Below are 54,834 nucleotides of genomic sequence, written 5' to 3' on the forward strand. Positions count from 1 at the left end.
GACGCCACGGCCTACGGCAACCAGCCGGCGGCCGCCAGCAACACCCGTATCGAGGGCGGTGCCATCGGCGACGCGGCGGCCTTTAACGGCAGCCAGCTGATTTCGATCGCGGCTTCACCCGCCGTGCAAATGGCCGAGAATTTCGGCTGGACGGTGTCGGCCTGGGTCAAAATCGATCAAGCCCAAGGCGATAGCGTGGTATTCGAACGCGACGGCCTGACTTTATCCGTTAGAGGACAAACCCCGGTTTTAAACGTTAACCGCAAGGAAGTGGCCAGTCCGACCGATTTGAATTTGTCCGCCTGGCACCATCTGGCGGTCGCCGCCAACGAAGAGGGCTTTACCTTTTATGTCGACGGCAAGCCGGCCGGGGTGTTGGCGCCCAGTCAGCCCGGATTTCAGGGCGACATCGGCATAGGCGCGGCCGTCAACGGCAGTCGCGGCTTGATAGGCGCCATCGACGAATTCGCTATCGCCAAAACGGCGCGCGATGCCAACACGCTGGCATTCAATGCCTTGATGCAGGGACAGACTTCGGCGCTGTTGAGTTACGGCGAAGATAGCACCCCGGACAGCGAGGGCGGCGAATCCCCCATCATGGCGACCTTGAGCGATGTCACCGTGGACGGTTGGGTCATCATCGGTTTGTGCGCGCTGATGCTGGTGGTCAGCTGGATCGTGATGCTGGTCAAGGCTATTGTCATCAACAAGAATATCGCCGAAAACCGTAAATTCGAGGATGCCTTTCAAAAATTGAATGCGACCGAAATCGCCCAACTCAATCGCGAAATGACCGAGGACGATGAGGATTTGGATGCGTCGCCTTTGCTGGCACTGACCGGCAGCCACGGCCAGTTCGCCGGCTCTTCCTTATATCGGCTTTATCACGTCGGTGTCGATGAGGTCAATCGCCGCTTGGTCAAGGCGGTCGGCGCCGATGCCGCAGAACCAAGCATCTCCGACAAGTCCATCAACGCCATCCGGGCGGCCATGGAATCGATTCTGGTGCGGGAAGTGCAAAAACTGAATGACCAGATGGTGTTGTTGACCATCGCCATTTCCGGCGGCCCGTTTTTAGGCCTGCTGGGTACGGTGTTGGGGGTGATGATCACCTTCGGCGACATCGCCGCCAGCGGCGAGGTCAACGTCAACGCCATCGCGCCGGGTATCGCCGCCGCGCTGGCTACCACGGTAGCGGGTTTGGTGGTGGCGATTCCGGCTTTGTTCGGCTACAGCTATCTGGCCAGCCGCATCAAACTGGTGACCGCCGACATGTATATTTTCGTCGACGAATTCAGCGCCAAGTTGTCCGAACGCTATAGCGATTAACCTGTAAATACGGCAAACCATCATGCGCTATCAAGAAGAATTGGACAGTTACGACGAAATCAACGTCACCTCCATGCTGGATTTGGCTTACGTGCTGCTGATCGTGTTCATCATCATGACCACGGCGGCGGTGCAGGGCATACAGATCAATCTGCCCAAGGCCAGCAACCAGCCCAGCCTGGCCAAGCCCAAAACCAAGGCGATCACCGTTACGGCGGAAGGCACCATTTTTCTGGACACCTTTCCGGTCACCATGGAGCAGCTGGAATCGACCCTGCTGCAATACAAGGCCGCCGATCCGACGCTGCCGGTGGTGGTGAAGGGCGACGCCACCGTGATGTATCAAAGCGTCATCGATGTGCTGGCCCTGCTGGGCAAACTGGAAATTACCCAGGTCGGTCTGGTGACGCAGAATCTGGTCAAGTAGCAAGGGCATGACTGAACACGGCAGGAAACATTTTAGGGTCTATTTGCCCAAAATCATCGGTGGGGTCATTGCGTCGATCGTGCTGTTTTTTTTCGTGAAAATGGTGATGCATTTTCTCGACAATCAACAAGAGCGTCCGCAACGCAAAATTCAGCCGGTAACCCTGGTGGCACCGCCCCCGCCGCCTCCGCCGCCGCCCAAGGTGGAACCGCCGCCGCCCGAGCCGGAGATGGAAAAAGTCAATGAGCCGGAACCCGAGCCGGAACCGGAGCCGATGCCGGACGAAGCGCCGGCCCGGGATTTGGGACTGGATGCCGACGGCAGCGCGGGTTCGGACGGATTCGGTTTGGCGGCCCGCAAGGGCGGTACCGGCTTGTTCGGCGGCGGTAGTCCGTTTAATTGGTACGGCGGTTTGATCAAAAATCAGATGCTTAACTTGTTATCGGATCAAGAAGAGCTTCGCCGCACCGGATTTACCGCTGTCGTGAAAGTGTGGGTCAAACCCGACGGCAGTATCGATCGCTTCGAGTTGAGCCGGGGCAGCAATAATCCGCGCATCGACGAGATTATCTCGCGGACGCTGAACAAACTGACGCGAATTTCCGAACCGCCTCCACCCGGCATGGAGCAACCGGTCAAGTTGAGGATCAACTCGCGCGTTTAGAGCCGTGGGCAGGAAAACCGTTTTAAACGTATCGCGCAAGACCAAGGTAGGCCGGATACCCGGATGGGCAACAGTAAGCCGATAGGCTTCCGGCATCTTAAATACGAACCACGAAGACTTATTTGGAACACAGGTATAGCCATGATCAACAAAAAACGGCTGCTGGCCTTGCTGCTGATAGCCTTGAGCGCCGCCGCGGAAGCCGGCGAAAAGGAAGAGCTGCTGAAGCTGCGCAACACCACCACCAATTTAATCAAACAGTTGGTTAAGCAAGGGGTGATCACCGATCAGATGGCCGAGCAAATGATCAAGCAGGCGGAGGCGGATGCCGAACAGCAAGTGGCCCAAGCCAAAGCCCTGGACACCGAAAAGTCCGCAGTGCCGGCCGACGAAGTGCGGGTGGCCTATGTACCGGATTTCGTTAAGGACGAGATCCGCCAGCAGGTGCGTAACGAATTGAAAGAAGAAGTCGTAGGCGACGTAATGGCCAAGGCCAAAAACGAGCAATGGGGCTTGCCGAATGCTTTGCCGGAATGGACCCGGCGATTCAAGTTGTCCGGCGACATTAGGCTGCGCTCCCAACATGACGAGATGGCAAAAGGGAATATCGAGAATGGATTATCACAACCCTTTTACTTCGATGCGCAGGCCATTAACGATGCGGGCGGACAAACGGCCGCCGGTTTAAATCAATTTCGCAACACGACTGAAGGCAGGCATCAGTTTAGGCAGCGCTTTAGGCTGGGTATCGATGCCGATATAGCCGACGGCCTTAAGGCCGGCGTCAGATTGGCTACCGGGAATCAACGCGATCCCGTGTCTACCAATCAAACCCTGGGCAACACCGGCCAACGTTACGATTTCACTATTGACCGGGCTTATCTGCAATACGATGCATTGGATGACGACAAATTCAAATGGTTGACCCTAAGCGGAGGCCGTATCAAAAATCCTTGGTACACCGGCGGCGGCGAGTTTACCGGCGGTAGCGAACTGGTTTGGGATACCGATTTGTCTTTCGAAGGGTTCGCGGCGACGGTCAGGCATCGTTTGGCAGGCTCCGATGGCTTAATGGCGAAAAACGATCAAAGCGATTCGCTGTTTGCCACGGTCGGCGCCTTTCCTCTGCAGGAGTCGTCTTTAAGTAGCGATAAATGGCTGTTTGGCGGGCAGACAGGCATGGAGCTGGGTTTCGAGAATCAAAACAACCTGAAAATGGCCGTGGCTTATTACGATTATGTAAACGTAGAAGCCAAGCAGAATGAACCGGGGCGGCGTACCTGCGATTTGAACACCCCGGCCATTACCGCGTCGCGGCCCGAGTTTATGCAGGGCGGCAATACCTTGGCTACGATATGCCAGGAAGGCACCAACGGTACCAGCAACGGCTTGGATCAAATGATCGGTCTGGCTTCCGACTACAATATTGTCAATGCCAACGTGTCTTATGAAATGGCCAATTTTGCGCCGCACCATCTGCGGTTAAGCGCGGATTACGCCAAAAATATCGGTTTCGACAAGGAAGCCGTCAGCCGCTTGTTGAACGGTAACGTTGTCGATCCCGAAACCAACGCCTGGCAATTCCGGGTCGATTACGGCTGGCCGATTGCCGAAAGGCCGGGTAACTGGAATGTGTTTGCCGCCTATAAATATGTCGAGCGCGATGCGGTGCTGGATGCCTTTACCGATTCGGATTTTCGTTTGGGCGGCACCAACAGCAAAGGCTGGTTCATCGGCGGTAACTACGGTTTGATGAAAAACGTCTGGCTGACCGGGCGCTGGCTGAGCGCCGATATCATCACCGGCCCGCCTTTCGGTATCGATGTGTTGCAAATCGACGTCAACACCAGATTTTAGTGGGGGTGTTTATGCAGGTTATCGTCCGCAAAATGGCTAAACTCGGTTTGGTCCACGCGTTATTGGCCGTTTTTGCGCTGCTGCCTGCCGTGTCCCAAGCGGTGCCGCGCGACGCCAACGCCAATAACGGCGCCGTGTTAAAACTGCAAGCCATGGTCAAAAGCCTGACGGCGGAACGGGATGCCGCCAAAGCCGAAGCCGCCGCGGCGGCGGCCGAACTGGAGCAGTTGAAAAAGGACAAGGAGGCGGCGCTGGCCGCCAAGGACAGCCTGAGCAGCGAGTTGGCGGCGCAGAAAAGTAGCGCGGATGCGGTGCGCAACCGCCTGGGTTCCACCGAGAGCCGATTAAACGATGTGTCCGATAAATATGCTAAAACCAGCAGCGCAAAAGCCGAACTGGAAACGGAATTGGCCGCTTTGCGGGCAAAACAGCAGGGAACGGAACAGCAGTTGCAAACCTGCGGCCAGCATAACGTCAAGCTTTATCAGTCCGCGCAAGAGTTGCTGGAGCGTTATCGAAACAAAGGCACTTTTTCCGGACTTTTGCAGGATGAGCCGTTACTGCAATTTCAAAGCGTCGATATGCAAAACATCGTTCAGGAATACCAAGACCAGCTTGCCGCGGGCCGATACGGTCAGGAATCCTCAAACTCTGCTGAAACGCATTAATTCGCAAGGTAGGCCGGAATAAATCCGCCCGGCGCCAGTCAGGGCGGATGTTTCCGGCGCTTTCCGGAAACGCTCGACTCCGCTGTCGCTTCATCGGGCTTATTCCGGCCTACCTTTTGGTTTTTACGTCAAACTCATTCAATTAATAGGTATGTAGGTTGGATTAGGCGTTAGCCGTAACCCAACGCACCGGCTACGCAATTGATCCGTATCGGCCGGCGGATACCCGCCCGGATTCAAAAAGGCCGCCGGCACAATCTCGCCAAGCGGCCTCTTTTTTATGGGTTTTATTCGTTCGCCCGTTTTTGCTCGCGGAATTTTTTGCGATTGGGTTTGATTCGTTTGATATTCAACGGATGGCCTTGCACGGTGGCCTCGCTGAGCAATTGAAAAATGTCGGCGGGCATGCCGTCCGGCAGGTCGACCAGCGTATAACTGTCGCGGATTTCGATGCGGCCTATGCGCTTCCTGTCGACGCCGGACTCTTCGATGAGCGTGGCCAGCAATTGTTCCTGGTCGATCCGGTGGTTCTTGCCCACGTCAAGCCGGTAGCGGACATTGCGGTAATGCGGCGGTTTAAAAACCGGCGGCAGCGGCGGGGTGCCGGCGTTTTCCGCCTCGGTTGCCGGTTGGAACAGATGCGGTTGGCTCATGTAAAGTAGCGCGGCGGCGCAATCCATGGGTTCCATGGCCAATTCGGCATTGATTTGCCGGATGACCTGCCGGTGCGCCAGCAGATTTTCCTGAGCGAGTATCTGTTGCAGGCGTTTTTTGAGTTTTTCCAGCTTACGGGGATGAACGGGCATGTCCGGAGTGTCCTTACAGTCTATCCAGTTCGATTTCCACATAGGCCTCGTCGCGCAGACGGCGAAGCCATAATTCGGTTTCTTCCTCGATTTTACGTTTGCGGATTTCGTCCCTGACTTTATCTTTTCGAAATTGCGCACTGTCATCCTGGCTTTCCCGGCCCAACACCTGAATCAGATGCCAGCCGAATTGGGTTTGTACCGGGTTGCTGATTTGGTTAACGTCCAGTTTATTCATGGCCTCTTCGAACGGCGGCACCAGCGCGCCGGGCGTTACCCAGTCCAGCGAGCCGCCGTTGATGGCGGAGCCTTTGTCGTCGGAGTGCGCGCGGGCCAGCGTGGCGAAATCGTCGCCATCGGCTATGCGATCCTTAAGCGCCAGCAGGCGTTTTTGCGCTTCGGCGTCGTCCACCAGTTCGTTGGTTTTGATCAGAATATGCCGGACTTTGGTTTTATTGACAATGTGTTGCGCGGAGCCTTCGGTTTCCAGCATTTTAATGATATGAAAACCGCTGGGGCTGCGAATCGGATCGGAGACGTCGCCCTGGGCCATGCCGGTAACCGTATCGGTAAACAAGGTCGGGATCTGGCCGATACTGCGCCAGCCCAGGTCGCCGCCTTTCAGGGCGTTGTCGTCGTTGGAATAGCTGATGGCGGTTTCGCGGAAGTCCTTGCCGTTACGCAGCTCGGACACGATCTGCTCCGCCTGTTGCTTGGCTTTTTGGATCTCGCCGGACGACGCGCCGGAAGGCACCGATATTAAAATGTGTCCCAAATGGTATTGGGTGGTGTTCGAGCCGGCCTTGCTTTGGGTTTCCAAATAATGGTTCACCTCGGCATCGGTGACTTTGATGCGGGCGCTGATTTCGCGGCCCCGCAACTGGTTGATGATGATTTCGTTGCGCAGATTTTCCTCGAAGGCCTTGTAATCCATGCCCTGTCTGGTCAGTTCCTGCTTGAAGGCGTCCACCGACATATTGTTGCGGGAGGCGATGTCCGTAACGGAGTTGCGCAGCATTTCGTCGCTGACCTGAATCCCCGAGCGGGCGGCCAACTGGCGTTGCAGCTTATCGACGATCATTCGCTCCAGAACCTGTTTACGTAATACATATTCCGGCGGCACCGCGACATTATTGCTCTGCAACTTTTGGGCGATGGCCGCCGCCTCCACATTCAGTTCGCGTTCCAGTATCACGTCGTCTTCCACGACGGCCACGATTCTGTCCAGCGTTTGCGCTTGGGAGATGCCGGCGGCGGCCGACAGCCAGACGGCCAAAAAAATGTATTTCATCATGATGGGGTTAATCTTCAAAATAACTGGCGGGGCGGTAGCCGTTCAGGTTGCGTTGCAGGAATTTGTCGACTTGGTCGCCGAAGCCGGTCAGGCCTTTTAATTCGAGTTGTACGAATACCGCGTTTTCCGGTTTTGCATCCGGCGCCAAAATATCGGTGGTGGTGGCGCCGTTGATATAACGGCGGCCGATCACGCGCAGGCGCCAGCAGCAGTTTTCTTTTTCGATACCGATAAAGCTTTCGGTGGTTTTGCCGAAGTTGAACGAATACTGCCAGCGCCCCAAGCCGTACCAGCCGGCGGCCAGCGGCCAGCGGAACGACACGTCGGTCTGCGAAATGGTTTGTCCGACCGCCGTCTGGGTCGTCACATTATTTAACGGATTGATGAACGAAGATTGGTCGTTGGGCGTGTTGCGGCGGTAACGGTAGCCGACGTCGAAAATCTCATCCGGTTGGTTGCGGTATTTAAGCATGGCCAAGCCGCGGGCGAAGCCGTTGGCTTCCGGGTCCCATTGCGCGCCGGCCGTGTAGGATAAATGGTTGGTCACCTGGCCGGACAGCTCGCCGATGAAATTCGACGTGGTGCTGGTTTGATCGGTAACGCCGGGTAGATTGACGGTCCTGTCCTGGAAATACAGAATCTGCCCCAGGCTGATTTTTAAAGGTTCCAGACCGGTGGCGGCGTCGATAAAACGCGAACTGCCGGCCACGGTGATTTGATTGGCGTCCTGAATGCGGTCCACGCCGCTGAAACGGTTTTCCCTGAATAGACTGTAAAAACTGGTATCGAAGGCGGCCGTGTCGAAAACCGGAATATCGCTTTGATCCTTACGCGGAATGTACAAGTAAAACAGCCTGGGTTCCAGGGTATGGGTATAAGCCGAACCGCCTATGTCCAGCTGTTTTTCGAAGGTCATGCCGGTGTCGGCCGAGAATATCGGCAAAAAGCGGCTGATGTTGTCCGGTTGGTTGGCCGCTGTCCGATTGGTCAGCTGATAGTTGGTGTATTGGCCGGTGATTTTAGGGATGAAAAATCCGGCGCTGGATTCCAGCGGAAAGCTGACGGACGGCGCCAGATTCAAGCGTTGGCCGTTTACCAGATCGGTGTGGTAAAAATGGGTGTACTGGTTTTCCATGGCCAGCGCCAGCGGCATGTTGTCGAAATTGTGGCCGAGGCTCATATTGACCCGGGGCAGGATGTCGTAAGGCATGCCGGCATCGGTGATGGTTTTATCCACCGATTGGTAATGGTTGACGCCGCCCGAAATGGCGAAGTCGGGACGGCTGTAATTTAAATACGAGGTGCTGGGCAGGAAGCGGTTGGTTTGAAACCCCAACGCATTGTTCATATCGTTGAAATATTCCTTATCCGATACGTAGTTCAGGTTGGTGGCCGAGGTTAAACGGTCGGTGAAGCGGGTGTTGTCTTTAAAGGTGGCGGAATAGCGGCTCTTGTCCCTCAGTTGGTCGTCCGGCAAAATCTCGGCGCCCAGGCTGCCTTGAGAGGATTCGGTCAAATAGCGGAATTTGTTGCGCAGCATTTCGCCGCGTTTTTGCATGTAGCGCGGCGTGATGACGGCGTCGTAATTGGGGGCTATGTTCCAATAGAACGGCGCGGCAAAATCGAAACCGTTGCGTTCGGTATTCGACCAGGTGGGGGCCAACAAGCCGCTAGTGCGCCGGTTGTCGACCGGAAACGAGATATAAGGCGTATACACCACGGGCACGCCCTTGAATTCCAGCCAGGCGTTTTTGGCCGAACCTTGCCCGCTTTCGCGATTGATCTTGACCCGCGAGGCATGCATGACCCAATCCTGGTTGCCGGGCGGGCAGCTGGTAAAAGTGGCCTCGTGGTAACGGGACAGGCTTTTGTTGTCCCGGTACATGACTTCCGCCGTGCCTCTCAGCGGGGCGCCGGCTTCAATGAATTGGGCCTGCCTGATGCGGGCCTCGTCCTTGCCGAGGCTGATCGATACGGTGTCGCTGGCCAGCGCCAAGGTGTCTTCGCTGTAAATGACGTTACCCTGCGCGTCCATGGTGTCGGCCACGCTATCGTAGCTGGCTTTGTCGGCCGATAAATGTTGGTCGGCCCGGTTCAGGTCGACATTGCCGGCGAAGTTAAGAATTTCGCCCTCGAACACCTCGGAAAAGTCGGACAAGACATCGGTGTTGGCTTCGTCGCGGGTTGGGCCCGCCGTGCCCTTGATTTTGCGTTTTTTGGCCGACCAGCTGGAGCAGTTTTGCCAGGGGTCTTGTTCGAATTCGCCGCGCAAGGTTTGAAAAATCCGTTCCTGCTGGCGATCGTAGGCGGGGGTCAGCCAGGTTGTGCCGGTTTCCGTGTCGGCCACGGCTTGGGCCTCTCCCTTGGGGTCCGGGCCGACCAGATTACAATTCCAATTGCCATTGGCGCCCGTGCCGGATTGGCAAGTCCAGCCCGGATTTTTAGCCACGGCGGTTGCTGCGGGTTTGTTGCGTTCGGGCGATGTTTCGTCTGTTACCGGCTTTTGATTTTCGGCATAGGTGACGCGCGGTTTCCGGGGGTTGACCGCCACGGACTCGGCCGGTTTTTCATCCGCGGGTTGGCCGGCCTGTTGAATGGCCGGTTCCTGTTGCACGGAGGCGGGAATCGGCGTAGTTTGGGTAACCGCCGGCTCCGGTTGCCGAGCGGGCGTTTCCGTTGCCACGGCCGGCTGTTCGGCTTGCGGCGCTTTTTTTGTCGTGATGACCTTGGGTTGGGCCGCCTCCTGACTGGGCTGGCCTTGATTCAGACAGGTCCATTCGCCGTTTTTACTTTGCTCGCAATTCCAGGCGGCATTATTGGTGGCTGTGGCGACTTCCGTAAATGATAACAATGCTAAATAAACTGTATAAAACCTAAGATTCATATCGAGGTTGGCGGCTAAATTAACTTAGCGGAATGGAAATCGAATAAAATGCCGGCTCATTTTACCTTAGGTTGCTTTTCTGTTAACAAATAATGTGCTATCCCAATTTAGATCAGCGTGCCAATGCCCTGATAACCTGGTTAACCGCCGATCTCGGCTTGCAAATCTTGCGGATCGAACCCGCTTCCAGCGATGCCAGTTTTCGGCGTTATTTTCGGGTCAAGCATGCCGAGGGTTGCCATGTAGCAATGGATGCGCCGCCGGATAAGGAAAATACCGCGGCCTTCATTCGTAATGCCGCTTTGCTGCAAAAAGCCGGGCTGCATGTGCCCGCCATTTACCGGCAAAACCTCGAACAAGGCTTTTTGTTGTTGGAAGATCTGGGCAGTCGAAGTTATTTGGATGTTTTAAAGCCGGATAACGCGGACGCATTATACCGGACGGCCCTCGAGAGCCTGTTCAGGTTGCAGCGGGGGATAGTCCCGTCCCGTTGCGGTTTGCCGGCCTACGACAAGGCTTTGTTGAGCCGGGAGTTGGCCATTTTTTACGAATGGTTTTTGGAAAAACGGTTGGGTATCGTCATGCCGTGTGCTGTCCGGCAAATCCTGGACGATTACTTAATCGATTCCGCTTTGCAACAGCCGCAAGTGTGCGTGCATCGCGATTACCATTCCCGTAATCTGATGTGGTTGGACCAGGATTCGCCGGGCGTGATCGATTTTCAGGATGCGGTGATCGGCCCGGTTACCTACGATCTGGCATCCTTGTTGCGGGATTGTTATATCCGTTGGCCGCGGCATCAGGTTGCCGAATGGCTGGAGCAATACTACCAACGGTTATTGGCGGACCGGATGTTGGCTTGCGATTTCCGGCAATTCGAACGCTGGTTCGACCTGATGGGGCTGCAACGGCATTTGAAAGCCATCGGCATCTTTTCCCGTCTGCAGTTGCGTGACGGCAAGCCCGGCTATTTGGCCGACATTCCGCGCACCATGAGTTACGTCGTTGATGTATGTAGCCGTTACCCGGAACTGGCCGAATTCAATGGCTTTCTGGCGCACCAAGTGCTTCCTATTTACCAGGCTCGGTTATGAAAGCCATGATACTGGCCGCCGGACGCGGCGAACGCATGCGGCCGCTGACCGACCATACCCCCAAACCCCTATTGCAAGTGGCCGGCAAGGCCTTAATCGAATACAGCCTGGAAAAACTGGCGGCAGCCGGTTTTACCGAGATTGTCGTCAATGTGGCGTATCTGGGCCGGCAGATCAGGGATTATTGCGGAGACGGTGGCCGCTGGAACGTTTCTATCGAATATTCCGACGAAGGGGCGGAGGCGCTGGAAACCGCCGGCGGCATCGCCAAAGCGCTGCCCTTGCTGGGAGAGCGGCCTTTTTTAGCGGTAAACGCGGACATTTTGTGCGATTACCCGTTGGCGGCCTTGCGGGACAAATCCATCGATCTGGCTCATTTGGTGCTGATCAATAACCCGCCGCACCACCCGCAAGGCGATTTTTGTCTTCGGGAGAACGGTTTAGTGTCCGAAGCGGGCCAGCCGAAATTTACCTTTAGCGGTATCGGCGTGTATCACCCCGACTTGTTTGCCGATGTGCCGGTCGGGCAAGCCTTAAAACTGCGCCCGGTATTGAACCGGGTCATGCAACAGAGTCGGGTGAGTGGAGAATATTTCAATGGCCGCTGGCAAGATATCGGCACGCCGGAACGATTGCGGGCAATATCGGCAAGCCAGGGTTGTTCGGGTTGAAGGTTTGCGGCCGATAATGTCGACTCATAACTTTCTCTTCTTTTCGGCACTGTGCTAACCTGCCCCATTTAATGCTAGGACCCGTCATGAAGTTACTCACGCCCATTCGCCTCGCCGTTTCGTTTGTTCTATTCAGCGGCGGGACGATATTTCAACCCGTATTTGCCGTAGCCACCCCGGCGGCGCAAGACACCTTGCGCCTGCATACCGGCCTGCCGAAAAAGGATAGCGATGCGTTGTTTTCCTACACGCTGGAATGGCGGCTGGACGACGAAGAGTTGTACCGGGTGACCGGCATGAGTTTTTTGAACGCGCAAAAGATCGATAGCGACGCCTCGCCGGGACGGATTAGCAAAAAACTGGTCACCGCCGTCAAAGACGGCATGATTCAATTGGATCCGCATTGGCGCGGCGTCACCGTCACCCAGCCGGGAGACGAGCCGGAGTTGGTCGTCAGCAATAAAGCCGGTTATTCGCTGACGTCGGCGGTATTTCGGGATTACAGCAACCAGGCCTTGGGCTTCGATTTGCAGGGAAAAAGCTTCAACGCCGCCGGAGTAGGAATCGGCATCGATCTGGTCTATGCCGCCGACGTGGATTATCTGGACGGCTTTACCGCCAGAAAGGCGCTGACCGCTTCGCAAGGCGATATCGAAATCCTCATCGACAAACAAGACCCGATTCGAATCAAAACCGACGGCAAAACCACCGGCGAGTTGGAGGCGGCAATCGCCAACCAGTTAATGCAAGCCCAGTTAGCGGAAGCCTCGCTGGTGCCGCACATCATCAACAAGGATAAGCGCAATAACAAACCGTTCGACGGCAGCGAAGTACAATTGGCCAATTTGGCGGCCGAATCCCTGCGTATAGAGGTCAACGACCCCAGCTTGGGTGTGTTGGTGAAATTTAAATTCAAGGACGAAAATCATAGCGTCAAAGTCGCCGAACCGCGCTTCATGATGGCCGCGCTGGCTGGCCTAAGCATCATCGCCGTGCTATTTTTCTGGTATAGAAACAAGAAACAACCAGGGTAACTTAGGCTAAGCGGGGCCGGAGTCCGGTTTGTCCGCTTGTTGCTTGTCTTATTTGAAAAGCAGGTAATCGGCGGCCGTTTGCCGGAATCGAAACGTTGCAGGCCGCGTTCGATGCAATAATCCAGGCCCTGTACATTAGGCAATTGATTTATTATAAGGTGTGGCAATGAGTAAGTTTATTTGGCGAGATGAGTACAAAACGGGGCATGACACAATCGATGCCCAACATCGGAATTTGTTTAAATTGGCAAATCAACTCGTGGATGTAAGCGATCAGGATGAAATCACACGGCTCCTGATGCTTTTTTTCCAACATGTCAGAGAGCATTTTCAGTATGAAGAACAATTCATGAAACAGTCAGGCTATTCGGACTACCAAGCGCATGTGGAAAGTCATAATAAAATGTTGGATAAGCTGATAGACATCAGCAAAAAAGTTCAATTAAAACAATGGATAGCTTCTGAAATACAAAGCTTTGTCGATAGCTGGGTGTTGGTTCATATCTTGGGCGAGGACTTGAAGTTCATCGACGAACTGAAAGCCAAAAAAGTGTCGCCCGGCTAAGGAAAGGTCAATCCGTTGCATGCCGCGTGGGTAGTGAATGGCTGCAAATTGACGCATTTAAGGGGTTAGTCTTGCTCGCTAAATTGATTGCCGCGAGAGTCGGCGATCCGGCCCAATTGAGATAACTCTTCCAGGGATAAGACCTTATTGATGGCCAGCAGTATGATGAAAACTTCATCCACTCGCGCCATGGCCTGAATAAATTCCGTGCGTATATCGGTGCCGAAATCCGGCGCCGGTTGAATATTGGCGGGTGAAATTTCCAATATTTCCCGTACTTCATCGACCAGCATGCCGATAAATTGCGCGCCTTCCGCGACCTCCACTTCAACCAAAACGATGCAGCTACGTTTACTCACTTCGGCGCAGCGGTGTTTTAGTCTGGCGGAAAGATCGATAACCGGCACCACGTTGCCGCGTAGATTGATAACGCCATGAATGTAATCGGGCGTTAACGGAACGCGGGTGATATTGGCTATTTCGATGATTTCTTTTACATCGAGTATGCTGATGGCGAAGCTCTCTTTATCGACCAAAAACGTCAAATATTGCCCGACTTGCTCTTGAACAGCTAGGGCGTTACCGCCCGTCTCTTTTCGAATCAGGTTGCTCATGGTCTGTTCCTCAAGAATTAAAAACGCTCAAAGTCGGAATCGTCAAAATCCAATGAGTTGTCGATGCTTGCGGCATGGCTTTTAGGCTTGCCCTGAGCGGTTTTGGCCGGCGAACGGGAGGGGCGAAAATTGCCGCCGGATCCTTGATTTTTAGTGCTATTGGCATCCAATTTAAAAAAGCCAACCGCATGTTGCAATTGCGTTGCCTGACCATTGAGTTCTTCAGCGGTAGCGGCCAATTCCTCCGCGCTGGCCGCGTTTTGCTGGGTGGCTTTATCCAGTTGCCGCATGGCTTCGTTGATTTGATTGATACCGCTGGATTGTTCGATTGAGGCGGCGTTTATCTCCTGTACCAGATCGGAGGTTTTGACGATATTGGGCACCACGGTGGAGATCAATTGACCGGCTTTTTCCGCGATTGCGACACTGTTGGTCGCCAACTCGTTGATTTCTTCGGCGGTTATCCGGCTGCTTTCCGCCAGTTTACGCACTTCGGCCGCCACCACGGCAAAACCTTTGCCATGTTCGCCGGCGGAAGCCGCCTCAATGGCCGCATTCAATGATAACAAATTGGTTTTATAGGCAATGTCCTCAATTTGGCCTATTTTTTTGGCGATGTGTTTCATGGCTTTAACCGTTTCATTCACCGCTTCGCCGCCATCACGGGCTTCTCCGGCCGATTTGGTCGCCATTTGCTCGGTAACATGGGCGTTTTCGGTATTTTGTTGCACCGATGCATTTAGTTGCTCAATGGATGAAGTGGTTTCCTCCACGCTGGAAGCCTGTTCGGTCGCCATTTGACTCATGGCCTGGGCTGTGGCGCTGACTTGTTGCGAGGCGCTGCTTAAGGTGTCCGAATTTGAGCGGACTTGTTCGACTACCCGGCTCAGTTGGTCGCGCATATTGATTAATGCCAGCGCTAACTGACCGATTTCATCCTTGCCTTCCACTTCTAGTTTCGCCGTCAAGTCGCCCTCGGCCAGGGATTTGGCAAATTTAACCCCCAACGTAATCGGCGCGGTAATTAAATTGGCCAGGAACATGGCAATGATGATGCCTAAGATCAAAGCCGCTATGATGGTGCCGACGATGATTTTGTTGGCTTCAGACACTAAGGTTTCGGCTTGATTTCTGGCAACGGTTAACTGTGCATAACCCGCTTCCTCTGCGGTTTGGGCTTGCTTGATGACGTTATCGCCCAATTCAAGCATCTCCTTTCTGACAACATTCAGTTCGTTATCGTTATCAATCCAGTTTTGTGCCGCTTCTTGGTATTCGCGGGTTGCACTTCTGGCTTCAGCAATCAGCTTTTTGCCTTCGGCAGTTCCTGCAATTTTCTCCAGATCATCGTAGAGATTGATTAGCTCCGGCAGCCAAATCTGCATTTTTTTCCAGGCCACCCGGTTTTTGTAATTTACTTCCTCCTTTTCGGACCGCATGATCTCCATAGCCTTAATGTAAACTTGGCTAGCCAAGACATAACGTTGAACAAATGTATCAAGTTCCTGGGCATTGGCGTTTTTCTCCATGGCTTCTTTATAACGACCTACTTGTCTCTTCAAATAAGCGTCAGCGGCACTTGCAACGATATTGCCTTTTTCTGTCATTACATCAACGGCTTTTTGATTGGCTTTGACTGACGCGACTACCAAACGAAATTTCTCACCAAATTTCAGCGTGCCTTCCCGGGCAATTTTGGATTGATTAAGCAACTCTGTATTCGCGTATTGTTTGGCCACCTGATCCACTTTGTCGAGGTATTCCAGCAACGATTTCATATTGTCTTCAACCTTCTGTGCATCTTCGTCTTTGTAGGAGATGCGGTAAGCACGCTGATTCAATATGGTTTGTAAAGCCATCCTTTCCACGCCCGTTGCGTACTCGACCGATTTGCCGTTGTTGTCGGTAATGCCGAACAAGGCCCCGGAGACATTGCCGATATAGAGCTTGGCCAACAAACCAAAGCCTATGGTAATGGCTACCAGCAACATTGCACCTGCGAGAATTTTGGTTTTTATTTTGAGGTCGTTAATGTTCATGCGGATTGTCCTTTTTTAATATGAGTACGTTGCGTTTTGTAAACGAATATCAGGCCGGTAGTGCGGCATTTTTTTTGCGCTTATTGATCGCCGTTTCAATCAAACCCTGCACGTCTAAAATTAGGGCCACATTGCCGTCGCCCAGTACCGTGGCCCCGGTAATGTATTTGAGTTTTTCGAATATTTTTCCAAGCGGTTTGATGACCGTTTGATGTTCGCCGTGCAATGCATCCACCACAAAGCCGGCTTTGTCCTGGCCGAATTTAACCACCACGACGCTTTCGCGTTTTTTCGCGTTTTCGGTTTTAGGACTATGGAAATAATCGCCCAGCCTTAAATAAGGTAAGGCATGCCCGCGCAGGTTGATGTAATGCTCAACCTCGTTGATTTCGCATTCTCGCGAATCCATTTCGATGCATTCGGCGACCATGTTTAATGGAATGATGTAACGTGTCTCGTTGGTGCCGACCATGAAGCCATCGATAATGGCTAGCGTTAAAGGCAATTGGATGCTGATGGTAGTGCCTTCGCCGGGCGTGCTGTCTATGCTGACAGATCCGCGTAAGGCCTCGATATTTTTTTTGACGACATCCATGCCGACGCCGCGGCCGGACAAATTGGTGGCTTGCTCTTTGGTGCTGAGGCCGGCGGCGAATATCAGGTTGTAAATTTCCTGTTGAGTTAAGCCGTGATCGGGTTTGATCAAGCCGTTGGCAATGGCTTTGGCGACGATTTTTTCGCTGTTGAGTCCGGCGCCATCGTCGGCAATTTGAATCACGATGTGGCCGGATTCGTGATAAGCGTTCAATTGCACGCTACCTTGAGCCGGTTTGCCGGCGGCCAAACGTTGCTCGGGGCTTTCAATGCCATGGTCCAGCGAATTACGAATCAGGTGGGTTAACGGATCGTTAATTTTTTCCACGACGGTTTTGTCCAGCTCGGTTTCGCCGCCGTAAATTTTAAGTTCGATCTCCTTGCCTAATTCGTTGCTGACGTCGCGCACCACCCGGCGAAAACGGGAAAAGGTTTCGCCGATTTGCACCATGCGTAATTCCAGTGCGGTATCGCGTATGGCATTGACGAGACTATTCATGCTGGCGGCCACATCGCCCGCATCGCTTAAGCCATGGCGATCGACTATCAAGTTCATTGCCGCGCTGGATATGACCAGTTCGCCGACCAAGTTTATCAAGTGGCCGAGTTTGCCGGCATCGACCCGAATGTAATTGCTTTCGGTAGCGATTTTTTGTTTGGTTTGTTCCTGCTTTTTTAGCGCCTGCTCGACCACGGGTTGTTGCACGACTTGTTGTTCGACCAGGATTTCGCCGATAGGTTTGACCGGCTCGATGTCTGTCTGGCGGGCATGGGCTTGATTGGTTAAGGCATGATTGACATCGTTAGGCGTCAAGGCGCCGATTTGTACCAGCATATCGCCCAATAGGCTGACATGATTCTCATCCATCGCATCCAGCAGTTGTAGATAGGTGTCGATTTTTGAATTGGGAGGCAAAATCTTGATGTCACAATCGTCGGCGGCAAATTCAAAAACGGCTTCGATGGTTTGCTTGCTGGCGTCGCTGTTAAAAACAATTTTAAAGTGTAAGTAACAACTTTCCGGGTCCATTTCGGCGTCTTTCGGCATGTCCGGAAAGAAGGTTAGAACGTCTTTGATTTCCCCCAGCGTCTTCAAATAGCGCAGAAACGACAAGGGATCCATACCGTTGCGGAGTGCATCCGTCTTAAAGTCCAAGGAGATTAACCAACTGTCATCCAGCGAAATATCGCCGCCACCTTCGCTGTGTAAGGGCGAAAGGGAGTCGCTGGATTGTAGCGTATGAGCTTGAGACTTTCCGGTCAGGCGCTCAATCAGTAACGAACTGGTGGCCGCGAGATCGTCGGGTAATGGCGCATCGGGGCAGTTTAAACAATGATCGACCAGTTTTGTGGTGTGGTCTTTACTGTCCAGTAATACCGAGATCAACCCGGCGTCGATATGACGTTCGCCATTTCGCACTTTATCCAGCACCGATTCGGCTTCGTGCGTGAAAGCGATTATCGGGTTGAAGCCGAATAAACCCGCCGAGCCCTTGATCGTGTGCATGGCGCGAAACAGGCTGTTGATGGTTTCGCTGTCATTGGGATCGGACTCCAGCGTTAGCAAAGCACTTTCCATGTCTTGCAATAACTGTTCGGACTCCTGGGCGAAAATCTTTAAGGCCGAGTCGAATTCGCTCATGTTTTTTTCCAATTAGCGGATAGCACAATCGGGTCGCCGAAATGATTACCCAAATTGAGCAATTCAAACACTTCTACCACGGGTTGACTGTGATGAATGAGGCTGAGTTTGATATGCCGTTCGTTGGCTTCCCGTTTTACGAAAAGTAACAATTGCAAGCCGGCGCTATCGATTTCCGAGACGCCCGATAGATCAATTTGAAGTTCTTTGTTGTTTTCCAGGCATTCGGAAAAGGTAGTCTTTTGATCCAGCGCGGTATAAATCGTCATCTCACCATTGATTGCAAGATGAGCGGCGGCATTTTTGAGCTGTTTGATTTCGATGGACACGTTCTTCTCCCGCTAGGCGAAGGTGGCTCAGGGCAAGACTAATTTGGCTACCGCATCGAGCAATGTTGGCGCCTGAAAAGGCTTGGTCAGCCAGGCTTTGGCGCCCGCATCCTTGCCGGCTTGTTTTTTATCGCCGGCCGTTTCCGTGGTGAGCATCATCATCGGCGTGAATTTATAGGCGGCGAGTTTTTTGGCTTCTTGCACAAAGGTTATGCCATCCATGTTGGGCATATTGACATCGGTGATGATGAGATTGATCTTTTGTCCGGTGAGCTTGCTCAATGCGTCCTTACCGTCGCAGGCTTCGACGACATCGTAGCCCGCTCCCTTCAATGCAATGGTTACAACTTGTCGTATCGAGGCCGAGTCGTCGACTATCATGATGGTTTTCGCCATGGGTATCTCTTTACCGTTTAAAATTTAAAAAAAGGTTAGATCGTTATCTTGACCCAGTCCGGCGCGACTGGCCGCGCTCGATGAAATGTGATTCAGATGCTCTTCCGGCATGGTGTAATTTAACTCCATGCCCGCCAGGGTTTTGTCGACATCCAGCATGTTGGCGTGTCGTTGTTCGCCCGCTTGCCGGCTTTTCTCAACGGTTGTCTGTAAACCGAGCAGATTGTTTTCCACATGCGACAGCATTTGACTCACCCGGTCTTGAAACTGAAATGCCGTTAATACCGTATAAATTTCGTCGCGAATCTCCGAGCTATTGCCTCTCAGCATATCGGCATCGTTTTTGAACACATTTAAGGCGGACTGCAAATCGCCTAAGGCTGTCTGTATGCTCGCTTCGGCATCGTGAATGGTTTTGTCTTCGCTGCTGCCGGACAATTCCGACATTTTTAAGGTACTGGCCATGGCGGCGTTAATGTCGGCAATGGCCGAACTGATTTTTTCGCCGGTGGAAGAGGAAAAACCGGCCAATTTTCTCACCTCATCGGCAACCACGGCGAAACCGCGCCCGTTCTCTCCGGCCCTGGCTGCTTCAATCGCCGCATTTAAGGCCAGCAAGTTGATTTGTTCCGCCACTTTTCGTACTTCCTTGGCCATGGTGTCCAATTGATAAGTATGCGTGGACAGTTTGCGCACTTCCTCGGTCACGGCATGCTCGACGTTTTGAATTTCACGCAGACCTTTCAAAACGGCTGTCAAAGCGGTTCGGCTTTCGGTAAAAATATTGTCGATATTGCGGCCGTCCCCGCCATGTCCGGTGCCGGAAATGATATTGCCCAAACGCTCAACCATAACGGCAAATCGATTGGTCAAGACGGTAATTTCCTGCTCCGTGTGGCTGCGGGACGTTTGAACCTGACGCAATAAAATCGGCACAACGTGAATGAACAATCGCTCCAGTTCAGCGACATAAGCATGTACATCCCGCAGTTTGGCGTCTTCATCGCGCTGCCAGTCTTGATTATTGGTTTGCAAGGTATTTTGTTGTTTATGCCATAAAATGCTGCCCAAGCCGAAGCCGGCAATACCTAAAAATATGCTTATCATGGCGGTAACGACGGTGAACCCCGTCATTGACATCGGCACCAAGCCGCAAAGTAAGCCGAAGCAGGTCGGTAACAGGTGGAAACTGGTTTTTGACCGTATAGTCAGACTCTCTGCGCGAGACATGAAAATTCCATTAGGATTTTGAGATTATGGCTGGATAGTAGATGGTTTTCGGCGCGCGTTCAATACATTGATAGAGTAGGTCTAAAAAATGTTAGCGTATCGCAAGTATTCAATATAATCGATTGACTGGAATGCCGGTTTTTCTTTGTTTTTAGAGAGGTTTTTTGAGTATTTCCACTATTACGCCTGAAGAATTCGATGACTTCCGGCGCTTGATTTACAATCATGCGGGTATTTCGCTAAGCCCCGAAAAAAAGGTCATGGTGGCGAGCCGGCTGGCTAAAAGGCTGGACTACCATGGTTTGTCCAGTTATGGGGAATACTTCAATTTATTGACGCATCGCGATTATCCGCAAGAGTTTCAAATGATGGTGAATATTCTCACCACGAATGAAACTTACTTTTTTCGAGAACCCAAACATTTCGAATTTTTTCGGAATGTCATTCTGCCCGCCTGGCGCGGGGATATGTTCAGAGTCTGGAGTGCCGCCAGTTCAACCGGAGAGGAAGCCTATAGCTTGGCCATGGTGCTTGCCGAAAATATGGGTATGCGCAATTGGGAGATTTTTGCTTCCGACCTCAGTACCCGGGTTTTAGAGGTGGCGCGTATTGGCGTTTACCCATTGGATAGGCTGGATCAGATGGATCCTTTTTTATTGGAAAAATACTGTCTGAAAGGCGTTCGGACGCAAGCGGGTTTCTTTAGAGTGGATAAAAAAATCCGTAACAAGGTCAGGTTTGCGCAGGTTAATCTCAAATCGCCCTTGCCGCCCGGTCTGGGACAATTCGAAGTGATATTTTTACGCAATGTCCTGATCTATTTCGATCAAGACTTCAAAAAACAAGTCGTGGAGCGTTTGGCCGCCGCTTTAAAGCCAGGCGGTTATTTTATTGTCGGCCACTCTGAAAGCCTGCATCGGGCGACGGATGGGCTGCGGATGGTCATACCTTCGATTTATCGCAAGGAATGAAGGCCTTGCCGGTTAAAAACCTGCAGCGGGTCATTATCGATCCGGGCGAATATTATGTTAGCGCCAAGCCCGAGGTGATTTCCACCCTGTTGGGCTCGTGCGTGGCGGCTTGCCTGTTCGACCCTGTTAACCGGGTTTTCGGCATGAACCATTTCTTGTTGGCATACCGGCAGTATTCGCAACATATACCCATCATACAATCCGAAGAGGGGCGGTACGGCATTTACGCGATGGAATTGCTTATCAACGGCATGATGAAGCGCGGCGCCAGCCGGTCAAATTTGAACGCCAAATGTTTTGGCGGTGCCAATGTATTGAGAGTGCGGGAAGGCAGTCAACATGAACGAACCGTGGGAGATGTCAACGTGGAGTTCATTAAAGCGTTTTTAGCCAATGAGAAAATTCCGCTAATCAGCTCCAGTTTAGGCGGTATGCATGGCAGAAACGTGCACTTTGTCGGCACCGATTATTCCGTATACATCAAAAAGATCGGCGAATCGCAAGATCGTTTATTGGAAAAACAAGAGCGCCGTTATTGGCAACATATCGCGGAACACGAACAAAGCAAAAATACCGCCGAATTCTGGTAATCCCCCTTTGCTACTCAACCTAGGACACACACCATGCCGGATATAAAAGTATTTATCGTTGACGATTCCGCCGTGGTCAGGCAAGTGCTGACCGCATTATTGGATGGATTGCCCGGCATACAGGTTATCGGCTCGGCACCGGATCCGATTTTTGCCTTGAAACGCATGGAAACCGCTTGGCCGGATGTGATTGTGCTGGATATTGAAATGCCGCGCATGGACGGCATTACCTTTTTAAAAAAATTGATGCGGGAACGGCCGACGCCGGTGGTTATTTGCTCCACGCTGACAGCGAAAGGCGCGGAAGTGACCATGCAGGCCATGAGTGCCGGTGCCGTCGACATCATTACCAAGCCCACCCTCAATTTGAAGGGTTTTTTACAAGACTCGAAAACCCTGTTGGCGGATGCCATCAAAGCCGCCTCGCATGCCAGGGTTAAGAAAGTATCCAGTGTTTCCAGTCAACAAATGGAAAGTACACCTAAACTGACTGCCGATGCGGTGATTATGCCCACCGGTTTGGCACCCATGTCGGAAACCACCGACCGCGTGATTGCCATAGGCACCTCAACCGGAGGCACTCAGGCGCTGGAGTATGTATTAACCCGTCTGCCGAGAATCGTGCCGGGAATCGTCATCGTGCAACACATGCCCGAGGCCTTTACGGCGGCATTTGCCAAGCGGCTGGATAGTTTGTCGCAAATCAGCGTCAAGGAAGCCGAACAAAATGATCGCGTCATACCCGGGTTGGCGCTGATTGCCCCCGGCGGCAAACATATGTTGCTGCGGCGCAGTGGTGCGCAGTATCGGGTGGAAATCAAGGATGGCCCCTTGGTGAGCCGGCATCGGCCTTCCGTGGATGTGTTATTTCGTTCCACCGCGCAAGCCGCCGGTAAAAATGCCATCGGTATTATCATGACGGGAATGGGCGATGACGGTGCGCGCGGCTTGAAAGAATTACACGATACCGGTGCCTTGACCGTGGCGCAGGATGAAGCCAGTTGCGTGGTATACGGCATGCCCAAGGAAGCCGTGAAAATAGGCGCCACCGATGCGGAGTTTTCGCTGGCCGCCATTCCGGAATTGATTATTCGTTCACCCAGCAGGGCCAAACTGCTGAAAGCTTAGTCCGCTTGCTGAATGGGCAGGCGGATTGTAAAGGTAGAACCCCGGTTGGGCTCGCTGCATACCTCAATTTTGCCGTGATGAGCGCGCACGATACTTTGCGCGGTTGATAAGCCCAAGCCTATGCCTTTGCCCGGCGGGCGGGTGGTAAAAAAAGGTTCGAATATGTGTGGCAAATGTTCCTGCGCAATGCCGTGCCCCGTGTCTGCAATTTCCACCCAAATCTGTTGCCGGTCATGGCCTGTGCGTATAACGATGTCGCCGGCGGTGTCGATGGCTTGCGAGGCATTGACCAATAAACTTAAAAAAACCTGATTCAGTCGAGCCGGCAGGCAGCGAGCGGCGGGAATATCGGCAAAATCCCTGTGAATTGTACAATGCGCGTTTTGGCCATTTGCAAAGATGCTCAGCGTGATGTCCAGGCATTTGTTGATATCGGTCAGTTGCCATTCGTTATCGTTGCCTTCGGCAAATTGTTGCAGATTTTGAATGATGTCGCGTACCCTCGCCAAGCCGTCACGGGATTCGGTCAGCAGCTCGTTCATGTCGTTACGCAAAAAATCGAGTTCCTTTTCCGCCTTTAAGTGCTGTATTTTTTGCATCAGTTCCGCAGCGTCCGGTGTTTCGCCCACACAGCGCTCATAAGCATCCAGCAAGTCGAAAATATCCCGGTTATAGGTCTGCAATGTATTGAAATTGGAATAGATAAAACCCAAGGGATTGTTGATTTCATGCGCCACCCCGGCCGCCAGTTGGCCGACTGCCGCGAGTTTCTCGGCTTCCAGCAATTCCAGCTGAATCAGTTGATTTTCCCTTAGCCTTTTTTCCAGTTCGGTTTCCAGGTAAGTATTTTGATCTTGCAGCCTGTCGCGGGCCTTCTTGAGTTCGATTTGGGTGCCGACCCGGGCCGACAAAATCGCTAAATTGCACGGTTTATAAATGTAATCCACCGCCCCCAGTGCAAATCCGCGCGACTCGTCCAAGTCCGAGGTCAAGGCCGTGACAAAAATGACCGGGATATCGCGCGTTTCTGGGCTTTCTTTCAGTTTGCCCATCACTTCATAGCCATCCATCTCGGGCATCATGATATCCAATAAAATCAAGTCCGGTTTAGGAGTGGCGCAGGCAATTTCCAGGGCTCTGCCGCCGGAGGTTGCCGCCAACACCGAATAGCGGGGCGCCAAACATTGTCCAAACACGGTCAGATTGATACTGTCGTCGTCTACCAACAGGATAGTGCCGAGCGGCTCCGGTTTCGCGTTATCAACTGCCATGGTTGTGTTCCGGGTTAAAATTCGACGTTATAAAGGTAATTCATGGATTACAAAAATAAATTCGGCGATGAGTCGTTTCCAACTGTTGCATAGCTTCAATGTCTGACATCATGCCGTAAATTTTGTTGTGCGAGGCAGCGAAGCGCAAACAATCTTTTGAATATTCATCCGGTATTGGGGGTACATTGTCAATGGGTTGCATAGCAAAGGTTAAAGTTTGTGGTGGTTTAGGAAAATATGCCGAACGATTCATTGCCGATGCCAGTTGAAACGCTGCATAGTTTGTCGGTACGCAGCGATACGGCCGAGATACGGATTTCCGTTTCCGAGGCAACCTCCGTGCGTGACGCGCTCGATCTCACCGAATTAAGAGTCCGCGCCGCTTGTGGCGGTTTAGGCAGTTGCGGCGCCTGTCTTATCAAGGTTTTAGCCGGCGAGTTTAACCCGGCAACGCTGGCGGAACGACAAAAACTGTTGCCGGGAGATTTGGCAAGCGGTTTGCGTTTGGCATGCCAATTGAAAGCGCGCGGTTCCGGTGCGTTGTATCTTGAACGCCCCGCACCGGCCTCGCAGTGGAAAAGTTTTCAACAAATGCCGCGACCGCGCCCAGTTGTCGAAATTGCCGCCAATCTGCAATATCCGTATGGGCTTGCCGTCGATTTGGGTACCACGCATATCCGCTTATCGTTATGGCACCGGCAAACGGGGCGGCATATCGGCAGTCGCATAGGCATCAACCCCCAAGTTGCGTTTGGCGCCGATGTATTGACGCGGTTGGATGCAAACCGCCTGAGTGTGCAAGACCGGCAACGCCTTTGCCGTACGGCACGGCTAGCCGTTATTGACGGCGTTCGCGATATTTTAAGCCGCGATCTGGGAGAAATTACCCCCATTCTTGCCGAGATTGGCCAAGTGCGGGTAGTGGGCAATAGCGTGATGCTGGCGCTGATTTGCGGCGGCGACGGTAATGCCTTATATGAACTGGAGAATTGGCGGCAAAAGCTGGTTTTCCAGCCCGATGATCCGAGTGCCTGGCGCCGGGAATGGCGCATGCCGCATGCGGATATCGGCATAGAGCAACCCCTGGCCGGTTTTGTCGGCTCCGATTTATTGGCCGATCTGTTGATAACCGGCATGACCGCGCAAGCGGAGCCTTGTTTGTTGGCGGATTTAGGCACCAATACCGAAATTGCCGTGTGGGATGGGCAAAGCGTTTGGGTTTCCTCGGTACCCGGCGGCCCGGCCTTTGAAGGCGTGGGGATGCGCAACGGGCTGGCGGCGGAGGCCGGTGCAATCTATAAAGTCGGTAAAGCGCGGCAGCACTGGCAACTGGAAACCATAAGCAACAGCCCCGTGCGCGGTTTTTGCGCCAGCGGATTTATCGATGCCATCGCCTTGCTGCTGCGGGAAAAGCACTTAAAACCCTCCGGCCGATTTGCCGAACCGCGGCCCGAAAATGGATTTTGTTTTGTAAGTAATTGCGTACATTCGGCTATTTTTGCGAGCGACATCGATATTTTTCAACGCGCCAAGGCAGCCACTGCGGCCGCCATGGCACAATTGCTGACGATGGCGGGTTTATCCGTTGCCGATCTGCAAACCTTATGGATATGCGGCAGTCTGGGCCAACATCTCGATTTGGACCATGCCATGGGGGTCGGCTTGTTGCCGGAAATGGCCGTGGACAGGATCAAACGATTCAGTCACGCCAGCTTGGCGGGTTGCCAGGAACTGCTATTAAACCCGGATGCCATGGCTCAATTCGACCAAATTCGCCGGCTGGCCACGGTCATCAATCTCGGCGGAATTAGCGAATACGAAGTGCTTTTTATCGAAAACCTTCGCTTACAACCCCTTGCCATGCGGGCGACGTCATGACTCTGACAAACTATATCCAGGCCTACAACGAAGCGGTTTTCGAGACGGACAAGCCGGCGGCGTTGGCCGTGGTCAATCAAGCCTTGCGCGATGGTTTGAGTCCGGAAGATGTGGTATTCAAATTGGTGATTCCGGCGGTTGAATCCATGATGGAGCGGATCGAAAAAGACCAGGACTCCAATTTGGCCCAACATTTTATGACGGCGCAAATTGCCGCCGATGTCACCGAAAAAATGCTGGAAAAATTCAGCTCGCCGCCTGAAATTATCGGTAAGGTAGTTATCGGTGCGGCCTCGGGCGACCTGCATTCCTTGGGGAAGCGTATCGTCAGCGGTTGTTTGAAGTCGTTGATGGTGAAGGTGATCGATTTGGGCATCAACGTCGGCGCCGAACAATTCGTGGAGGCCGCCGTTGCCAACGATGCCCAGGTGATTGCCATTTCCGCCATGATGGTGCACACCGCAACCGGCGAAAACGGCAGTATCAAAGTCAGGGCCTTGTTAAAACAGCGCGGCCTGGAAGACAGGATAAAACTCGCCGTCGGCGGTGCCCCTTATCGTTTCGACCCCGCTTTATTCCGAAAAGTCGGTGCCGATGCCTGGGCCCCGGATGGCGTGACTGCCGCTAAAGTCATTGTACGACTGATTAACGAGGCCAAGACATGACACCCCTGCAAATTCTGGATGCCGCCGTAACCGGCTCCGCCGCCCCCCGGATTCCGATTTTCTGCAATTTGTTCGATCAAGGCGCGCGGGAAATGAATCTGCATCCTAAAGCGTATTTTGCCGATGGCGCCTGCGTGGCGGAGGCGCAATTACGTATGCAAAAGCGCTACGGATACGACAATGTCTGGAGTTTGCAATATGTCGGCAAGGAAGCGGAATTGCTGGGTTGTAAAAAGATTTTGTTTGCCGACGACGGGGTTCCCAATGTCGCCGATTTTGTCATCGGAAACTGGGACGACATCGGTACCTTCGAGGTGCCTAGCGACATCACGCAACATCCCGCCTGGCAATCCGTTGCCGATTGCTTGGCCATCTTGCGCGACGAAGTGGGCGCCACTCGTCCGATTTGCGCTTATGTCACAGCCTCCACGACCTTGCCCGCCATTCTGATGGGGATGGATAAATGGATGGAATTGTTTTTGTTGGGCCCCACCGATTTACGCGATGAACTGTTGCGTAAATGCGCGGATTTCGTGCAACAACACCTCGCCGCCTTGCGTGCCGCCGGCGCCAATGTGCTGGTCTATTCCACGCCCTTCGGTTCGCCGTATTTCGTCAGTAAAAAAATTATCGCCAATACCGTCATGCCCTGGATGCAAAAGGATTTAAGCCGTGGCGGGGTTGCGGATGTGGTGTATTACTGCGGCATGGCGCCTTTCAATGAGGTGATCGATCCGGTTTTCGCGCAATTGGGCATCCGCTCGCATTACATCAGTCCGCTGGCCGATCTGGCCGAAGCCAAGCGCATAATCAATAGCCGCGGCCTGACCTGCGGCGTCATCGACGACATCAAGATGATTCATTGGAGCGCTGAAGAAACCCGCGCCGAAGTGCGCCGAATCATCGACATCGGCAAACCCGGCGGTCATTTTTTATTCGGTAACGGGGTCATGCCCATGGCTGTGCCGGAAGCCAATATTCGCGCCATGCTGGATGCCGCCTTTGAATTCGGGCAACTGTCATGAAAACAATCACCTTACAGCCGGAAAACCCGCCGCCATTAACCATGATCGGTTGCGGCATCCTGCGCAAGGAAGTCGAGCGCTTGATCGAGAAAAATCACTGGAATTTACATACCCATTTTCTGGACTCGGCTCTGCACAACTATTTCAACCGCTTGTCGGCCGAACTCAATCAAGCCTTGGAGGAGCGGGAAAAGCTCGGCGAAAAAACCGTGGTACTTTACGGCAGTTGCCATCCTTTGATGGAACATTACCTGGAACAGCACCACACCTGCCGCACCCGTGGCCAGAATTGCGTGGTCATGCTGCTGGGCTACGAACGTTTTATGCGGGAACTGGAAAAAGGCGCTTATTTTCTGCTGGAAGATTGGGCGCTTACCTGGCAGCCCATGATCACCGCCTGCTTCGGCAATAACGTCGGCGTGGTGCGGGAAATATTTCACAGCGGCCACAAATACATGCTGGCGCTCAGAACTCCCTGCAACGGCGACTTTACCGAGGCGGCCGAAAGCGCGGCCCGCTTCGTCGACTTGCCCTTGCAATGGCTGGATGTCGACCTGGATCATCTGGAGCATGTGGTCGGCGAAGCCATTGCTCAACGTCTCGCCCTGCATGACTGACTCAGCCGCCGTACAAGCCTTGCAAAACCGGGTTAACCATCTGGAAAACCGGGTACGCAAGCTGTCGGAAGAAAAGGCCAATCTTTATCTGGTGTTGCATATGGTTGAGCTGTTGAATCCGGTAGCCGGGGTGGACAGTTTTTTGGAAAGCTTGATGTCGGCCCTGTGCGGCAGTTTGGGCGGTACCAATGTGGAAATTTATTATCTGGATGAAGACGAAATTCATTATGCCAACCTGCTGAGCGGCCAGCGGCGGCTAGTGGAAACCATCGACGACAGCTTGATTGCCAATGTGTTTCAGCATCATGGTTTGGTTGAAGAGTCCACCGATCTGGAGCATACCTTATTAAAGGAAAACATCGCCGCGGTGGCCTGCACCTGGGTGATGCCGCTCATGGTGGCCGGCAAATTCCTGGGGGCGGTGAAAATGTCAGACCTGTTGGGAACCGCGCAAATGCGTAACTATCTGACGCCTTTTTTCTCGCATATTGCGCTGATCCTGGATAACAAAATCCAAACCCGCAAAGCGGAAAGCGCCAATAAAGCCAAATCCAATTTTCTAGCCACCATGTCGCATGAAATCCGCACGCCGCTCAATGGCATTCTGGGCATGGCGCAGTTGTTATCCGCCCCCGTCTGCAGTGACGACCAACGCCGCGATTATGCCAAAACCATTCTAACCTCCGGCAATACCTTGCTGACCTTGTTAAGCGATATTTTGGATTTAGCCAAAATCGAGGCCGACCGGCTGGAGTTGAATGTATCCCCGGTGAGTCCGCAACAGCTTTTGCATGATGTATTGGCCTTGTTTTACGGCAGCGCCCAGCACAAGGATTTGCGTGTCGATGCGGTTTGGCGGGGGCCGGCGGCGAAAATGTATCAGCTGGATAAGTTACGCATAAAACAAATGCTGTCCAATTTAATGAGCAACGCGATCAAATTCACCGAGTGCGGTTCCATTCATCTCGAGGCGGGCGAAGTGGAAAGCGGCGAGAATACCTGCGTGTTGGAATTTTCCGTTACCGATACCGGCTTGGGCATTGCCAAGGACAAACAACATCTACTGTTTAAGGCTTTCAATCAGGTCGATAGCGGCTCCAATCGGCGCCATGAAGGTACCGGCCTGGGCTTGTCTCTGGTATTGCGTTTTGCGGAATTAATGCGGGGGCAGGCGGGAGTGGAAAGTCAAGCAGGGCAGGGTGCGCGCTTTTGGTTTCGTATCGTTTGCGCCGTTGCGGAGCAACCACTGAGCCCGCCGCTAAGCGATGCGGCGTCCCTGTCCGGCTCGGCCGAGGCCACCATGGAAAGCGGGTCCGCAAGCGGTTTGGATGCGGAAATGCTGGTTTCGCGCCTGCCCGAGGATGTTGAAGACGATATCGAAGAATTAAGTCTATTACTGAAAAAAAACATGTTTAACGCTATTAATCAATTCAAAATCGTGCAAACAAAGCTGCAGGGTAGTGCCGTCGCCGGCCGGTTCGAGTCCTTGGGCGCGCTGATAAACGCCATGCGTTTTGAGGAAGCCCACAGTCAACTCATGCAATTGCGCAAACTCATGGGGGCTTGTGATGGTTGATCCCATCGCGACAGAACGCCCCAAAATTCTGATAATCGACGATACCCCGGTCAATATCGCTTTATTGGGTCAGGCATTGCAGGAAGACTATGTCATTCAGATAGCCACCTCCGGCGCCAAGGGGCTGGAATTGGCGAATGAGGAAACGCCGCCCGATCTGATACTGCTGGATGTGATGATGCCGGATATGGATGGCTATGAAACCTGCCGGCTGTTCAAACAAAATCCTGTTCTGCGCGATATACCGATCATCTTTGTCACCGCGCTGAACGAAATGGATGCCGAGGTGCAAGGCTTGTCGCTGGGCGCCGCGGATTTTTTGATCAAGCCGGTCAACATCGAAACGGCCCGCCTACGCATTCGTTACCAACTGGAGCGCGAGCAGATGCGAAAGGAACTGCAAAGCCGGGAAGCATCGCTACGTCTGGCGGCGAGCGTTTTTGCCTTTAGTCACGACGGCATTGTGATCACCGATGCCGAAAATCGCATTATCAACGTCAATGGAGCTTTCACCCGTATTACGGGGTACCAACTCGACGACATTCGCGGTCAAACCCCGCGGGTTCTAAAATCGGGCCGGCAGCCGATGGACTTTTACAAAAACATGTGGCACAGCCTGCTCACCGAGAATCATTGGAGCGGTGAAATCTGGAATCGGAATAAGCGTGGCGAAATATATGCCGCCCTGACATCCATTTCCACCGTCAAGGACGAAAGCGGCGCCATTCATCATTTCATTGGTATTTTTGCCGACATCACCTTGCTTAAAAACCAGCAATACAACTTGGAGCGCATCGCGCATTTCGACGCGCTGACCGGGGTGCCGAACCGGGTTTTGTTGACCGACCGCATCGATCAGGCCATTGTGCACGCCCAACGCGCGAAAAATTTGATGGCGGTTTGCTATCTGGATCTGGATGGTTTTAAACCGATCAATGACAGCTACGGCCATGAAACCGGCGATCAATTATTGATAGAGGTCACCCAGCGTATCAAAGGCTGTCTGAGGGCGGGGGACACTCTGGCGCGTATTGGAGGAGACGAATTTGTGCTGGTTTTGTTGGATATCAACGATGGCAGGGAATGCCGGGCGGTTTTGGATAGGCTTTTAGCCAAGTTGGCGGAGGCTACCGTGCTTTCCGGTCATCATGTTTCGGTGTCCGCCAGCATAGGTTTTACCCTGTATCCGGATGATTTTACCGACGCGGAAACCCTGATCCGGCACGCCGATCAGGCCATGTATGTCGCCAAGCAGCGCGGAAAAAATCGTTACCAATTGTTCGATCCGCATTTGGACAGGTTGGCGCTGGAGCAAGGGAAAACCTTTGCCCGTATCGAAGAGGCGCTGCAACAGCATGAATTTGTGCTGTATTTTCAACCCAAGATCAATATGCGGCAGGGTAGGGTGTTTGGTGTCGAAGCCTTGATCCGTTGGCAAGACCCCGGCCGTGGCTTGTTGCCGCCGTCAGCGTTTTTGCCGGCGATTTCGGATACCGAGCTGGAGGTGGCCATCGGTAAATGGGTGCTAAACCGAGCGTTACATTATCTGCAAGAATGGCAGCAAATGGGGATCATGCTGACGGTCAGTATCAATATCGCGCCCCGTCATTTGCTGCAGGCAAATTTTGTGACTGAATTGACCGCGCAATTGGCGCAATACCCTGAGTTGCGCCCCCATTGTCTGGAGCTGGAAATACTGGAAACGGCGGCTTTGGAGGATATTGAGCGGGTATCGAATGTGATGCAAGCCTGTCAAAAACTGGGCGTTAATTTTGCCTTGGACGATTTCGGCACCGGCTACGCCTCGTTGACCTATTTGAAAGTTTTGCCGGTCCATATCTTAAAGATCGATAAATCGTTTGTCATCGACATGCTGAGCGATGCGGAAGATTTGGCGATAGTGACGGGCATCATCAGTCTAACCCAGACATTTGGGCGCCAAGTTATCGCCGAAGGTGTCGAATCCATTGAGCACGGCCTGAAATTGCTGGCTCTGGGATGTGAAAATGCGCAAGGTTTCGCCATTACCCGCCCCATGCCGGCGGAGGCATTACCCAACTGGCTGTCCAGTTGGCAACCGATTGCGGATTGGCGGCAAGGGACGGCATAGTCCAGCCGGACTTGAGCATAGTCGCCCGCTGTTTTTCTGTTACAGAAATAAGAAAACCCGGCTTAAGGTCGATTTTGCGGGTCGGCTTCAGGCGTATCTGTTTGTCGCTTTTCTTGTTTAAAGGGCAGATAAGCGGCGGCCGCTTGCCGATATTGATGTACGCCGATTTGTTCGCGTTTGACGAAGTCGGCGACGGCTTCGGCAAAGCCTGGGTGTTTAATCCAATGCGCCGAATAGGTGGTAATCGGTTCAAAGCCGCGAGAAATCTTGTGTTCGCCCTGGGCGCCGGAATCGAAACGTTGCAGGCCGTTTTCAATGCAGTAATCCAGGCCCTGGTAGTAGCAGGCTTCGAAATGCAGGGCATTATATTCTTCGTAACAGCCCCAATAGCGGCCGTATAAACAGTCCGTACCGACAAAGCTTAGGGCCGCTCCCACGTAAGTTCGATCTTTCACCGCCAAAATCAATAGGCATTGCTCGGGCATGCTGGCGGCAAGCTGTTCAAAAAAAGCCGGGGTCAAATAAGGCTGGCTGTGCCTTTTCAAGTAGGTTAGCGAGTAAAACTGGTAGAACGCCTGCCATTGCGGCTCGGTAATCGCCGTACCGGGGATGCGCAGCATCTCTATGCCTTGTTCCGTAACCCGGCGGCGCTCCCGCTTGATCATTTTGCGCTTGCCGGCGCTCAGGGTTTGCAGATAATCGGCAAAATCACCATAGCCGCGGTTGAACCACTGAAACTGCACGCCGCTGCGCACACTGAGTCCCAGGGCTTCGAGATGCGCTAATTGCGCCGGTTCCGGAAACAGGCAATGCCAGGATGAAATGGCTTTTTCCGTGGCGGCTTGTCGAATAAAATCCAACAGCAAGCGCATTACCTCGGCCGTATCGGCGCCCGGCTTCGCCAGCAGGCGCGGACCCTGGCAGGGCGTAAAAGGAACGGCGCTCAGCCATTTGGGATAGTAATCCAGGCCGTGCCGCCGATAGGCGTCCGCCCAAGCTTGATCGAACACATATTCGCCCCAGGAATGCCGTTTTTCATACAAGGGCAGAATGGCCTGCAACTCGCCTTGCTCTTCGATCAGTAAATGCCGCGCCTGCCAGCCGGTTTTTGCGCAGACAGAGCCGCTTTGTTCCAACGCCGACAAAAACTCGTGGCGCAAAAACGGATAATCGGCGCCGGCCAGACGATTCCAGTCGCCGGCATCTATCTGGGTCAGACTATGGATTTGTTTTACTTCCACGCTTAAAAACAGTACAGTCAAATCGGCAAGATAACATTAATTTAGAGCCCATGACGACTCAAAAGCCCTTTTCTCAAGCCTGCGAAAATAATAAGCAACCCATTTTAGATGCTCTCAAACAGGTATTTACCCGGCCCGCCACGGTTTGGGAGATCGGCAGCGGTACCGGTCAGCATGCCTGTTATTTTGCTGAGCAATTACCGCACCTGGTTTGGCAGCCCACCGACCGGTTGGAGAATATTGCCGGTATTCGCCTGTGGCAGCAGGAAGCCAAGCTGGCCAATTTGCAAGCGCCTTTGCAATTGGATGTGGCCGATAGCGTCTGGCCCTGCACCAGCATAGAGGCCTTGTTTACGGCCAATACCCTGCACATCATGCGTTGGGATGAGGTAAAACTGTTATTTACGCGCTTGGCGGACTATTTAACCGAGCAGGCTAGCGTGTGTATTTACGGACCGTTTAATTACCGGGGTAGCTATACCAGCGAAAGCAACGAACGTTTCGATCAATGGCTGCATCGGCAAAATCCGCGTAGCGGTATCAAGCACTTTGAGGAGGTGGTCGATTTGGCCGCGGCCATCGGTCTGGAATTACAGGCCGATCATGAGATGCCGGCCAATAATCGTCTGTTGGTGTTCAAGCGCAAGGCCATTCGCCGCGTGGAGCGCAGGGCTGTCTGATTTGTAGGCTTTATGACAATGGGCGCAATCGGAATGAGGCGGATGTTTTTTGTGCGACGAGTTTTCCGGGGCGCGGACAAGCCGGATACCTGGGCATAATCAGGTTGCCGGGAGTGGGGCGTCGAGTTGGCCTTAATATTGAATGCTTAATCGCACAGTTTGCGAATGAGACAGTCCATATGCCGCCGGAACCCATCAACAGCCAAAGCTTCAAGCAATTTCAAGATTACCTGGCTCAGCACAAAAGCCGGATGAAAACCGACTATCGGCAATTGCTGGCCCGAGACCTTTCCAAACAGCAATGGGACGGCTGTTTTCAGCGCAATGTGTTGGCGGTGTTGACGGATACTTATACCCAGTCGTTAAATTTTTTACACAGCTTGCCGTTTCAGTCCGCCGGAGTAGCGGTCGAGCGCGGCATGTCGGCGTTGACTCGGCGGTTACTGCCGATATTCGACGGTTTTGTCGATGAATTTCTGCTGTTTGCGGTGGACAAGCACCGCACCTCCTGTGCCTTGTCCAATTTTCCGGACGAACACAAACCCAGCGACGATTATATCAACCAAGTCAAACGCGAGATCGCCGTGCTGTGGCGGGACTTCGCCTTAAACGCCAACGCCCATTTTCTAGCATGCCCATGAAACTGTATATGACCCCAGGCTCGTGTTCGACCGGCATTCATATTTTGCTGGAAGAGCTGGAACTGGTTTTTGAGGTGCACTTGGTAAACTTATTAGCCGGCGATCAGCATAAGCCGGAATATTTGGCCATCAACCCCAAGGCCAGCATTCCGACCCTGGTGCGAGACGACGGCAGCGCGTTGACCGAGTTTGCCGCCATCGCCTACTGGTTGGCGCGCAGTTACCCCAGGGCCCACTTGTTGCCCGGCGATGTCGAGGGCGATAGCCGGGTGCTGGAATTAATCGACTATGCGGTCGGCACCCTGCATGGCCAAGGCTTTGCCCGGCTATTTACCACCGAGAAGTTCAGCTCCAATCCCGATGATTTTGAGGCGGTTAAAACCCAAGGTTTAAACATCGTGCGGCAGGGCTTCGATATTGTGGACAGCCGGCTGCCGGCCCAAGGCTATGCGGTGGGCGCTTTCAGCATAGCCGATGCAGCCTTGTTTTATGTGGAGTTTTGGGCCGATAAATCCAATATTGCCTTGCCGGACAATTGCCTGGCGCATTATCGCTTAATGTGTTCGCGGCAGGCGGTCAAGCGGGTATTGATGGAAGAAGGCTATCGCTTGCCTTAAAATCGGACAAAATAACCAGAGGTTTGCAATATGACATTAATCGATCCCGGCGCCTTCAGGCGGGTGGTTAATTCGGCCATCGATAGCGACCACGAGTGCTTTGTGTCGCTGCTCAATCAACTGGATGCCGCCAGTAACGCCGAGTTTCCCGGTTTATTCCGGCATCTGTTCGAACATACCGCGCAACACTTTGCCATGGAAGATCAATTGATGCGGGACAACTGCTTTCCGGCCGAAACCGAACACACCGGCGAACACCTAAGGGTATTGGGCGAATTCAAACAGTTCAAAAGCAGGGTCGACAAAGGCATGCTGGCCTTTGGGCGTTCCTTTGTCCGGGAGCGTTTGCCGCAGTGGTTTCAATTGCATGTATCCACCATGGATAGCGCCCTGGCCGCGCACATCAACGCCAATAGCAACCAATAAAGGTATTGCGACATGACGGTTTGTCCCGAGCTGGAGTTGATCGAAAACTTTTACGATGCCGAAGACCGCAGTCGGTTTTTAGCCTATTTTCTGCGGCGGCACCCTTGGCCGGATAACCGTTATACGTTTGGAGGACGGCAGTTCGTGTTGCCGCGCTTGCAAACCTGGCACGCCGACGCCGGAATTCGCTACAGCTACAGCAACAATCTGTTGGTGACCCGGCCCTGGACGGCATCGTTGCTGGCCATTCGGGCCGAAGTGGAAAGCCGCTTGGCCTATCGTTTTAATTCAGTGTTGGTTAATTTCTACCGCGATGGCGATGATTTTGTCGGCTGGCACGCCGACAACGAGCCTGAATTAGGCGAGTCGCCGTTGATTGCCTCGTTGAGCTTCGGAGCGGCCAGGCCTTTGGCATTTAGGCATAAAATCAGTGGGGAAACCGGCCGCCTGGTTTTGCCCACCGGTAGCCTGTTATTGATGCGGCCGGCATTTCAAAGCCAATGGCAGCATAGCGTACCGCAAGACCGGGGGATTTCGGCGGCACGGATTAACTTAACCTTTCGCAAAGTCTGCCAGCCAACTGACCGTGTAAACGTTTAAAGGGCATGAAAATTAGTCGATGTCGATTGGTTTTTGTTGGAGCGATGGTTTAGGGCGCGCATTTGGGGGATGCCGTGTGAGGATGCTGCCGGACGTATGGCGCCGCGGCGATGGGAGATGGACGGCAGGGCGAGACAGATTCGGCCAAGGCCGCTCGCTAGCCAACCTCTTAGCGGTGCGGGGCGTTTGTCGAGTTGTGCGGTGTAGTGTCCGAAAAATCGATGGGCAAAAAAAAGCCGCTTGGCAGCGGCTTTTTTGTCCAACCCGAAAACGATTAACGTTTTGAGTATTGTGGACGTTTTCTGGCTTTGTGCAAACCGACTTTTTTACGTTCGACTTCGCGGGCATCGCGGGTAACGTAACCGGCTTTTCTCAAAGTGGGTCTTAAACCTTCGTCGAAACACATCAGCGCGCGGGTCAGGCCGTGGCGGATAGCGCCGGCTTGGCCGGATGGGCCGCCGCCGCTGACGATGATGTTGATATCGAAATCGCCGGATTTTGCCAGCAATTCCAAAGGTTGTTTGGCGATCATTTCGTCGGTTTTACGACCGAAATATTGGTCAACAGGAAGTTTGTTGATGGTGAATTTTCCTGAGCCGATGGTGGCGTAAACGCGAGCCACCGCGCTTTTGCGACGACCTGTTCCGTAGTATTGAGCTGCCATAAACTATCTACCTGCTTAAAAGTCGAGTACTTTAGGTTGTTGAGACTGATGATTGTGCTCAGAACCTGCGTAAATTTTTAATTTTTTGAACATGGCGCGGCCTAACGGATTTTTAGGCAGCATGCCTTGCACGGCGGTGCTGATGATGCGATCGGGGAAAGTTTGTCTCAGCTTGCCCAAGGAGGCTGACTTCATGTTGCCGACATAACCGGTATGGCGGTAGTACATTTTGTCTGTTTCCTTGTTGCCGGTGACGCCCACTTTCTCGGCATTAATGACGATGATGTAATCGCCTGTGTCGACATGCGGGGTGAATTCGGGTTTATGTTTGCCGCGAAGACGTCGTGCAATTTCAGTAGCAAGGCGACCTAGTGTCTTTCCTTCTGCATCAATCACGTACCAATCGCGCTTAACTTCTGCGGGCTTTGCACTAAATGTTTTCATCTTTGCTTCTTAATTCTGTTAAGGCTATGTATAAAGAACGGGGATTTTACTTAAAGAGGGCGTTAACTTCAAGTCGTTTTAGAGTTTAATTTTCAGGGAATGCAGTTTCCGGTACAAATGCGTGCGTTCCATGCCTATGGCGGCGGCCAGTTTGGCGACGCTGCCGCCGTTTTTTTCGAAATGATATTCCAGGTAGGATTTTTCGAAATGGTCGCGGGCTTCTTTTAACGGCAGGTTGAAAAATTCCGGCACGTTATTGCCCAGCTTGGGTTGTTCGGCGATGGAGCCCAGCGCGGTTTTGACTTCATCCAGTTCGATGTCGTCCCCGGCGCCCAATATCATCAGGCGCTGCACCAGGTTACGCAGCTCCCGCACGTTGCCCGGCCAACTGTAGTTGCGCAAATAGTTTTGCGCCGCCATCGAAAAACGCCGGAACGGCAGTTTTTCGTGCACCACGAAATGGTCGACGTAAAAATTCAGCAGGCTGGGTACATCCTCGCTGTGGTCGCGCAAGGGGTGGACCTCCAGCGTGACTTCGTTCAATAAATAGTATAAATCCTGGCGGAAGCGGCCATGGTTAACTTCTTCGTCCAGCGCCATGCGGGTCGAGGCGACGACACGCACGTCGACGCGGACGGCCTGGCTGCCGCCGACGCGCAGAAAAGAGCTGGATTCCAGCGCGCTGAGCAGGCGGGCCTGGGTTTCCGGGTCCATGCCGCCGATTTCGCCTAAAAACAGCGTGCCGCGGTGGGCCTGCTCCAATAAACCGCGATACACCCGGCCGTTATCTTCCCGGCCGAAAAATTCCACGGCGGCATTTTCCGGCGAAATGCTGCCGACCGACACGTCGATAAAAGAGCCGTCGCGGCGGGGGCTATTGTTGTGCAGGTAGCGGGCGAACATTTCCTTGCCGACGCCGGCTTCGCCGACGAACAGTACCCGGGTGTCGTGCAAGGCCAAGCGTTTGACCTTATCCTTGGTGCGTTCCACCACGGCGCTTTTGCCGACCGGGTCGACGCCTATCATTAGTTGTTGTTTCAGTCCGGCGTTTTCGCGCTGCAACGAGCTGGTTTCCAACGCCCGTTCGACGATCAGCAGCAGTTTGGCCAGCGACAGCGGTTTTTCCAGAAAGTCGTAGGCGCCCAGCCGGGTGGCTTCCACGGCGGACTCCACCGAACCGTGGCCGGACATCATGATGACAGGGCATAGCTGGTCGTCTTCGGCGACCCATTCCCGCAGCAGCGTGATGCCGTCGCAGTCCGGCATCCAGATGTCCAGCAGGATCAAATTGGGCGGGCGCTGGTTTTTAAGCAATTTGGCTTCGGCGGCATTTTCGGCCATCGCCACTTCATAGCCTTCGTCCTCCAGAATTTCCGAAACCAATTGACGAATGTCCTGTTCATCGTCGACAACCAAAATGTAAGGGGCTTGTTTGCTCATTCACTGTTTCCAAATTCAAAGACCGGTAGCTGGATTACAAAGCCAGCGCCGCCATTATATGACGTATCCACCCAAATCACCCCGCCATGTTCTTCGACGATTTTTTTGACGATCGCCAGACCCAGTCCGGTACCCTTGGCTTTGCTGGTGACATAGGGTTCGAAAATGGTTTCGATTTGGTCGGCGTGCAAGCCGCTGCCGTTGTCGTAAATGCACAGTTCCGCGTATTCGGCATTGTTGCGCACCGCTTTATTGATTTTAATATCGATACGGCACGGGCCGGCGGTGGCTTCCTGGGCGTTTTTGATCAGGTTGTGCAAGACTTGGCGAATACTGACCGGATCGGCCTCGACGATGACGCCGCGCGAGGAAAACGAGGTGGTGAAGAGTATGCCGGAGTGTAAATACAGGGCCAATATTTCCTGAATCAAATCGATCAGATTGATTTTTTCGACCTGTTTTTTGGAAGGGCGGGCATATTCGGAAAAGTCGTCCACCATGCGTTTCATGGCTTCCACCTGCTGGACGATGGTGCGGGTGCCGCGCTGCAGGAAGTCCTGGGAGTTTTCCGGGAGCTCCTTGGATAGTTTGTGCTGCAGACGCTCGGCTGAAAGCTGGATCGGCGTCAACGGGTTTTTGATTTCATGCGCCAGCCGGCGCGCCACTTCGCCCCAGGCGGCATTTTTCTGCGCCTGGATCAGGTCGGTGACGTCGTCGAATACTACCACCGCGCCCATGCGGCTGCCGTCCTGCAAAAACAGGGGGGTGCCGCGGCAGAGCAGTTCCTGGCGGCCGTTGGGGCCGAGAAAGACGATGCGCTGTTCCCAGATGTCGTCGGCCTTTTCCAATAATTGCTGAATCGCTTCCAGCACTTCGGCCAGTTCGCTGTGTTTGCCGGCCAGGTTGGAGAGGGTTTGGCTGACGAAATGGCTGACCGGAATGTGCAAAATCCGGTAAGCGGCCTGATTGGCGGTGCGGATATGGAAGGAGGCGTCGAAACTGATGACGCCGGCGGTCAGATTGGCGAGTATGGTTTCCAGGTAGGCGCGCTGGTTTTCCACTTCCAGGCCGGCGGCCCGGGTTTCGTCGCGGGAGCGGGCGATGCGCTTGGTCATCTGGTTGAAGGATTCCACCAAAAAACCCAAATCGTCCTGGCTCATCACCGGCAGTTGTTGTTGGTAATCGCCGTCCGCAACCGCCTGGGTGCCTTTTACCAGTTCCTTGACCGGAGCCACGATATTGCGGATGCTGATGAACGCCACCCAGATGGCGGCCAACAGGCTCAACAGCAATACCAGCAGCAGAATCAGCGAGAAGCTGGTTTTCAGGGAATCGCGCAGGAAGGTCATTTCCTGGTAGCGGATAAAGGCGAATTCGATGGAGTCGGCCAAATCGGTCACCCGCACCGGGATAGGGTACAGCACTTGTAAAAAGCGCCTTTGGTCGCGGTCTATCGGCAAAATGATGCGCACCAGCATTTCGTCGTTATCGCCGGGGTCGAAGGCAAAATATTCCTTGTTTTGCCGCAACTGCAGCCAGATTTGTTCGTCCGGCAGATGGGGCAGAATATCGCTGGGATTGGTGCTGCTGGAGGCCAGAATACGGCCCTGGCTGGAAAACGCGGCGATTTCCAGCGCGCCGGAATCCGCCCACAGCGAGCCGATTTCCAGGGCAATCAGGGTGTCCGACTTGTCTTCCAGCTGCGCGGCGATTTGCCGGGTTTGTTTGATGTGCCAGTTCATGCGTTGCGCCAGCGAGGATTGGCTCAGCTCCAGCGCATCGTCCATGGCGCGGTCGATTTCCACGTTAAACCAGCTGTCTATGCCTTGATGCAGAAACTGCACGGAGAAATAAAACACAATCGCCGCCGGTGCCAGGGCCAGCAACACAAACAAGGACACCATGCGGGTGGTCAGCCGCGAACCGGCTTCCTTTTTCTTCAGCTCGCGCACCAGCGAGTAAGCGTTGACCACCACCAGGATTAACAAGGTTATGGACCCCAAGGTATTGATGACCAGCAACCAGGAGTGCATCTCGCTGAGTTCGGACGACTCCTGGGTGGAACTGCTCATCAGCTGCAACGATAGCAGGATGAAGCCGAACAGGATCAGGATGGAGGCGCTAGCCGGCAGTTTTATTTTTGAATAGGCCATAGTGTCCAGTCGCTGGAGAGAAACCATTGGGTGTCCAGATAAGCAAACGGCCGTAGCGGAACCGGCAGCGATTCGCGGTCGAACCGGCATTTGACGGCCAGATAATAACGCTGGCCCGGTTGTATTAAATCGGCGGCCAAGGGCTGGCTGTCATGCAGGTTGGACATAAAGTTCAAGGCGGCATTGAGGGTTAAAAACATTTCGCCTTCGTTGTCCCGGGTCGCCACTTCGTATTGGTTTAATAAAGCATGAAACCGAATGCGGTAAGGGCGTTCCTGGCTGTACAGGGTGGTGTCCAGGATACGGCCCGCCTTACGGATTTGTATCGCTACTATCCAGGTCAGCGGCACGCCTTTATGCAGGGCTTCCTTGGCGGTCGGGCTGAGCCGGTAATCGATACGGGCCTGAATCTGCAGGTTGTTGGGGCCGGTTTCGATCAGGCCGGCCTGACGGATGATTGCTGTATAAGGATCGGCTGCAGTTAAAAACGGCCAGAGGCTCAGACACAAAATCAGCCCGATGCTAAACGGCTTTGCCAAGCTTGGCATAATAAAAACCGTCCATTTGTAAGTCGCCGGTAAGGATTTGCCGGCCATGCGGGCGCAGCATGCCCCAAGCGGCTTCGATAGTCAGTTCCGTGGCGTCGGGATGCCGGTTTAAAAAATCGCCGATTTGCTGTTCGTTTTCTTGTTTTAACACCGAGCAGGTGGCGTACAGCAATGTGCCGCCCGGCGCCAACAGTTCCCAGCTTGCCTCAAGGATTTTGGCCTGCAAGGCCTGCAAGGCGGCAATATCGGATTCCCGGCGTAATAGTTTGATGTCCGGGTGGCGGCGGATTACGCCGAAGCCGGAGCAGGGTGCATCCAATAAAATCCGCTCGAATTGGCGGCCGGCGGCCCAGCTTTGCGGATCGGCGGCATCGGCCGCCAGCGTATCGGCCCGCAGGTGCAAACGCTGCAAATTGTCGCTGACGCGTTGCAGGCGGTTGGCGTCTATGTCCAAGGCCAGCAGGGATTGCAAGCCGGACTGGCGTTCCAGAATGGCGGCGGTTTTACCGCCCGGCGCCGCGCATATATCCAGCACTCTATCGCCGGCTTGGGCATCCAGCAAGCCGGCGGCCAACTGGGCGGCCACGTCCTGTACCGAAACCCGGCCTTCGCTGAAGCCGGGCAATTGATCGACATTCAACGCTTCGTCCAGTATCAATGCCGTCGGGCACTGGGCAACCGGTTGCGCGCTTATGCCTTGCAGATTAAGCAGCTGCAGATAGTCTTCGCGGCTGTTTTGGCGCACATTGACCCGCAGGGCCATCGGCGGCGGCAGGTCGTTGGCGGTTAAAATGTGCCGGTAGTGGTCCGGCCAATTAGTTTGCAGTTGTTTGATCAGCCAATGGGGGTGGTTGAGTTCGGCTTGTCGGTCGGAGGCACATTTCGCGCCAAGCGTTTCGGCATCGCGCAAATAGCGTCTCAGAACGGCGTTGACCAAGCCCTTGGACCAGGGTTTGTGCTTGGTGGCGGCGACGGTTTCGGATACGGCGGCATGCGGTTTGACCCGCATGTGTTGCAGCTGATAAAGGCCGACCAGCAGCAAGGCCTTGATATCGCCGTCCTTGGCTTTTAAAGACTTTTCCATTAATTGCCCGAGCAGGCAGTCCAGCGCAAAGTAATGCCTTATCACCCCGTAACACATGGCCTGTACGAAGGCCCGATCCTGATGGTCCTTCAGTTTCGGCAGCTGGCTATCCAGCGCCGCGGTCAGGGAATGGCCGTCGCTAATCACCCGCGACAAAATTTGCGCCGCGCAGCCGCGTAAATTCATGATCCCAAGCGCGCGCCGTCGGCGGCATGCGCGTTTAGAAAGTCCTTGCCGGCAATGCGTTTGCCGCCGGGTAGCTGTACTTCCAACAGGCGCAGCACGCCGTCGCCGGTTGCCACATCCAGATGATGATCGGCGCAAGTTAGGGTGCCGGGCGGCAAGTCGCTGCTTTTATCGGTTAAAGCGCTAAGCCAGACCCGCAGCACGTCGCCTTTAAACAGGGTTTGCGCCACCGGCCAGGCATTCAGGCCGCGAATTTTGCGATCCAGCTGGACGGCGGTATCCGCCCAGTCCAGCACGGCTTCGGGTTTTTCCAGTTTGTGCGCATACGTCACCAGGGTTTCGTCCTGAGGTTCCGCATTCACCGTGCCTTGTTGATACCTGTCGAGCACTTCGACCAACGCCTCGGCCCCCATTTGCGCGAGTTTGTCATGCAGGCTGCATGAGGTGTCGCTAGCGCCGATAGGGCATTCCGCTTTCAGCAGCATGTCGCCGGCATCGAGTTTTTTCACCACTTTCATGATGGTGATGCCGGTCTTGTCGTCGCCGGCCATCAGAGCCCGGTGAATCGGCGCGGCACCCCGCCAGCGCGGTAGCAGCGAACCGTGCACGTTGATGCAGCCCAAACGGGGGGTATCGATTACGGTTTGCGGCAAAATCAGGCCGTAGGCAACGACTACCATTAAATCGGCATTCAGCGCGGCTAATTCGGCCAGGGTTTCCGGTTGTTTGAAGTTTTCCGGTTGATAGACCGGAATGCCGTGGGTTTGAGCCAGTTGCTTGACCGGGCTGGCCGTCAGTTTGCGGCCGCGGCCGGCCGGCCGGTCGGGTTGGGTGTAGACCGCGCACACCTCGTGGTTTGAGTTTATGACGGCTTGCAAGGTGGGCACGGCAAAATCCGGCGTGCCGGCGAAAACGATTCTCATGCGGGTCCTTAGTGGCCTTGCTGTTTATGAATTTTGTCCAGCTTGGCCTTGATGCGGTTACGCTTGAAAGCCGACAAATAATCCACGAACAGTTTGCCCAGTAGATGGTCCATTTCATGCTGGATGCAAACCGCCAGCAGATCGCGGGCTTCCAGTTCGAAGTTTTCGCCGTCGCGGTTTAAGGCTTGTACCTTGATGTGTTCGGCGCGGCTGACTTTTTCGAAAAAGCCGGGCACGGACAAGCAGCCTTCCTCGGATTCTTCCACGCCATCTTGGGCTATGATTTTCGGGTTGATCAGGCAGATGGGCTCGTCCTTGTCTTCGCTGATGTCCATGACAATAACCCGCTTATGCACATTGACCTGAGTGGCGGCCAAGCCTACCCCTTTGGCGGCATACATGGTTTCCAGCATGTCGTCGACCAGGGTTTTGATGTTGTCGTCGACTTGGTTGACTTCCTCGGCCACGGTACGCAACCGTTTATCGGGAAACTCCAGAATCGTTAAAATGCTCACCTATCACTCCGCTATCTAAACTTAAGGACGGGATTTTAGCTGGTTTTGGCGTATTTCGGAACCGGAATCAATGCCGTCCCGCCCGGCCGGGTTCGCGCAAAACCGGAGGCGCTTTCGGCCGCAATGGCGCCGAAGCCGAAAGCTTGGATGATAAATGGGAGCCAAAGTTGCAGCGTGTTTCCGCGCCGTTAACGACACCTTGTAATCTTGATCGGCCCCATGAAAACTAAAAAGCATCTTCTACCGAGCCAGTCGTAAAAGCCGAAATGTTGGGTTGGCGTAGGGTGCTCCTTGCTTAATGAGATATCTGAACTTTTTGCATTAGGTCCGCTCTTAGAGATGTGCTGAGAAGCACATTCATTTTTCTTCCTCGTAATCCGGCTTTTAGCCGGATTTTTTTTGCCCTTCGCGCTACGAGACCGGCGGATTGCGCGCCCATTTTTTACTTTTGCAATCCTGCCAATCCTGCCGATCGGTTGGACTTAACGGTCGTCGGGCTGTCTTCATCGAAATGTCATACTCGCCGGTTAGGATTGGCGTTCCGCTTCATAACCCTTGATCGCGGCATGGGAACCGCCTTTAAACGCGCCAGGTGTCAAGAATTTATTGCGATATATATGGAACTGTCTCTACTGACATTAAATCTGCATACCTACCAACAACACCCCCGGCATTGCTGTTTCGAGACCATGCACCACCACGAGCGCGAGGTGCATATCATTGCCGAGGCCATTGCCCGCTTGAATATCGACGTGATCTGTTTTCAGGAAGTGGGCGAGTATATGCACGACCCGATAACCCATCCCTATGGCGAGTCGCCTTCCAACATGGCGTTTAGAATTTGCAATAAATTGCGCCATTGGGGACGCTGGTATCACATCCATCAAGACTGGAGCCATATCGGTTTTTACCGCTGGCGGGAGGGCACGGCCATCCTGAGCCGCTATCCCATGCAGCACAATTATTCGGCCTACGTTTCCAACGATCATCGAAAAGACAATTACATGTCGCGGAATGTCACCGTATCCTGCATCGACGTGCCCTGGTTCGGCCTGCTGCATATCGCCAACGTGCACTTGAGCTGGGCCCACCACGGCTTTTTCGAGGAATACCCGCGGCTGAAACATCTGATCGAGTCGCGCCGGCATTTCGGCGTCCGGGCGGATTTAATCGTCGGCGATTTTAACGCGCCCGCCGGCGAGCATGCTTACAACCATATCGTCGGTAGCGCCGAATACGTTGACCAATTTTACGAATGCCACCCGCACCGTTTTTACCAGCCCAGCTACCGCGGCCGGATAGACGGCTGGGAATGCGGGCCGCCCAAACGTATCGACCATATTTTCAAGCGCAACGGGCAGCCGCTCAGAATCCGGTCCATGGATACCATTTTCAATGACGATTTTTATCCCGTCGTGTCCGATCACTTCGGCTATGTCGCCAGGTTCGAAATGTTTTGAGCCGTCCCGAATCCGGGAGAGGAATTACTGTTTGGCGTAGCGATATTTTTTCAGCAACAGCGGAGATAGCGACATCAGCGCAATCAACAAAATAGCTGTAATCATTCCGGGACTGAACAGTTCGTCGATTGAGTTAATGTGTTCCAGCTTGTTGCCGCCGTTGGCATAGACGAACGACGCCGGCATCACGCCCAGCGCGCTGCTCAGCAAGTATTTTTTAAAGGAAATCCTGGAAATGCCGGCCAGTATGTTGATTAAAAAATAAGGTACCACCATCACCAGTCTGAGCGACAGGAAATAATAAAAACCGTTTTCCTCGATCTCGGATTCAAGTGCTTGGAGGCGCTCGTAATACATCCGTTCGAACAGGTCCTTGAACGCATAGCGGCTGATGCCGAATCCCACCACGCAAGCCAGGATTGTGGCGGCAATATTGTAAATGGCGCCCATGTAAAAGCCGAAGAAAAAACCGCTGAGCATTTTGATGGCGGCGGCAAAGGGAACCGGGGAATTCACAAAAATAATGCAAGACAGGAAGAACAGCATCACGGACAAAACGTAGTTTTGCGCGATGAAATCGGCGATAAACAGCTTATTGTTTTTGAATGTCTCTAGGGTTAATTGATCCGAAAAATATACGGCGGCGGCTATAAAAACCAACAATAGCAACGCGAGGTTTTTGGGTTTAGTCGTGGGCATGGTTATTATTGTTTTTGTCTGTTGGAGCTGGCGCGAAAACACCGGCCAGTCTTATTCGCCGGCCGTTAACCGCATGCCGGGCGCAAGCTAAACTAATAACATCCGAATATGAATTTAGCGTGACAGCGGCCAATCAATTTGACTGGCGCTATGGGGGCGGATACGGTGCCTGCCCGGTTATATCGGTATTGCCGGGGATCTAATGGCATATTTAAACAGCAAAGAAAACTGAATATAAATGAAAAACTACACAGTAAATACTTTAGGCAACTCTTCGCTCGCGCTATCGGATGCGGTCAATTTGCTATCTTCCAATTGCCCAAATGAAGCCGACCGCTACGACGAAAGCAGGCTAATCAATGAGGTGCGGTCGGTAGATGTCAGGCCTTTCTATAAAAAATTTTACGGCGCCTATGATGTTGACGGGACATTGATCGGGGTAGGGGGTATCAAGTCGGCCGATTGGGCTTCGGATACCCATATACTTTATATGATGGCCGTGGAGAAAGATCATCGAGGCAAAGGCGTCGGTTCGGAATTGGAATACACCCGGATTCAGTGGGTGCGCGACAATTTCGCTAACGGGCGCTGCCTGGTAAGCACCACGCATAAAAAGCGCTTTGAGCGCTGGGGCTTCAAATCGGTGAGCGAAGTTAACAATAGGCATCTAATGGTCTTGGAATTTTAATTCCATGCCGAGTCGGCCGCTTACCGATTAATCGACCGATGCGCTTGGTCGCCCCGTCTGCACTTTTTCCACTTTCTCCACGGCTTGTATGAGCTCATCGATGCCTAATTGAGTCAGTGCGTGCAGCCCGGCCCGAAGCACCTCGCTTTTCTTGACGTGGACGCCCGCCGTTAAGCAGGTTTTTTTGAGTTCCGAAATTTTCCGATAATCGTTCTCCGGAAATGAAAAGCTGTCTCTAACGACTTTTGTTTTGTGGTGCTTTCCTTTTTTGATCGAGTCGTTTGCTCCGCTATCGGCGGCTTCAATAACCGGTTCCGATTCATTCGATACTAAGGATTCGGAGTTGACCGGTTCCATTATGGCGGGCGGAGGGGTTGCTTGCTTTGATTTTGGTTTCTTGGTATTCATCGTGACTTCCTGGCGAGAAACTGAATTATCAGTGTATACCGTATATACCGTTATGAATAGGGGTGTACATAACCGATTTTTGTAAACCAACAGTAATCGAACATTAATCATCCTGTCTCAAAGCCTTTCTAGAATCATCCACTTATTGCTTTGTGATGAGGGGTTGCCATGCAAATTCGAAAGCTGCTTTGGTTGCTGATGCTATTGGTGTCGGGCTGTGCAGAGTACCCAATCAAGACCTCTTCGTGGCCTGATACAATGCCGTCTAATGAGACTTTTCTCGCGAATTATCAACAAGATGGGGTAAATGCCAATTTGCAAAGCCTGGACGAATACTTGCTTTGGGTAAAACGGTTTTATCAAGGTTGGGAGCTGTATCCAAACGGATGGATTACTTTGAGCGACAATGTGGCGCGGAAACTCCAGGAGCCTTTATTGGCACGGGCGGTCAAGGAAAAATTGCGGAACCTGGGAGTGGTCATTGCCGCCGAGTGGGCCAAAAACAATGAAACGCGGCGCATTACAACGCAGCAGGTTTCGGTTTGGGGTAATGCGCTGCTAAATTCCTTGCAGCATGGCGAAACGCTAAGCATCCTAGAGCGAGTGGTGCAAGATGTTGAAGATTTGTTGGCGAACCGGATATCGCCCGAGCAAATTACCGAAAACCGTTTCTACGCCGAAGAAGATATATTTAAAGACATCAATTAAAATTATTGCCAGGGATTGTACTTTTGGCCAATCGTCAGTCAGGATGATTTTGGCTCAATCAATTCAACCGGATACGGTAATTATTCCGTCGTTGAGCACAGTGTTATCCACAGTTTTTGTGGATAACGTCGTATCGGCTTAAGCCGCCAACTCACCCGCAATCATCTCCGCCTGCTTCAACACGGTTTCCGTAGCGAGTAATTGCATATCCGGCGGATAGCCATAAAACCGCAATGTACGCCTGATGATGACCTTTAATTTTGCTCTGACGCTTTCTTTAATCGTCCAGTCAATAGAGGCGTTCTCGCGCACTTTTTGCGTTAGCACTACAGCCAATTCGCGCAATTGGTCGTGTTGCATCAGCTCTCTAGCGCTATCGTTATTCGCAACAGCGGTGTAAAAGGCATATTCAAAATCCGTCAGCCCCATTTTTTTAGCATTGTCATCGGAGGCGACAATTTCCTTACTGATCTTGATCAGCTCTTCTATAACCTCGGCAGCGGTCAAAATTTTGTTCTGATATTTCTTGATGGAGGTTTCCAGCATTTCCATCAATGACCGGCTTTGGATCAAATTCTTTTTGGCGCGGGCTTTAATTTCGTCGTTCAGCAGTTTTTTCAACACTTCCAGCGCGACGTTTTTGTGTTGATGGTTTTTCAGCTCTTCCAAAAACTCATCGGACAAAATGGATATGTCCGGCTTCTTGATGCCTGCCGCATCGAAAATATCGACCACGTGCTCGGATACCAAGGCTTGATCTATGACTTGGCGGATGGTGGTTTCAATTTCATCGTTACTCAGGCCTTCGCCCGTGCCATCAAACTTGGCCAGTCTGGCTTTAACGGCTTGAAAAAACGCCACTTCATCTTTTACGTCCATCGCTTGTTCATGCGGAATGGCGATAGCGAACGCTTGAGATAACGCAGTCACTTCGTTGATATAGCGTTTACGACCATCATCCAAACCCAGCACATGCTCTTCAGCCGCCAGTATCAGCGACAGCTTTTGCGAGGTATCCGCATCAAAGTAATGCTCGTAAGCAAAGCCGAAATACATGCCGGAAACCACTTCCAATTTCTCCAGCATCAGATGTACCGCTTGCTCTTGCGCTAAGGTCGGATCGCCTTTACCGCCGGCATCAGAATAAAACGACAGCGCTTCTTTTAGATCAGCGGCGATACCCAAATAATCAACAATCAAACCACCCGGTTTATCTCTATAAACCCGATTGACCCGCGCAATCGCTTGCATCAAGTTATGGCCTTTCATCGGTTTGTCTATGTACAGCGTGTGCAAACTCGGTGCGTCAAAGCCTGTCAGCCACATATCGCGAACGATGACGAGTTTTAATTCATCGTCATCGTCTTTCATGCGTTCTGCTAATTGTTTACGCTGCTGTTTGGTGGTGTGATGTTTGGCTAATTCGGGGCCATCACTAGACGCAGCCGTCATGACGACTTTAATCACGCCTTTGTTCAAATCATCGGAATGCCATTCCGGTTTAAGCAGGATGATTTCTTGATACAACTCCGCCGCAATCCGCCGCGACATGGAAACGATCATGCCTTTACCCGCAAACACTTCCTGCCGTGCTTCAAAGTGGCCGACAATATCCTTAGCCAAATTTTTGATGCGTTGACTGCTGCCTATCAACGCCTCCATCTTGGTCCATTTCGCTTTGGCTTTTTCCATGTCTGGTAGGGGCGCATTGCATGCGCCTCCGGAATCAATGCCATCTGGGCTGATGCAATCAGCCCCTACGTTATCGAATTCAGCGATCAGCTTTTTGCCTTCCTCGCTCAGTCCTACTTTCGCTAAACGGCTTTCGTAATAAATCCGCACCGTGGAACCGTCTTCAACCGCCTGAGCAATATCGTAAATGTCTACATAGTTGCCAAACACAGCCGGCGTATTCACATCGGTTTTTTCAATTGGTGTACCGGTAAAACCCAGATACGTGGCATTCGGTAACGCATCGCGCAAATACTTGGCAAAGCCATACACCACCTTGCTGCCGATTTCGTTACCGTCTTTATCTTTTTCAGCAATGGTTTTGGCGCTAAATCCATATTGAGTACGATGCGCTTCATCCGCAATCACCACGATATTGCGCCGGTCCGATAACTGCTCGTAGACATTGCCTTCATCAGGCTGGAATTTTTGGATCGTGGAAAACACCACGCCACCGGAACCGACCCGCAATAGCTCTTTTAATTGCTGACGACTTTCCGCTTGTATCGGGTCTTGTCGTAATAACTGACTGGACGACGCAAAAGTATCAAACAACTGGTCGTCCAAATCGTTACGGTCGGTAATGACCAGCACCGTTGGATTATCCATCGTCAACACGATTTTGCCGGTGTAAAACACCATAGACAATGATTTACCGGAACCTTGCGTATGCCACACCACACCGGCTTTTTTATCGCCGCGCGGTTGTTGCGTGACACCGGGCAAACCATAACTGGCGGGATTTTCCTGAACCAGTAACGCTTCTCCCATATCCGCAGCGCGTAAGGTAGAGGCGACAGCGGCATTCACTGCGTAATACTGATGATAGGCAGCCACTTTTTTGACCGTGTGAATACTGATGATGCCGGTATCGGGGTCTTCGCGTTTGCTTTTTTCAAAGACAATGAAGTGACGCACTAAATCCAGCAACGTCGTTTTGTTCAACATGCCTTTAATCAGCGTTTCCAACTGACTGACCAAATGCGACGCTTCCACTTTGCCATCCGCAGTTTTCCAGGCCATGAAGCGCGAATAACCCGCCGACAAGGAACCGGCTTTCGCTTCCAAGCCATCGGTAATGACCAACAACGCGTTGGAGGTGAATAAACAGGGAATGCTGTGCTTGTAAGTTTCCAACTGCTTGTAGGCAGATTTAATCGTCGCGTTTTCGTCAGTGGCATTTTTTAACTCAATGATGACCAGCGGTATGCCGTTCACAAACAACAGCAAATCCGGGCGCTTGTTCTGATGATTCTCAATGACGGTAAACTGATTGACGACGACAAAATCGTTATTGGCGGGATTGGCATAATCTATCAACGACACTAAACCGCCTCGCTCAGCACCATCATGCTGATAGCTGACTTTGACGCCTTCCGTTAACAAACGATGGAAAGTTTCATTATTCGCCAACAAATCAGGTGAGTGGACGCGTTGCACATCTTTTAACGCGGCTTGTAGTACATCTTGCGATACAGTCGGATTTATCCGTTTTAACGCCGCTTCCAAACGACCAACTAACAATACCTCATCGTAATCTTGTCGTTCCTGATGTTCACCATCCGGCGCAATGTCAGGGCCATAAAGATAGCTGTAGCCAAGCTGTTGAAACAGATCAAGCGCAAATGCTTCAATGGCGGATTCGGTGAGTTTACACATAATAAGTATCTTCTAGCCATCGCTGAGGATTGGTTTGAATGTAGTCAGCGATTTTTAAATAAGCTGCCTCATTGCGGATAATGTGTTCGTAATAATTACGCTGCCAAATTTTACTATTGGGGGAGCCTTGCAAATTTCGTAAGCTTTTGGTCACCGCTGATTTATATCCGCGAATCACGTCACCAACGGTAGGGGCGCGTTGCACGCGCCCTTGTTCTGTTTGTTCAATATCTGATGAATCAGGGCGCATGCAATGCGCCCCTACAATTTCAACGATGGCGTGGAAATGATTGGGCATGATGACAAAATCATGCAAAACGATATTGGCTCGCAACTCTTGGGTTTTTTGCCATTCCATATAGGCTAATCGCCCCGCATTATTCAAAATCATTTTTCCATTTACGATAACCCCAAATAATGGTACACGCTCATGACAACAAATAGTAATAAAGAACAGACCAGCCTTTGAGTAATCATACCCCTTCAATCGTATTAATTTTCTATGACGAATATTCGGATCAAAGTTCACATTTCATCCAACCTAAAGGGTTTATTTTAATTTGTTGTTTGCAGTGAGAATATCAACATTGGCGCCTGAAAAATCCGCATCGTTGGTGACTAACACACACTGATGCTGCTGACAGGTTTGAACAATAAGTTCATCGTTAAAATCGCTATTAACCAAACTAATTGCGTTAATATCTGCAACGTCAAACAATTTACCAACCAGAGCGAATTTATTTAATATTCTGCCTTTGACTATAGTTTCCACATCTTGCGATGCTTGAGTACCTTCCGGTTCGGAACGGAAGCTTTTGAAGTTGACTTGTTGTTTATTCAATCCCTTGGTTCTTAAATAATTTTCGTATTCTATGCGTAGAAAACGGTTTATAAACTCAGACAATACAGTTACATCCACGCACAGATCGTTACCCATTTTTAGACATTGACTGAAAACCGATGAGTAAGTGTTTGCCCATGTTGAAGACGTACTACCGAACAAATACAACAACACATTGGTATCAAAAAATAACGGTCTTCCTTGTACAGCCCCAATGTTTGCCGGGGTAATCCTTAAACTCATTCCTCTTCCCCCATGATCTGTTTTACTGATTCTTCCAGCCAAGTGGGATCTTTGTAATACAGCTTTGCGGTTTCAATCACGCGCCGCAACAACGCCTTATCGGCATCAGCCATCTCAGTGACCTTAACCGATGCGCGTACCTGTTCTTCGGAAAAATCCCGATAAAGCTGGCCAATAGCGGTATTTAAAAAAGCCGACGTCAGCATTTCCACATTCTGAAACGATATTTCTACCACCTGCTCTTGTTGTAAAGCTTTACTGATGGCCTGAAAGATCGCTTCACCATCCTTGGCTTCCACGCAAAAGCTGCTGCCGACCAAATTGAATACCGAAATGACAATGGGGTTCATACAATCTATGCCTCTTAAAATAAATCTGCCGCGTTGGTTTCGCTCACCAACGCATAATTACTGTTGTCATCCGTCCGAAACGCCACGTTTACCGCTGTGCCTGGAAAAGGCTTGGTAAGTTTTTCGGTTTTTTCACCTTGGCTATCATACTGGTAATAGCCGTCGCCACTGACAATTTGCAACTTGCCTTGGTTCAGTTTGACGAATTCGCTCAATAACGCCAAGCCGATTCCGCCCGGAATCCCAACTTTAGTCGTATTGCGGTCTTGAACCGCCCAGCGGATCGCATCAACCGCTGAAATGGTCTTCTCGAAGCGGCGGAAAAATTTTTCTTTGAAACCGATGCCGGTATCGGCAATACAAAATTCAATGGTGTGCCGCTTGGGAAAAAACTGGCCGCAAGTATAAATGTGCTTGGTTTCGCTGTGGATTTGCGCATTCACAAACAATTCCAGCATTGCCTCTGTCATTTTTTTACGCAGACCTTCACTCATGGTTGGCAATTCGGCACGGTTTAGAAATTGTGCGGCAACATACTGATGAAAATAACGCCCGTCATCGGGCTTCATTTTTTGATATTGGATAGTGGTGTTATAAATATCAACGCAGCCATCAAATCCAAAATGTTTTAAAAAGTCATTTTTTTGTAGAATGGATTTAATATTAGGGCTAATATGGTCAAAAACAATATCGTTTAAATTATCTTCCAGTAAATCCAAAACAGCGCCTAAAGGCGCCGCCATATTGGCGTCAAACCAGACATAAAATGAAACAGGCATCTTTTCAAAAAAATCGCCCTTGTTTTTATCGTACAACCAGGCAATTTGAGAAAAGCCTGACGCGGTACTATGTAAATCGGATAAACAATTGGAAGTCACACGTTCACCCGCACTTCGCCGCTCATCAGTTTGGGTAACAGGGTGTCGCGGAGACTTTCTAGGGTGCGGATTTGAACTGCATTTGAATGTAGCTTCGGCACAATTGAATCGGCCACCGCATTAAATTGTTCAATTACTTGAAGTGATGGTTTTTTAATTGGATACCCCATCAAATGGCTTATCTCAACTCGCTGCCGCCCACTGGAACCTGCTAAACAACCTTCAGCAAAATCTCTAAAATCGCTATTACGAGCAAGTGTGTAAGTGAAAAATGGATGTAGATTTTCATTAGAACGCATAACGATATATTCGGTAGAGCCCCAGCCAACCTGGTTATTTTCTAATATCGTTAAATAGGCTGTTTTCCCATTTTCTAAACACGGAGTAATGCGGGCTAGCAATGTGTCTCCATTTATAAATTTAGTTCCTGAAGAAAACTCGCGGTCATACCATACATCTGGATTAAATGTGGTAGTGCTCAGCGAAGCCATCTCAAAATAGGGCGCTATGGTTCCTTTTGCCAATTTTCTTGGGGGGTTAAATTCAACTAAATCCGATATAACACCATCCTTCCAATCCTCCTGCGCCTCTTCAATAAACCACTGCCGAAACAACGTTTCCGCCATAGCTTCAAGCGTTTTATTTTGCCGGTGCAATAGGTCTATTTTGTCATCAAGGCTGCTGAGTACGGCGGCGATAGCTTTTTGTTCTGGTAGTGATGGTAGTAAGAATGGAATTTTTTCAACTACTTTTCTTTCAGCGATATTTATTTGAACAGAGCCATGAGAGGCTTGTGTAAGGAGTTCAAAACCTTGTTTTGATGATAAAAAATAATAAAGATAATTTATTTCCAATTTATCAACATCTGGCCGTAGTATAAGTAAAGCTTGGCTTATAATCCCTTTAGGATCATCTTCTTTGATAACTGATATTTTTCCAACAGTCCCTGAACAACTAATTATTAAATCGTTTGTTTTTAATTGAAAGCTTTTCAGTTTCTCAAACGTGTCGTTACCAATAAAAAATATAAAGTCTCTGA

54 protein-coding genes are annotated in these 54,834 nt (G+C 52.2%); 26 read left to right on the forward strand and 28 right to left on the reverse strand.

Annotated features, from left to right (window positions below):
• From NP596_RS03925 to NP596_RS03945, 5 genes are all read left to right on the forward strand, one after another.
• Positions 1-1,329 (forward strand): MotA/TolQ/ExbB proton channel family protein (locus tag NP596_RS03925; protein ID WP_256613931.1); only part of this gene is annotated, 1,329 nt, incomplete at its 5' end.
• Positions 1,330-1,351: 22 nt separating this feature from the next.
• Positions 1,352-1,756 carry an ExbD/TolR family protein gene (locus tag NP596_RS03930; RefSeq protein ID WP_256613932.1) on the forward strand — a complete coding sequence of 135 codons (405 nt, stop codon included), beginning with the start codon at positions 1,352-1,354 and terminating at the stop codon, positions 1,754-1,756.
• Between the two features lie 7 nt (positions 1,757-1,763).
• The gene (locus tag NP596_RS03935) at positions 1,764-2,420 is read left to right on the forward strand and encodes a TonB C-terminal domain-containing protein (RefSeq protein WP_256613933.1); all 657 of its coding nucleotides are present in this window, start codon (positions 1,764-1,766) and stop codon (positions 2,418-2,420) included.
• 141 nt (positions 2,421-2,561) lie between these two features.
• Positions 2,562-4,277 carry a putative porin gene (locus NP596_RS03940; RefSeq protein WP_256613934.1) on the forward strand — a complete coding sequence of 572 codons (1,716 nt, stop codon included), beginning with the start codon at positions 2,562-2,564 and terminating at the stop codon, positions 4,275-4,277.
• A gap of 11 nt (positions 4,278-4,288) precedes the next feature.
• Complete coding sequence (locus tag NP596_RS03945; protein WP_256613935.1) at positions 4,289-4,945, forward strand: hypothetical protein; 657 nt, start codon at positions 4,289-4,291, stop codon at positions 4,943-4,945.
• 287 nt (positions 4,946-5,232) lie between these two features.
• Here the strand turns inward: NP596_RS03945 and NP596_RS03950 are convergent, their stop codons facing one another.
• From NP596_RS03950 to NP596_RS03960, 3 genes are read right to left on the reverse strand one after another with little or no spacing between them, the layout of a single operon-like run.
• Entirely contained in the window at positions 5,233-5,751 is a 519-nt protein-coding gene (locus NP596_RS03950; protein WP_256613936.1) for a DbpA RNA binding domain-containing protein, read from the reverse strand.
• A gap of 13 nt (positions 5,752-5,764) precedes the next feature.
• Positions 5,765-7,042, reverse strand: a complete 1,278-nt coding sequence (locus tag NP596_RS03955; RefSeq protein WP_256613990.1) for a peptidylprolyl isomerase — start codon at positions 7,040-7,042, stop codon at positions 5,765-5,767.
• 10 nt (positions 7,043-7,052) lie between these two features.
• The gene (locus NP596_RS03960; protein ID WP_256613938.1) at positions 7,053-9,896 is read right to left on the reverse strand and encodes an LPS-assembly protein LptD; all 2,844 of its coding nucleotides are present in this window, start codon (positions 9,894-9,896) and stop codon (positions 7,053-7,055) included.
• A 125-nt stretch (positions 9,897-10,021) separates the two neighbouring features.
• Between NP596_RS03960 and NP596_RS03965 the strand changes: the two genes are divergently transcribed.
• The 4 genes from NP596_RS03965 (at position 10,022) to NP596_RS03980 (ending at position 13,293) form a co-directional block, all read left to right on the forward strand.
• Positions 10,022-11,023: an aminoglycoside phosphotransferase family protein gene (locus tag NP596_RS03965; RefSeq protein ID WP_256613939.1), complete on the forward strand. Its 1,002-nt coding sequence runs from the start codon at positions 10,022-10,024 to the stop codon at positions 11,021-11,023.
• The gene (gene murU, locus NP596_RS03970) at positions 11,020-11,694 is read left to right on the forward strand and encodes an N-acetylmuramate alpha-1-phosphate uridylyltransferase MurU (protein WP_256613940.1); all 675 of its coding nucleotides are present in this window, start codon (positions 11,020-11,022) and stop codon (positions 11,692-11,694) included. Before NP596_RS03965 ends, murU begins: the two co-directional genes overlap by 4 nt.
• Positions 11,695-11,780: 86 nt before the next feature.
• On the forward strand, positions 11,781-12,728 hold the full coding sequence (locus tag NP596_RS03975) for a hypothetical protein (RefSeq protein ID WP_256613941.1): 948 nt from the start codon (positions 11,781-11,783) through the stop codon (positions 12,726-12,728).
• A 166-nt stretch (positions 12,729-12,894) separates the two neighbouring features.
• Positions 12,895-13,293, forward strand: a complete 399-nt coding sequence (locus NP596_RS03980) for a bacteriohemerythrin (RefSeq protein ID WP_256613942.1) — start codon at positions 12,895-12,897, stop codon at positions 13,291-13,293.
• A gap of 65 nt (positions 13,294-13,358) precedes the next feature.
• Here the strand turns inward: NP596_RS03980 and NP596_RS03985 are convergent, their stop codons facing one another.
• From NP596_RS03985 to NP596_RS04010, 6 genes are read right to left on the reverse strand one after another with little or no spacing between them, the layout of a single operon-like run.
• Positions 13,359-13,907: a chemotaxis protein CheW gene (locus tag NP596_RS03985; RefSeq protein ID WP_256613943.1), complete on the reverse strand. Its 549-nt coding sequence runs from the start codon at positions 13,905-13,907 to the stop codon at positions 13,359-13,361.
• A gap of 17 nt (positions 13,908-13,924) precedes the next feature.
• Positions 13,925-15,946 (reverse strand): methyl-accepting chemotaxis protein, encoded by a 2,022-nt coding sequence (locus NP596_RS03990; protein ID WP_256613944.1) that lies wholly within the window; start codon positions 15,944-15,946, stop codon positions 13,925-13,927.
• A 49-nt stretch (positions 15,947-15,995) separates the two neighbouring features.
• Positions 15,996-18,182 carry a chemotaxis protein CheA gene (locus tag NP596_RS03995; protein WP_256613945.1) on the reverse strand — a complete coding sequence of 729 codons (2,187 nt, stop codon included), beginning with the start codon at positions 18,180-18,182 and terminating at the stop codon, positions 15,996-15,998.
• Positions 18,179-18,511 (reverse strand): STAS domain-containing protein, encoded by a 333-nt coding sequence (locus NP596_RS04000; RefSeq protein WP_256613946.1) that lies wholly within the window; start codon positions 18,509-18,511, stop codon positions 18,179-18,181. The genes NP596_RS03995 and NP596_RS04000 overlap by 4 nt, the downstream gene beginning before the upstream one ends.
• 27 nt (positions 18,512-18,538) lie before the next feature.
• Positions 18,539-18,907 (reverse strand): response regulator, encoded by a 369-nt coding sequence (locus NP596_RS04005; protein ID WP_256613947.1) that lies wholly within the window; start codon positions 18,905-18,907, stop codon positions 18,539-18,541.
• Positions 18,908-18,931: 24 nt separating this feature from the next.
• Positions 18,932-20,137 (reverse strand): methyl-accepting chemotaxis protein, encoded by a 1,206-nt coding sequence (locus NP596_RS04010; protein WP_371927898.1) that lies wholly within the window; start codon positions 20,135-20,137, stop codon positions 18,932-18,934.
• Positions 20,138-20,301: 164 nt separating this feature from the next.
• Here NP596_RS04010 and NP596_RS04015 point away from each other — a divergent pair, with 164 nt between their 5' ends.
• Genes NP596_RS04015 through NP596_RS04025 form a run of 3 tightly spaced genes read left to right on the forward strand, consistent with a single transcriptional unit; the run spans position 20,302 to position 22,826 of the window.
• Positions 20,302-21,108, forward strand: a complete 807-nt coding sequence (locus NP596_RS04015) for a CheR family methyltransferase (RefSeq protein ID WP_256613950.1) — start codon at positions 20,302-20,304, stop codon at positions 21,106-21,108.
• A complete protein-coding gene (locus NP596_RS04020; RefSeq protein ID WP_256613951.1) occupies positions 21,105-21,698 on the forward strand; it encodes a chemotaxis protein CheD in 594 nt (197 codons plus the stop codon). Before NP596_RS04015 ends, NP596_RS04020 begins: the two co-directional genes overlap by 4 nt.
• Positions 21,699-21,731: 33 nt before the next feature.
• Positions 21,732-22,826 (forward strand): protein-glutamate methylesterase/protein-glutamine glutaminase, encoded by a 1,095-nt coding sequence (locus tag NP596_RS04025; RefSeq protein ID WP_256613952.1) that lies wholly within the window; start codon positions 21,732-21,734, stop codon positions 22,824-22,826.
• On the opposite strand, the gene NP596_RS04030 is transcribed toward NP596_RS04025, so the two are convergent.
• Positions 22,823-24,097 carry an ATP-binding protein gene (locus tag NP596_RS04030; protein ID WP_256613953.1) on the reverse strand — a complete coding sequence of 425 codons (1,275 nt, stop codon included), beginning with the start codon at positions 24,095-24,097 and terminating at the stop codon, positions 22,823-22,825. The genes NP596_RS04025 and NP596_RS04030 overlap by 4 nt on opposite strands.
• A 40-nt stretch (positions 24,098-24,137) precedes the next feature.
• The gene (locus tag NP596_RS04035) at positions 24,138-24,350 is read right to left on the reverse strand and encodes a hypothetical protein (protein WP_256613954.1); all 213 of its coding nucleotides are present in this window, start codon (positions 24,348-24,350) and stop codon (positions 24,138-24,140) included.
• A gap of 5 nt (positions 24,351-24,355) precedes the next feature.
• Between NP596_RS04035 and NP596_RS04040 the strand changes: the two genes are divergently transcribed.
• Genes NP596_RS04040 through NP596_RS04065 form a run of 6 tightly spaced genes read left to right on the forward strand, consistent with a single transcriptional unit; the run spans position 24,356 to position 31,968 of the window.
• A complete protein-coding gene (locus NP596_RS04040; RefSeq protein ID WP_256613955.1) occupies positions 24,356-25,975 on the forward strand; it encodes an ASKHA domain-containing protein in 1,620 nt (539 codons plus the stop codon).
• Positions 25,972-26,640, forward strand: coding sequence for a cobalamin B12-binding domain-containing protein (locus tag NP596_RS04045; RefSeq protein ID WP_256613956.1), 669 nt, complete (start codon positions 25,972-25,974; stop codon positions 26,638-26,640). Before NP596_RS04040 ends, NP596_RS04045 begins: the two co-directional genes overlap by 4 nt.
• On the forward strand, positions 26,637-27,665 hold the full coding sequence (locus NP596_RS04050) for a uroporphyrinogen decarboxylase family protein (RefSeq protein WP_256613957.1): 1,029 nt from the start codon (positions 26,637-26,639) through the stop codon (positions 27,663-27,665). The genes NP596_RS04045 and NP596_RS04050 overlap by 4 nt, the downstream gene beginning before the upstream one ends.
• Entirely contained in the window at positions 27,662-28,282 is a 621-nt protein-coding gene (locus NP596_RS04055; protein ID WP_256613958.1) for a DUF1638 domain-containing protein, read from the forward strand. Before NP596_RS04050 ends, NP596_RS04055 begins: the two co-directional genes overlap by 4 nt.
• Positions 28,275-29,858, forward strand: a complete 1,584-nt coding sequence (locus NP596_RS04060; RefSeq protein ID WP_256613959.1) for a sensor histidine kinase — start codon at positions 28,275-28,277, stop codon at positions 29,856-29,858. Before NP596_RS04055 ends, NP596_RS04060 begins: the two co-directional genes overlap by 8 nt.
• Positions 29,851-31,968, forward strand: coding sequence for a two-component system response regulator (locus tag NP596_RS04065; protein WP_256613960.1), 2,118 nt, complete (start codon positions 29,851-29,853; stop codon positions 31,966-31,968). Before NP596_RS04060 ends, NP596_RS04065 begins: the two co-directional genes overlap by 8 nt.
• 62 nt (positions 31,969-32,030) lie before the next feature.
• Here NP596_RS04065 and NP596_RS04070 read toward each other — a convergent pair whose 3' ends face one another.
• A complete protein-coding gene (locus NP596_RS04070) occupies positions 32,031-33,209 on the reverse strand; it encodes a GNAT family N-acetyltransferase (protein WP_256613991.1) in 1,179 nt (392 codons plus the stop codon).
• Positions 33,210-33,259: 50 nt separating this feature from the next.
• Between NP596_RS04070 and NP596_RS04075 the strand changes: the two genes are divergently transcribed.
• From NP596_RS04075 to NP596_RS04095, 5 genes are all read left to right on the forward strand, one after another.
• A complete protein-coding gene (locus NP596_RS04075; RefSeq protein WP_256613961.1) occupies positions 33,260-33,889 on the forward strand; it encodes a DUF938 domain-containing protein in 630 nt (209 codons plus the stop codon).
• Between the two features lie 179 nt (positions 33,890-34,068).
• Complete coding sequence (locus NP596_RS04080; RefSeq protein WP_256613963.1) at positions 34,069-34,530, forward strand: amine oxidase; 462 nt, start codon at positions 34,069-34,071, stop codon at positions 34,528-34,530.
• A complete protein-coding gene (locus tag NP596_RS04085) occupies positions 34,527-35,147 on the forward strand; it encodes a glutathione S-transferase family protein (RefSeq protein ID WP_256613964.1) in 621 nt (206 codons plus the stop codon). Before NP596_RS04080 ends, NP596_RS04085 begins: the two co-directional genes overlap by 4 nt.
• A 30-nt stretch (positions 35,148-35,177) precedes the next feature.
• Complete coding sequence (locus tag NP596_RS04090) at positions 35,178-35,573, forward strand: bacteriohemerythrin (protein WP_256613966.1); 396 nt, start codon at positions 35,178-35,180, stop codon at positions 35,571-35,573.
• Positions 35,574-35,585: 12 nt separating this feature from the next.
• On the forward strand, positions 35,586-36,173 hold the full coding sequence (locus NP596_RS04095) for an alpha-ketoglutarate-dependent dioxygenase AlkB family protein (RefSeq protein ID WP_256613967.1): 588 nt from the start codon (positions 35,586-35,588) through the stop codon (positions 36,171-36,173).
• A gap of 274 nt (positions 36,174-36,447) precedes the next feature.
• On the opposite strand, the gene rpsI is transcribed toward NP596_RS04095, so the two are convergent.
• From rpsI to def, 8 genes are all read right to left on the reverse strand, one after another.
• Positions 36,448-36,837 (reverse strand): 30S ribosomal protein S9, encoded by a 390-nt coding sequence (gene rpsI / locus NP596_RS04100; RefSeq protein ID WP_256613969.1) that lies wholly within the window; start codon positions 36,835-36,837, stop codon positions 36,448-36,450.
• 15 nt (positions 36,838-36,852) lie between these two features.
• Positions 36,853-37,281, reverse strand: a complete 429-nt coding sequence (gene rplM / locus NP596_RS04105; RefSeq protein WP_256613970.1) for a 50S ribosomal protein L13 — start codon at positions 37,279-37,281, stop codon at positions 36,853-36,855.
• 78 nt (positions 37,282-37,359) lie between these two features.
• On the reverse strand, positions 37,360-38,721 hold the full coding sequence (locus NP596_RS04110; RefSeq protein WP_256613971.1) for a sigma-54-dependent transcriptional regulator: 1,362 nt from the start codon (positions 38,719-38,721) through the stop codon (positions 37,360-37,362).
• Positions 38,718-40,874 carry a sensor histidine kinase gene (locus NP596_RS04115; protein WP_256613972.1) on the reverse strand — a complete coding sequence of 719 codons (2,157 nt, stop codon included), beginning with the start codon at positions 40,872-40,874 and terminating at the stop codon, positions 38,718-38,720. The genes NP596_RS04110 and NP596_RS04115 overlap by 4 nt, the downstream gene beginning before the upstream one ends.
• The gene (locus NP596_RS04120) at positions 40,856-41,422 is read right to left on the reverse strand and encodes a DUF4390 domain-containing protein (protein WP_256613973.1); all 567 of its coding nucleotides are present in this window, start codon (positions 41,420-41,422) and stop codon (positions 40,856-40,858) included. Before NP596_RS04120 ends, NP596_RS04115 begins: the two co-directional genes overlap by 19 nt.
• Positions 41,397-42,692: a 16S rRNA (cytosine(967)-C(5))-methyltransferase RsmB gene (gene rsmB, locus NP596_RS04125; RefSeq protein ID WP_256613974.1), complete on the reverse strand. Its 1,296-nt coding sequence runs from the start codon at positions 42,690-42,692 to the stop codon at positions 41,397-41,399. The genes NP596_RS04120 and rsmB overlap by 26 nt, the downstream gene beginning before the upstream one ends.
• Positions 42,689-43,615 carry a methionyl-tRNA formyltransferase gene (fmt, locus tag NP596_RS04130; protein WP_256613975.1) on the reverse strand — a complete coding sequence of 309 codons (927 nt, stop codon included), beginning with the start codon at positions 43,613-43,615 and terminating at the stop codon, positions 42,689-42,691. The genes rsmB and fmt overlap by 4 nt, the downstream gene beginning before the upstream one ends.
• A gap of 8 nt (positions 43,616-43,623) precedes the next feature.
• A complete protein-coding gene (gene def / locus NP596_RS04135; RefSeq protein ID WP_256613976.1) occupies positions 43,624-44,130 on the reverse strand; it encodes a peptide deformylase in 507 nt (168 codons plus the stop codon).
• 617 nt (positions 44,131-44,747) lie between these two features.
• On the opposite strand from def, the gene NP596_RS04140 reads away from it, so the two are divergent.
• Positions 44,748-45,590, forward strand: coding sequence for an endonuclease/exonuclease/phosphatase family protein (locus tag NP596_RS04140; RefSeq protein ID WP_256613977.1), 843 nt, complete (start codon positions 44,748-44,750; stop codon positions 45,588-45,590).
• Positions 45,591-45,614: 24 nt separating this feature from the next.
• On the opposite strand, the gene NP596_RS04145 is transcribed toward NP596_RS04140, so the two are convergent.
• On the reverse strand, positions 45,615-46,289 hold the full coding sequence (locus NP596_RS04145) for a TVP38/TMEM64 family protein (RefSeq protein WP_256613979.1): 675 nt from the start codon (positions 46,287-46,289) through the stop codon (positions 45,615-45,617).
• A 238-nt stretch (positions 46,290-46,527) separates the two neighbouring features.
• Here NP596_RS04145 and NP596_RS04150 point away from each other — a divergent pair, with 238 nt between their 5' ends.
• Positions 46,528-46,977, forward strand: a complete 450-nt coding sequence (locus NP596_RS04150; RefSeq protein WP_256613980.1) for a GNAT family N-acetyltransferase — start codon at positions 46,528-46,530, stop codon at positions 46,975-46,977.
• Positions 46,978-47,004: 27 nt separating this feature from the next.
• Here NP596_RS04150 and NP596_RS04155 read toward each other — a convergent pair whose 3' ends face one another.
• On the reverse strand, positions 47,005-47,385 hold the full coding sequence (locus NP596_RS04155) for a hypothetical protein (RefSeq protein WP_256613982.1): 381 nt from the start codon (positions 47,383-47,385) through the stop codon (positions 47,005-47,007).
• Positions 47,386-47,553: 168 nt separating this feature from the next.
• On the opposite strand from NP596_RS04155, the gene NP596_RS04160 reads away from it, so the two are divergent.
• Entirely contained in the window at positions 47,554-48,093 is a 540-nt protein-coding gene (locus NP596_RS04160; protein WP_256613983.1) for a hypothetical protein, read from the forward strand.
• 138 nt (positions 48,094-48,231) lie between these two features.
• Here the strand turns inward: NP596_RS04160 and NP596_RS04165 are convergent, their stop codons facing one another.
• From NP596_RS04165 to NP596_RS04190, 6 genes are all read right to left on the reverse strand, one after another.
• Positions 48,232-51,483 (reverse strand): type I restriction endonuclease subunit R, encoded by a 3,252-nt coding sequence (locus tag NP596_RS04165; RefSeq protein WP_256613984.1) that lies wholly within the window; start codon positions 51,481-51,483, stop codon positions 48,232-48,234.
• Complete coding sequence (locus NP596_RS04170) at positions 51,476-52,012, reverse strand: transposase (RefSeq protein ID WP_256613985.1); 537 nt, start codon at positions 52,010-52,012, stop codon at positions 51,476-51,478. Before NP596_RS04170 ends, NP596_RS04165 begins: the two co-directional genes overlap by 8 nt.
• A 21-nt stretch (positions 52,013-52,033) precedes the next feature.
• On the reverse strand, positions 52,034-52,567 hold the full coding sequence (locus NP596_RS04175) for a type II toxin-antitoxin system VapC family toxin (RefSeq protein ID WP_256613986.1): 534 nt from the start codon (positions 52,565-52,567) through the stop codon (positions 52,034-52,036).
• On the reverse strand, positions 52,564-52,917 hold the full coding sequence (locus NP596_RS04180) for an STAS-like domain-containing protein (protein ID WP_256613987.1): 354 nt from the start codon (positions 52,915-52,917) through the stop codon (positions 52,564-52,566). The genes NP596_RS04175 and NP596_RS04180 overlap by 4 nt, the downstream gene beginning before the upstream one ends.
• 14 nt (positions 52,918-52,931) lie before the next feature.
• Positions 52,932-53,795, reverse strand: a complete 864-nt coding sequence (locus tag NP596_RS04185; RefSeq protein ID WP_256613988.1) for an ATP-binding protein — start codon at positions 53,793-53,795, stop codon at positions 52,932-52,934.
• Positions 53,792-54,834, reverse strand: a 1,043-nt coding sequence (locus NP596_RS04190; RefSeq protein ID WP_256613989.1) for a restriction endonuclease subunit S, incomplete at its 5' end; no start/stop codon positions are given. The genes NP596_RS04185 and NP596_RS04190, both read right to left, overlap by 4 nt.

It is taken from the genome of Methylomonas rivi (assembly GCF_024505165.1).
Taxonomy (GTDB): Bacteria; Pseudomonadota; Gammaproteobacteria; order Methylococcales; family Methylomonadaceae; genus Methylomonas; species Methylomonas rivi.

Bases quoted from the DNA above. Each gene is read 5' to 3' on its own strand.
- NP596_RS03930 (WP_256613932.1), top strand. From the start codon at position 1,352: ATGCGCTATCAAGAAGAATTGGACAGTTACGACGAAATCAACGTCACC.
- NP596_RS03935 (WP_256613933.1), top strand. From the start codon at position 1,764: ATGACTGAACACGGCAGGAAACATTTTAGGGTCTATTTGCCCAAAATC.
- NP596_RS03940 (WP_256613934.1), top strand. From the start codon at position 2,562: ATGATCAACAAAAAACGGCTGCTGGCCTTGCTGCTGATAGCCTTGAGC.
- NP596_RS03945 (WP_256613935.1), top strand. From the start codon at position 4,289: ATGCAGGTTATCGTCCGCAAAATGGCTAAACTCGGTTTGGTCCACGCG.
- NP596_RS03950 (WP_256613936.1), bottom strand. From the start codon at position 5,751: ATGCCCGTTCATCCCCGTAAGCTGGAAAAACTCAAAAAACGCCTGCAA.
- NP596_RS03955 (WP_256613990.1), bottom strand. From the start codon at position 7,042: ATGAAATACATTTTTTTGGCCGTCTGGCTGTCGGCCGCCGCCGGCATC.
- NP596_RS03965 (WP_256613939.1), top strand. From the start codon at position 10,022: ATGTGCTATCCCAATTTAGATCAGCGTGCCAATGCCCTGATAACCTGG.
- murU (WP_256613940.1), top strand. From the start codon at position 11,020: ATGAAAGCCATGATACTGGCCGCCGGACGCGGCGAACGCATGCGGCCG.
- NP596_RS03975 (WP_256613941.1), top strand. From the start codon at position 11,781: ATGAAGTTACTCACGCCCATTCGCCTCGCCGTTTCGTTTGTTCTATTC.
- NP596_RS03980 (WP_256613942.1), top strand. From the start codon at position 12,895: ATGAGTAAGTTTATTTGGCGAGATGAGTACAAAACGGGGCATGACACA.
- NP596_RS03985 (WP_256613943.1), bottom strand. From the start codon at position 13,907: ATGAGCAACCTGATTCGAAAAGAGACGGGCGGTAACGCCCTAGCTGTT.
- NP596_RS03990 (WP_256613944.1), bottom strand. From the start codon at position 15,946: ATGAACATTAACGACCTCAAAATAAAAACCAAAATTCTCGCAGGTGCA.
- NP596_RS03995 (WP_256613945.1), bottom strand. From the start codon at position 18,182: ATGAGCGAATTCGACTCGGCCTTAAAGATTTTCGCCCAGGAGTCCGAA.
- NP596_RS04005 (WP_256613947.1), bottom strand. From the start codon at position 18,907: ATGGCGAAAACCATCATGATAGTCGACGACTCGGCCTCGATACGACAA.
- NP596_RS04010 (WP_371927898.1), bottom strand. From the start codon at position 20,137: ATGTCTCGCGCAGAGAGTCTGACTATACGGTCAAAAACCAGTTTCCAC.
- NP596_RS04020 (WP_256613951.1), top strand. From the start codon at position 21,105: ATGAAGGCCTTGCCGGTTAAAAACCTGCAGCGGGTCATTATCGATCCG.
- NP596_RS04025 (WP_256613952.1), top strand. From the start codon at position 21,732: ATGCCGGATATAAAAGTATTTATCGTTGACGATTCCGCCGTGGTCAGG.
- NP596_RS04030 (WP_256613953.1), bottom strand. From the start codon at position 24,097: ATGGCAGTTGATAACGCGAAACCGGAGCCGCTCGGCACTATCCTGTTG.
- NP596_RS04035 (WP_256613954.1), bottom strand. From the start codon at position 24,350: ATGAATCGTTCGGCATATTTTCCTAAACCACCACAAACTTTAACCTTT.
- NP596_RS04040 (WP_256613955.1), top strand. From the start codon at position 24,356: ATGCCAGTTGAAACGCTGCATAGTTTGTCGGTACGCAGCGATACGGCC.
- NP596_RS04045 (WP_256613956.1), top strand. From the start codon at position 25,972: ATGACTCTGACAAACTATATCCAGGCCTACAACGAAGCGGTTTTCGAG.
- NP596_RS04050 (WP_256613957.1), top strand. From the start codon at position 26,637: ATGACACCCCTGCAAATTCTGGATGCCGCCGTAACCGGCTCCGCCGCC.
- NP596_RS04055 (WP_256613958.1), top strand. From the start codon at position 27,662: ATGAAAACAATCACCTTACAGCCGGAAAACCCGCCGCCATTAACCATG.
- NP596_RS04060 (WP_256613959.1), top strand. From the start codon at position 28,275: ATGACTGACTCAGCCGCCGTACAAGCCTTGCAAAACCGGGTTAACCAT.
- NP596_RS04065 (WP_256613960.1), top strand. From the start codon at position 29,851: ATGGTTGATCCCATCGCGACAGAACGCCCCAAAATTCTGATAATCGAC.
- NP596_RS04075 (WP_256613961.1), top strand. From the start codon at position 33,260: ATGACGACTCAAAAGCCCTTTTCTCAAGCCTGCGAAAATAATAAGCAA.
- NP596_RS04080 (WP_256613963.1), top strand. From the start codon at position 34,069: ATGCCGCCGGAACCCATCAACAGCCAAAGCTTCAAGCAATTTCAAGAT.
- NP596_RS04085 (WP_256613964.1), top strand. From the start codon at position 34,527: ATGAAACTGTATATGACCCCAGGCTCGTGTTCGACCGGCATTCATATT.
- NP596_RS04090 (WP_256613966.1), top strand. From the start codon at position 35,178: ATGACATTAATCGATCCCGGCGCCTTCAGGCGGGTGGTTAATTCGGCC.
- NP596_RS04095 (WP_256613967.1), top strand. From the start codon at position 35,586: ATGACGGTTTGTCCCGAGCTGGAGTTGATCGAAAACTTTTACGATGCC.
- rpsI (WP_256613969.1), bottom strand. From the start codon at position 36,837: ATGGCAGCTCAATACTACGGAACAGGTCGTCGCAAAAGCGCGGTGGCT.
- rplM (WP_256613970.1), bottom strand. From the start codon at position 37,281: ATGAAAACATTTAGTGCAAAGCCCGCAGAAGTTAAGCGCGATTGGTAC.
- NP596_RS04110 (WP_256613971.1), bottom strand. From the start codon at position 38,721: ATGAGCAAACAAGCCCCTTACATTTTGGTTGTCGACGATGAACAGGAC.
- NP596_RS04115 (WP_256613972.1), bottom strand. From the start codon at position 40,874: ATGGCCTATTCAAAAATAAAACTGCCGGCTAGCGCCTCCATCCTGATC.
- NP596_RS04120 (WP_256613973.1), bottom strand. From the start codon at position 41,422: ATGCCAAGCTTGGCAAAGCCGTTTAGCATCGGGCTGATTTTGTGTCTG.
- rsmB (WP_256613974.1), bottom strand. From the start codon at position 42,692: ATGAATTTACGCGGCTGCGCGGCGCAAATTTTGTCGCGGGTGATTAGC.
- fmt (WP_256613975.1), bottom strand. From the start codon at position 43,615: ATGAGAATCGTTTTCGCCGGCACGCCGGATTTTGCCGTGCCCACCTTG.
- NP596_RS04140 (WP_256613977.1), top strand. From the start codon at position 44,748: ATGGAACTGTCTCTACTGACATTAAATCTGCATACCTACCAACAACAC.
- NP596_RS04145 (WP_256613979.1), bottom strand. From the start codon at position 46,289: ATGCCCACGACTAAACCCAAAAACCTCGCGTTGCTATTGTTGGTTTTT.
- NP596_RS04150 (WP_256613980.1), top strand. From the start codon at position 46,528: ATGAAAAACTACACAGTAAATACTTTAGGCAACTCTTCGCTCGCGCTA.
- NP596_RS04155 (WP_256613982.1), bottom strand. From the start codon at position 47,385: ATGAATACCAAGAAACCAAAATCAAAGCAAGCAACCCCTCCGCCCGCC.
- NP596_RS04160 (WP_256613983.1), top strand. From the start codon at position 47,554: ATGCAAATTCGAAAGCTGCTTTGGTTGCTGATGCTATTGGTGTCGGGC.
- NP596_RS04165 (WP_256613984.1), bottom strand. From the start codon at position 51,483: ATGTGTAAACTCACCGAATCCGCCATTGAAGCATTTGCGCTTGATCTG.
- NP596_RS04175 (WP_256613986.1), bottom strand. From the start codon at position 52,567: ATGAGTTTAAGGATTACCCCGGCAAACATTGGGGCTGTACAAGGAAGA.
- NP596_RS04180 (WP_256613987.1), bottom strand. From the start codon at position 52,917: ATGAACCCCATTGTCATTTCGGTATTCAATTTGGTCGGCAGCAGCTTT.